The following is a 57671-nucleotide window of genomic DNA, read 5'->3' on the forward strand; positions in this document are numbered from 1 at the left end:
TCAGGTAGACGATTCTCTTTACTAGTCATATAAATTCTTTTTGGGTCAATAGAATAATGCGACAAGCCTTGTCATCATCACCTTTTCAAGAGGGAGTCGCCCCCAACTTCCGCTTCCATCCTACGTTGATAGTACGGTTACTCAGATCACTCATTGAAGGTAGTATTTGAATTATTGTTTTGTCTTTACTTATTTAGATTCAAGTACTGAAGTTCAAAAATCCATTACAAAACGTATTTCAATGCACTATAAAAAAGTGTCTCCTCCTTACATTGCAAGGGATTGGAGTGTAGGAGGGGCGACTCTGGGAGGATCAGCGGGACAGGTGAAACACCCTGCGAGCGAAGCGAAGGGGTGTGGTTCACCGCCCGCCCTCCAGAACGCGTCCCCTCCGAAGCGCAAATCCCCACCCCAGCACTCTGCCAGCTTCTCATTGTTATCACGCCAAACTAGTATCCACACGCCTTTATTTGCTATACTGAAAAAAAGGAGGATTACGACTATGACTATCACATACTACGGCTATCCGAAATGTACCACATGCCGCAAAGCGAAGAAATGGCTCGAGAACGAGGGGATTTCATTCGAAGAACACAACATCGCCGAACAACCACCGAGCGAAGACGACCTTCGTAGCATGATCGCAAACTCCGGGCTCGAAATGAAGAAGTTCTTCAACACAAGCGGCATGAAATATCGCGAGCTCAATTTGAAAGACAAACTACCTACCATGACAGACGACGAAAAGATCGCACTGCTCGCTTCAGACGGAATGCTCATCAAACGTCCACTCGTGTCGGACAACCAAAAAGTGACCGTTGGTTTCAATGAAACAACATTCGCAGAAACATGGAAGAAATGATCTAGAATCTTGTCTTTACGCGGGAACTATGGCAAACTAAAGATAGATAAACTATTATATTTTTGGAGGTAACGACATGAGCACACCAAAAGATTTACGTTATTCAGAAGAGCACGAATGGGTAAAAGAAGAAGACGGTAAATACCGTATCGGAATCACACATTTTGCACAGTCTGAACTAGGGGATATCGTATTCGTTGAACTCCCACAAGTTGGCGATCAATTGAAATCTGACGAGCCTTTCGGAAGCGTTGAATCAGTGAAAACTGTTTCTGAATTGTATGCTCCACTAACTGGTAAAGTTGTAGAAGTGAACGAAAACCTTGAAGACAGCCCTGAATTGGTTAACGAATCTCCATACGAAGGTGCATGGATGGTTGTAGTTGAAATCGATGACAAAGCTGAATTGGATGCGTTAATGACAGCTGAACAATACGAAGAAATGACAGCTGAATAATCATCACAAAGGAAAGCGCTGGAACGTCTCAGCGTTTTTTTTACACTCTAGGAGGAAGCGCATGGACCTGAAAGTTCTCATTGTAGAAGGCGGTTCGGATCGTAAGCGGTTAGTGCCGATCCTTGCAGAGCCTGTAGAGATTCTTTGTACGAATGGTACCATCAGTGCGTACCACATCGAAGAACTGCTTGAGCCGTACGAGCAACATGAAATCTTCATATTTTTGGATGCGGACGCGTCAGGTGAATCCATTCGAAAGCTGTTCAAACAACTGTATCCGGAAGCTAGACACCTATACACGGATCGTCTCTATCGTGAAGTGGAGACGACGCCTATCAAGCTATTGGCCAGCATTTTAGCTGCCGCCAATTTTAAAGTACATCCTAAATTTTTGGCAGGTGGAACACATGAATAATTGGTCAATCGAAGACTGGAAACATGCAAAGGCGGCGGAGCAAATAGCCGCTTTTTATTTATTTACACCTATGTGTGGTACCTGTGCAGTCGCTTCGAAAATGTTAACGGTAATAGAAGCGATGCGACCGGAATTGCCCATTGGAAAAGCGGATTTGAATTACGTCCAGGATATTGCAATCGAATATGAAGTAGAGAGCGTTCCTTGTTTGCTCATTCAACGAAAAGGCGAGCCGATAGAAAAAATTTACGCTTTTCAATCTGTACCTTATCTACTGGAGAAGCTCAGTTGACAATAGAATTCGAAGTATGGTATAAGTAGATAATCAATTGAATACGTAACTCTTATAAAGAGCGGTGGAGGGAAGTGCCCTATGAAGCCCGGCAACCGTCACATATGTGAAATGGTGCCAATTCACTCAAAGTGTAATGCTTTGATAGATGAGAGAAATGGTAACGTACATATGTATATACGTTGGACCTTTCTGCTCAACTGCAGGAAGGTCTTTTTAAATTAAAGGTGGTGCGGAAAATGATTCAACTAGCAAACGTTCATAAAAGGTTCCAATTGAACCGTTCAGAAATTGTCGCAGTAGATGATGTGACATTTGACATCGAAGAAGGAGAAATTTTCGGCGTCATCGGATACAGCGGAGCAGGTAAAAGTACATTGATCAGACTACTGAATGGTCTTGAAACTCCGACGTCCGGTAGTATTAAGATTAATGAACAGGAAATGACGACGTTAAAAGGTGCAGGCTTGCGCAATGCGCGACAGAAAATCAGCATGATCTTTCAACACTTTAATTTGTTGTGGTCGAGAACGGTAGAAGAGAATATCATGTTTCCTCTTGAAATCGCTGGCGTGAAGAAATCGGCACGCAAGCAAAAAGTCAAAGAACTAATTGATTTAGTTGGATTGACAGGACGCGAAAAGGCGTATCCATCACAACTTTCAGGCGGTCAGAAGCAACGTGTCGGTATTGCACGTGCCCTTGCAAATGATCCGGAAGTATTGCTTTGTGATGAAGCGACATCCGCACTCGATCCAGAAACAACGAATGCTATTCTGGATTTATTAACGGATATTAATGAACGTCTTGGACTGACAATTGTTTTGATTACGCATGAAATGCATGTCATTCGTAAGATCTGTAATCGGGTGGCGGTCATGGAAGCCGGAAAAGTGATGGAAATCGGTAACGTGTTGGACGTTTTCCAATCTCCACAGGCTGATATTACGAAGCGTTTCATTTCACAAGTGACAGATACTGGTGATACGGATGCAGCGATGGCTCATTTACAAGAAGAAGTACCTCAAGGGAAGCTAGTGAAGTTAGCCTTCATTGGAGAGCGTACGGAACAGCCAGTGCTTGCTGAGTTAATCCGTAAATTTCCAATTGACGTCAACATCGTACAAGGGAATATTTCGACTACGCGTGACGGCGCATATGGCACATTAGTACTTCAATTGGTAGGCGATACAGCGGTCATTGATGAAGCAATCGTCTTCTTAGATGCCAATGAAGTAAAGACGGAGGTGCTGCTACATGATTGAGCAATGGTTCCCGAATGTTGACTGGGACAAAATGTGGCTTGCGACAGGCGAGACGCTCTATATGTCCGCATACTCGACATTCTTTACGTTCGTTTTTGGTATCGCACTTGGACTTATATTGTTTTTGACTAGCCCAGGACAATTATGGGCTAATAAAATGATTAACGTTATTACTGGCGCGTTCGTGAATATATTCCGATCAATTCCATTCATCATTTTAATTATTTTACTTATCCCATTTACAAAGTTATTGTTTGACAGCATGCGTGGACCGAATGCGGCATTGCCTGCGTTAATCATCGGGGCGGCTCCATTTTACGGACGCATGGTATTGATCGCGTTGCAGGAAATCGATAAAGGGGTTATCGAAGCAGCTCGCTCAATGGGTGCCAAAACATCCACTATTATTTTCAAGGTCTTGTTGCCTGAATCGATGCCAGCATTGGTTTCTGGAATTACGGTGACATCTATTGCACTTGTCGGCTATACGGCGATGGCAGGGGTCATTGGTGCTGGAGGGCTCGGTACACTTGCGTATTTAGAAGGGTTCCAGCGTAGCAGGGAAGACGTTACGATCATGGCAACGATTTTAGTATTGGTTGTCGTATTCATCATCCAAATTATTGGTGATCTCATTGTAAAACGTTTGGACAAACGGTAATAGGATTTTCAGGGTAACCTGTTGACCATAAAACATTCCATTAATGGAGAGGGAGAAATGTGGAGATGAAGAAATTTTTATTCGGTTTATTCGCAGCAGTATTAGTGCTTGCACTGGCAGCATGCGGAACGAAAGACGATAGCAAGGACGGGGCAGCACCAGATGTGGACGAGGCTGAAAAAGGCGAGAAAACAACATTGACAGTAGGGGCGTCTAACACGCCACACGCAGTCATTTTGGAAGAAGCAAAGCCATTACTAGCTGAAAAGGGCTATGATTTAGTAATTGAAAGTTACACAGATTATGTACTTCCCAATAAAGATTTGGATGAAGGTGAATTGGATGCGAACTACTTCCAACACATTCCATACTTAGAAAGTCAGATTGCTGATTTCGGTTATGATTTCGTCAATGCTGGTGCAATCCACATCGAGCCAATCGGTGTGTACTCTAAGAAATATGATTCACTTGAAGAACTTCCTGAAGGTGCTACAATCTTGATCAGTAACTCGGTTGCAGATCACGGACGTGTACTGGCTATGCTTGAGGAAAAAGGCTTGATTAAGTTGGCTGACGACGTAGAAAAAGTGAAAGCAGAAGTAGGAGATATCGTAGAAAATCCGAAAGATCTAAAGTTTGATGCGAACTACGAAGCGGCATTAATGCCTCAGTTATATGCGAATGATGAAGGCGATGCATTGTTGATCAACTCGAACTTTGCAATCGACGCTGGTTTAAATCCAATGGAAGATTCTATTGCGCTAGAAGATAAAGAGTCTCCTTATGTTAACGTAATTGCTGTAAATAGCGGTGACGAAGACAGTGATGCAATCAAAGCTTTGGTCGAAGTATTGACTTCAGAACAAATCCAAAACTTCATTTTAGACGAATGGTCTGGATCAGTCGTTCCAGTACAATAAACAAAGAAATGCCGGTAGCTATTGCAGCTACCGGTTTTTTATTAGGCTAGTTAAGCTCAATCATTTGCGTGAGCGCTCTATAGTGCCCGCTAAGCGCTCTATTCAAGCGTTTGAATGCTCTATAGGGCATGTTATTCGCTCTATTCGCATCCGTATTCGCTCATAGACCTCCCATAACCGCTCATAGACAACCCACGACCTCTAAATAAATTTACATTAACCCCAAACAAAATCTTCTTTATTCTTTCGACATGTGGTAAAGTTAATTTTGTTTGAGTAATACATATGTGTATTTGAGGAGGACGTATTGTGAAGTTTAAATTAGGGCTTATTTGGCGAATTTTGATTGCCATTGCCCTGGCAATTGGACTAGGCTTGTTATTGCCGACGATCCATGAAGGATTTGCGCATTGGTTCGTTCGTTTAGCAGCCACATTTAATATGTTATTCGGTGGATTCTTGAACTTTGTAGTTCCACTGATCATCATCGCGTTTATCGCACCAAGTATTGCAAAGCTCGGGGCAGGTTCAGGCAAACTACTAGGCATGTCTGCTGCGTTTGCTTATGGCTCTACAATTATCGCTGGTTTACTTGCTTATTTTGCAGCAACGAATATTTTACCGAACTTTATTAATCCAACGACGAAGACGGACATTGCAGAAGGCGCGCGTGAAGCGGGAGAAGCGTTCTTCAAAATGGAAATGGATCCAATGATGGGTATTATGACAGCGTTACTGATGGCATTCTTACTTGGAATTGGGATGGCAGCGATTAAAGGTAAGACGATGCTGTCATTTTTCGAAGAGTTTAACTTAATTATTGATAAGGTTATTTCTGTCGTGATTATTCCACTATTACCATTCCACATATTCGGGATTTTCTTGAATATGACGTATACAGGGGAAGTAGCGAATGTACTTTCTGTCTTTGTATTTGTTTTCATTATGATCATTATTCTTCACTTGATCATGCTGACATTGCAATACACAGTGGCAGGTACATTGAACAAGCGTAATCCATTTGTGTTAATGAAAACGATGCTGCCTGCGTATTTGACAGCTATCGGAACGCAGTCATCTGCGGCCACGATTCCGGTTACACTTCGTCAGGCGAAAAAGACGGGTGCTTCAGAACGCGTAACGAACTTCGCGGTTCCGTTATTCGCAACGATTCACCTGTCAGGTAGTACAATTACCATCGTCTCTTGTTCAATCGGGGTTATGCTGATGAACGGGTTCGACGTTAGCTTTGGTGCGTACTTGCAATTCATCTTTATGCTAGGTGTTACAATGATCGCAGCTCCGGGAGTACCGGGTGGTGCAGTCGTTGCCGCAACTGGACTTCTGACGACTATGCTTGGATTCACCGACGGCATGGTAGCATTAATGATCGCATTATACCTAGCACAAGATAGCTTCGGAACAGCAACAAACGTAACAGGCGACGGCGCACTTGCAATGATCGTCGACCGCTTCACTAAAAAAGTATAGAGATATAAAGGAGCTGTCCCTTCGCCATCATTTCAAATGACGAAGAGTGACAGCTCCTTTTTGACTTGCAAAAGTATAGGAAATAGGGGAAAGGTGGCATAGTGTTGGAGTAGGGATTTCGAGTACAAAAATCTACTTCCAATGCTACGCTTATCTTCACAATGTAAGCAGGTAAAACTTATTCATTGTGCATTAAAGCTAGAATTGTATTCTATTTTGAACTTGAACTTGAACTTGAACTTGAACTTGAACTTAAATTAATTTTAAACATAACAATAATTCAAATACTTAGTTCAATGAATAATCTAAGTACCTGTACTATCAAAGTAGGATGGAAGCGGAAGTTGGGGGCGAAGTGCAAAGATGTGCTCCTAACGCTTCGCTTTTACTCGCAAAAGCCGTTCTTCGTTACGGCTCTTCCCGCGGGCCCATGGGAAAGCGTCCCCCAACTGGAGCTTCCATCCCGAACCATTTACTAAGTAACTAACTATGCCCAAGCAATCGCTTTTAAACTCAACCTGCATAAAAAGTTCTAACTTCATCATTTTTCAATCAACTTTATTTTCTCATCTAATTCTTATGTACCAATCTACAGTTGATTCTCATTCACTAGTAGTCAATTGAAAAATAAATAACAAGAAAAACGCAGCCAGCCACAAGCTGCCAATGATATTGTTCAATATTTGTAATGATTCTTAAAGATTTGCAACCAACTCGAATATGAGTTAAGATTAGAATGATACTAAATAGAGAATGGATAAACCATTCAACGTGATCATACTGGAGGTATTGGAATGGCAATTTTGGAAATTAAAGATCTTCATGTCCAAATTGAGGACAAAGAAATCTTAAAGGGTGTTACCTTAACAATAAATACAAATGAGATCCATGCAATCATGGGTCCCAATGGTACGGGGAAATCTACGCTTGCATCAGCAATCATGGGTCACCCGAAATATGAAGTCACTTCTGGATCAATTACAATTGATGGAGAAGACGTATTAGCAATGGAAGTAGATGAGCGCGCAAGAGCAGGTCTATTCCTAGCAATGCAATATCCAAGTGAAATCACTGGCGTAACGAACGCAGACTTCCTCCGTTCTGGAGTGAACGCACGTCGTGAAGAAGGCGATGAAATTTCATTGATGAAATTTATTCGTGAAATGGATAGCAAGATGGAAGTTCTTGAAATGGAAGAAGATATGGCAACTCGTTATTTAAACGAAGGTTTCTCTGGTGGAGAGAAAAAGCGTAATGAAATTCTCCAGCTAATGATGTTGAAACCAAAGTTTGCAGTACTTGACGAAATTGACTCAGGTCTAGATATCGACGCATTGAAAATTGTTTCTAACGGAATCAACCAAATGCGCGGTGAAGGTTTTGGTTGCTTGATCATCACTCACTACCAGCGTTTGTTAGACTACATCACGCCGGACAAAGTGCATATCATCATGCAAGGTAAAATCGTTAAAACTGGTGGTTCTGAATTGGCCAAGAAACTTGAAGTTGAAGGATATGACTGGATCAAAGAAGAGCTAGGTATCGAAGACGAAACTGTTGGACAAGAAGCATAAGAAAGGGGACGACTCAAAATGACGGTTGAAACAACATTGGCATTGACCGAACAAGACGTCCGCTCTTATTCCGCAAAAGTGGAGGAAGCTGCTTGGATGGCAGATTTTCGTTCGAATGCTCTAGCTAAAGCTGAAGTACTCGAAATGCCAAGACCAGATAAAACTAAGATTACAAAGTGGAATTTCACGGAATTCCCTTCACATACAGTTGAAAGCTCAATCTTCGCGGGCTTGGAAGAAATGCCAACAGAAGCGAAAGCATTGATTGATGACGAACAACAACAAAACATTTACGTGCAGCACAATAACACACCTGCATACCTTTCATTGTCAGAAGATCTGAAGTCACAAGGCGTTATTATGACGGATATCTTCACGGCATCACGCGAACACAGTGAGTTGTTGCAGAAACACTTGATGACTAATGGTGTGAAAGTGGATGAGCATAAATTAACAGCTCTTCACGCAGCATTGATCAACGGTGGAGTATTTGTCTACGTACCTAAAAACGTAGTTATCGAAGATCCACTGCAAGTACTCTTCATTCACGATAATGAAGAAGCTTCATTATTTAACCACGTAGTAATTGTCGCAGAGGAAAACAGCCAAGTAACATATGTAGAAAGCTATCTTTCTACTATCGAGCATGCGGCAACTCAAGCGAACATTGTATCTGAAGTATTTGCTATGGCGAATGCGAAAATTGTCTACGGTGCAGTCGACGTATTAGCAGAAGGTATGACAACTTATGTCAACCGTCGCGGTGTTACTGGACCTCACGCACGCATTGAGTGGGCGCTTGGACTGATGAACGACAGCAATACGATTTCTGAAAACATCACGCATTTAGTAGGTGACGGTTCATCTAGTGATATGAAATCCGTAGTCGTCGGACGCGGTAACCAGAAACAAAACTTCACATCTGAAATCGTACACTGGGGACTTGATACAGACGCTTTCATTTTGAAGCACGGTGTAATGAAAGAAAACTCTACTGCCATCTTTAATGGAATCGGTCGTATCGCAAAAGGCGCTACTCGTTCTAACGCAGTGCAAGAGTCACGTATTCTGATGTTGGGTGAAAGAGGGCGCGGAGACGCAAACCCGATTTTACTCATCGATGAAGACGATGTAACAGCAGGTCACGCAGCTTCAGTAGGACGTGTAGATCCTCTACAAATGTTCTATCTAATGAGCCGTGGTATTACACAAGAAGAAGCAGAACGCCTCATCATTCATGGTTTCTTAGCTCCAGTCGTTAGCAAATTGCCAATCGCAGGAGTTAGAAAACAATTGACGGAGGTTATTGAAAGGAAAGTGCGCTAATGCTCAGCAAAGACATCCGCAATCATTTCCCTATATTAGACCAAGAAGTCAATGGACATCCTCTTGTCTACTTGGATAGTGCTGCTACATCACAAAAGCCTGTTCAAGTAATTGAGGCACTGAATCGCTACTATCGCTTTGATAACTCGAATGTTCACCGTGGGGTGCATACACTTGGGAATCGCGCGACAGACGGCTATGAAGGTGCTCGCGAGAAAGTCCGTAAATTCATTAATGCCAAATCCACGCAAGAAGTGATCTTCATGCGCGGTACAACAACAGCTATCAACACTGTTGCGCAAAGTTATGGCCGTGCCAATGTCTCGGAAGGTGACGAGATCGTCATTACACATATGGAGCACCATTCCAATATTATTCCGTGGCAACAGCTCGCAAAAGAAACTGGCGCCGTGTTAAAATATATTGATTTAGAAGAAGACGGTACATTATCACTTGATAAAGTACGGGAAACCATTACAGACAAAACGAAAATTGTTTCGATCATGTATGTTTCCAACGTCCTCGGTACGATGAATCCGATTGAAGAAATCACAAAAATTGCCCATCAACATGGCGCAGTGATGTGTGTGGATGCTGCACAAGCAGCTCCACATTTAAAAATAGATGTACAGAATCTAGATTGCGACTTCCTTGCATTTTCCGGACACAAAATGTGTGGACCTACCGGTATCGGTGTCCTCTACGGTAAGAAGGATTTGCTCAATAATATGGAACCTATCGAATTCGGCGGCGAAATGATTGATTTTGTCGGATTATACGAATCCACATGGAAAGAGTTGCCTTGGAAATTTGAAGGCGGCACACCTATTATTGCAGGAGCTATCGGACTCGGTGCAGCCATCGACTTCCTGGAAGAAATCGGTTTGGATGCTATCGAAAAGCATGAACACGAACTAGCTGGTTATGCTATGGATAAAATGTCTGAAATCGACGGTTTGACCATTTACGGTCCAAGAGATCCAGAAAAGCGCGCAGGATTGGTCACATTCAATTTGGATGACGTCCATCCTCACGATGTTGCTACTGTACTCGATATGAATGGTATAGCTGTTCGTGCAGGTCACCATTGTGCACAACCGTTGATGAAATGGTTACAAGTTTCTTCGACAGCACGTGCTAGCTTCTATCTTTACAACACCACTGATGACGTAGATCGCCTCGTGGAAGGACTTCGCACAACAAAGGAGTATTTTAACGATGTCTACTAATAAATTAGATCAACTTTATCGTTCTGTAATTATGGAGCACTATAAACACCCGAAAAACAAAGGCGTCTTGGAGAATGGTAATGTTACAATCGACATGAACAATCCAACTTGTGGTGACGTCATCCGTTTAACAATGAACGTAGAAGACGACATCGTCAAGGATGTTAAGTTTGAAGGCGAAGGATGTTCCATTTCAATGGCATCTGCTTCCATGATGACACAGATGATTAAAGGTGAAACAACAGAGCGCGCATTGCAATTAGCTCATACTTTTTCAAATATGATGCTAGGCAAAGATATTGATGAGTCGATTGATCTTGACGACTTAGAAGCACTATCGGGTGTCGCGCAATTCCCTGCCCGCATAAAATGTGCAACATTGAGCTGGAAGGCGATGGAAAAGGGAGTCTCTGGCGAGTCGCAGTGACCTTGGCCATAGTACGAGCAATTATGGGACGGAGGAATAGTAATGGCAAAACAGATGCCGGAAATCGGCGATTACAAATATGGTTTCAGTGATAAGGACGTTTCGGTGTTCCGTTCAGAACGTGGACTGACACGCGAAATCGTAGAAGAAATTTCTGGAATGAAAAGTGAACCACAATGGATGTTGGATTACCGTCTGAAGTCTCTTGAGATCTTCTACAGTAAGCCAATGCCACAATGGGGCGGAGACTTGAATTCATTGAAATTTGATGAAATCACGTACTACGTAAAACCATCTGAAGGTGCAGAAACTTCTTGGGATGAAGTACCTGAAGAAATCAAGCGTACGTTTGATAAACTAGGTATTCCTGAAGCAGAACAAAAATACTTGGCAGGTGTATCTGCACAGTATGAATCTGAGGTAGTTTATCACAATATGAAAGAAGAACTAACAGATCTTGGAATTGTCTTTAAAGACACGGATTCTGCACTTCGTGAAAACGAAGAGTTATTCAAGCAGTATTGGGGTACAGTTATTCCAAACTCGGATAATAAATTCTCAGCGTTGAACTCTGCTGTATGGTCTGGTGGATCATTTATCTATGTACCGCCTGGCGTAAAAGTAGAAACACCGCTACAAGCGTATTTCCGTATTAACTCGGAAAACATGGGACAGTTCGAGCGTACAATGATCATCGTAGACGAAGGCGCAAGCGTTCACTACGTAGAAGGTTGTACAGCACCTGTTTACACAACAAACTCTCTACACAGTGCGGTTGTTGAAATCATCATCAAAAAAGATGCATATTGCCGTTACACGACAATCCAAAACTGGGCGAACAACGTCTACAACTTGGTAACGAAGCGTGCGGTATGTGAGCAAAATGCGACAATGGAATGGATCGATGGCAACATTGGTTCTAAATTGACGATGAAGTACCCAGCAGTCATCCTAAAAGGTGAAGGCTCACGTGGTTTGACTTTATCCATCGCATTAGCAGGTAAAGGACAGCACCAGGATGCCGGCGCGAAAATGATGCACTTGGCACCTAATACGTCTTCTACTATTGTTTCAAAATCTATCTCTCAACACGGCGGAAAAGTAACGTATCGCGGAGTTGTCCACTTCGGACGTAATGCGGACGGAGCACGTGCCAACATTGAGTGTGATACGTTGATCATGGATAAACTATCTACTTCAGATACAATTCCATACAATGAAATCTTGAATAACAATATTTCATTGGAACACGAAGCAAAAGTATCAAAAGTTTCCGAGGAGCAGCTCTTCTATTTGATGAGCCGTGGTATTCCTGAATTGGAAGCAACAGAAATGATCGTAATGGGCTTCATCGAGCCATTTACAAAAGAACTACCGATGGAATATGCGGTAGAGATGAACCGTCTGATCAAGTTCGAGATGGAAGGTTCAATCGGATAATACAATTAAACCCTGTTCGCATCTACTGGTGCGAACAGGGTTTTTTTATGTGAAGATAGTAGCTTGACCTATTTTTTCTCAACAACGGCAATTGTGCATCTGGACACACTGATTAATTTACCTGCTTCATCTGTAATTTGGATGTCCCAAACCATTGAGGTGCGGCCCCTATGGTAAGGGGTGGCGGTAGCAGTAACTATGCCATCTTTTTTACCCCGTATATGATTCGCATTGATTTCTAGCCCAACTGGATAATGTGTCTCTGGATTCAAGTTTAAAGCGGCGGCAATGCTAGCAGCTGTCTCAGCGAGCGCCACGGACGCACCTCCATGCAATAATCCCATCGGTTGAACGGTTTTCGGTCCAACCGGCATTTCACAGACGACTTTGTCTGGATCTAGTTCTTTAAAGGTAATTCCCAATGCACCAATCAGCGTATCTTTTAAGTCCAAACCGTCCAATAAATTAAGTTCTTTCATCCTCTTCTTACCCTCCATTTCCATGATATACTTCTATTACATGTATATACATATAAGTGTAACGCATACTGCTATGAACCCAACTGTAAAAAGAATATGCGTACATGTACCCTAATATAGTGTTGGATAAATTGTCAAGGCTCATTAGAAAGTTAGCTATCTACATTTGAAAGAAGGGGTGAGTGTCGTGAAAAAGGATTTGGATCAAGAACAAGCAAAATATATTATTGATGTATGCGCCAGTGCTAATCTCCGTACGGTATCCGGTTCACTTACACAACTGTACAACCAACTGTTAAAACCTACTGGATTAAAAATCACCCAATATTATATGCTAGGCAATATTTATGCAACACCAGACATATCCATTAGTAAATTAGGTGAAATTATGTTGTTGGATCAAACGACCGTCACGCGTAACTTAAATATTTTAAACGATTCAGGATATGTACAGATCAAGAGAGTGAAACAGGATTCGCGAATAAAAGTCGTTACGTTAACAGATGTAGGGTATGAGAAATTAAATAACGCTACGCCTATTTGGATGCAAGTACAGGAACAAATTGAAGGCTCTATTGGCAAAACAGAGTATATGGATTTACTGGAGAAGTTGGCCTCATTACAGAAAGTAATAGAAGAGATCAAAAGTTTATCGACATGAAAATGAATCTTCATTCATAAATTGATTGACAACTCAAAAAAATCAAGTAAAATACATGTATATACATGTATTGACGATGTAGGAGTTTTGAAGAGTACGGTTTTTACGTTAGTAACAGATATACACAGAACACATTTTGAAAGCGCTTACGATAAAAGGAGAGTGTTTATGATGAATTTAGTAGAATTGAAAAACAGTATGAGTCTTCCGGTGATTGCTTCCCCGATGTTTATTATTAGTAATCCTAAGACTGTGATTGAGCAATGTAAAGCAGGAATAATTGGTTCTATGCCATCTCTAAACGCAAGACCAGTTGCACAATTTGAAGAGTGGTTGATTGAGATTACAGAAGAATTAGCGGACTATAATGCCAAAAATCCTACTAAACCAGCCGCACCATTTGCGATCAACCAAATCGTTCACCGATCCAACGAAAGATTGCAAGAAGATATGGAGCTGTGTGTAAAGTATAAAGTTCCGATCATTATTACATCTCTTGGTGCGAGAGAAGATGTCTATGAGGCAGCGCATAGTTACGGTGGTATCGTTTTGCATGATGTCATCAATAATATGTTCGCGAAAAAAGCTATTGAAAAAGGGGCAGATGGTTTAATTGCGGTAGCGGCAGGAGCGGGTGGTCATGCTGGTCCGAAAAGCCCGTTCGCACTCGTTCAAGAAATCCGTGAATGGTTTGATGGACCACTCGTGCTAGGAGGTTCTATCGCAACTGGCGGAAGCGTATTAGCAGCTGAAGCAATGGGTGCAGACTTTGCATACATCGGATCGCCATTCATCGCTACTGAAGAAGCAAGAGCAGTTGACGAATATAAACAAGCAATTGTAGACGCAACTTCGGATGATATCGTGTATAGCAATTACTTCACAGGTATCCACGGGAATTATTTAGCTACATCTATTCGTGCATCGGGCTTAGATCCTGAAAACTTGCCAGAAAGTGATCCAAGTAAAATGAACTTCGGTGGGGATGCGGGTCAAAAAGCTTGGAAAGATATTTGGGGTTGTGGACAAGGAATTGGTATTATCGATAAAGTACAACCTACAAAAGATTACGTCGCGCAATTGGCTCAGCAATACAATGAGGCAAAAGATCGGTTGGTAGGAGATCGAGTGAACACAGCGAGCAGATAATACAGTGGGAAAAATGAATCGATTTACGATAAAAAACAAGTATGTCCATCCAGACACGCTTGTTTTTTATTTGTCTACTTAGTGTTTGTGAATGGAATGTGTTTCAATACGGTTGATTTTTAAATCATTCATCGCGGTTTTTTGATAGGTGAATTCAACATCTGATTGGAGTTGTTCGAGTAAAGAGAGGGTTTTGGTTTGTGTTTCCATTAAGGATCCAGTTTGCTGGTAGATAATATCCTGTTTACTTTCCATAGAAGATAACCGTTTATTTGTCAGTTGCTGTTCCTTTTTCACTTCTACCATTTCTGTATTAAGGACATCGACATTAGTCTTGAGTATTTCAACGTCCGACGTGAGTGTGCCAACATCTGACTTAAGCGTACTAACATCCGACTTAAGCGTACTAACGTCTGATTTGAGTGTACTAACATCTGACTTAAGCGTACTAACGTCTGATTTGAGTGTACTAACATCTGACTTGAGCGTACTAACGTCTGACTTAAGCGTACTAACATCTGACTTGAGTGCACTAACATCTAACTTAATCTCAGAGACGTCAGTTTTAATGCTTTTCATTTCGCTCAAAATTTGGTGCAATAGAACGTCACTCATTTTCCTCCATCCTTTCGTATGTAATTGATCCTCTCTATATAATAGCATGTATTATATGAAAGACAAACACCATCCTATTGCTAAATCAATTCATTGATTATATACCTTACGGGGTATATAATACATATATAAACAAATGGAGAGGAGTTTTTTACATGTCTGAAAAAGCAACTGTATATGTGTCATCTACTTGCCCTTATTGTACGATGATGACGAATTATCTAGATGAAATCCATGTACCTTACGAGACGATCAATGTCTCTACAAATCCTGAAGAAGGTGAGCGTCTAATGGAAATAACGGGTCAGATGGGCGTTCCACAAACACAGCTGAATGGTAAATGGATAATTGGCTTTGATCCAGCAAGTATTCAAGCTGCACTCGACGCATGAATAAATTCAAACAGATTGTATTTAACCGAGGCTGCACAATTCAAACGGCTGAAGAGATGGAAAAGAAGTTATTTCCACGCTTTTGTATTGGCAACATAGCATTTGCGGTGATGGGTGTGATCCTCGTCATCATAGAATGGACTCACTAATAGGAGGCGCCAAGTATGGGATGGATTATTATAGCACTCATCGTCGGCTTAGTAGTTTGGCGAATGAAACCTGCAAAAGGTGTGCAAACAATTTCGACTGAACAATTAAAAGATAGACTGAATGAGCGAAACGTCCAGTTAATCGATGTACGTTCACCGGCAGAATATACAGGACGTCATATAAAGGAATTTAAGAATATCCCATTGAATCTACTTTCGAATAAAATGGGGACATTGAAGAAAGATCAAGAAGTCATAGTCATCTGTCAAAGCGGCATGCGCAGTTCAAATGCGGCAACACAGCTGAAAAAAGCAGGGTTCGTGAATGTAACGAATGTACGTGGTGGAATGAGCGCGTGGCAAGGCTAATGATAGAAGAAGCGTTTCGAGAATCTTATCTCGAGACGCTTTTTTAATTGGAAATGAAACCAATTACATCAAGTGAAATACAATAGAGTAAAGCCTAGTCTGCACGTGCGATTTTTCCGAAAATACATAAGATATGATACACTAAGTTAAAGGTAAAAGGAGGGGGACTTTCCATGATACATGTTGGCCTGACTGGATGGGGAGACCATCCAAGCCTATATAATGAAAATACAGTTGCGAATAAAAAACTTGTAGATTATAGTAAACATTTTCCGATTGTTGAGCTAGATTCGACGTTTTATGCGATACAATCAAAGAAAGTAATGGATAAGTGGAATGAGGAAACGCCTGCTAATTTCCAATTTGTTGTGAAAGCGTATCAAGGCATCACAGGTCATCAGCGTGGAAAACTACCGTATGATTCTGAAGAAGAGATGTTCACACAATTTAAATTGTCGATGACGTCATTTGTCGAAGCGGGTAAGCTTGCGATGGTGCTTGTACAGTTTCCACCTTGGTTCGATTGCAAGAAGGAAAACGTCGAACGTATTCGTTATGTTCACGAACAATTACAACCGTTGCCCATTGCCGTCGAATTTCGCAATCAAACTTGGTACTCACCTGCATATCGAGAGAAGACACTGGATTTCTTGAACGGTCTAAACGTCATTCATGTCGTCTGCGATGAGCCGCAAGTGGGAGATGGAAGTGTGCCACTTGTACCGATTGCGACGGATAAAAAAGTGCTGTTACGTCTCCACGGACGGAATGATAAAGGTTGGGTCAATACGATGGGGGATAGTAAAGCATGGCGTAAAGTGCGCTATCTTTATGATTATAACAATAAAGAATTAGAGAGTATGAGTGAAATCGTCAAACATCTCGAGAAGCAAGCAGAAGAAGTTTTTGTCATTTTTAATAATAACTCTGGTCAGCATGCAGCCAAGAACGCTAAACAGTTTGCAAGTTTAGTCAACATAGAATATGGTCAGCCGCTTACGAAGCAAATGGATTTGTTTGAGGAGGATCAGTAATGGAATTTGTAGTACTCGCTTTAATTGGATTGGCATCGGGTGTAATTGGTTCCATCGCAGGCCTTGGAGGCGGAACCATTTTAGTTCCAGTGACATTGTTTGTCGGTCTGAACCTCGGCATGATTCCCGATATTACGCCGCAGAGTGTAGTCGGTTTGTCGGTCATTATGATGATCGCGAACGGACTTGGTTCGACAGTTTCATATATGAAAGTCAAAACTATTGATTATAAAAGCGCATTTCTATTTTTTGTAGCGAGTATTCCGGGCATCATAATCGGTGCGTTGATTAATAAAAACTTGAGTTTGCAATCATTTAATTTATATTTTGGTATATTGCTCATTGTTTTATCTACACTGTTATTAACAAGAAAATATTTAAAACCGATTCGATGGTTTGTTGACAATGGCAAGAAAATGAAGTTTACTGATCCGCAGGGCAAAACACATATCTATGGCTATCCAATATGGTTTGCGATTCTACTAGCATTATTCATTGGATTTACTTCGGGATTATTCGGAATTGGTGGAGGTACGATGATAGTGCCAGCCATGATTTTACTATTCTTGTTCCCACCACACGTGGCTGTCGCGACATCGATGCTCATGGTATTTTTATCAGCCATCGTCAACTCGATTTCACATATTTCACTAGGTCACGTACCATGGCTCTATACGATTCCTGTTGTGCCAGGAGCTTATTTTGGCGGGATGCTCGGAGCGTACTTAAATAGCAGAATGAAATCAGAAACTTTGGTTTTAGTCATACGCATCATTTTACTCATCTTTGGACTGCGTTCCATTTATGAAGGGATTTGGGGTTGACACTTATGAAGGAAACCGTAGCGACAATTCACATTTATCATACGAATGATGTACATAGTCATTTTGAAAACTGGCCGCAAATTCGCCATTTCCTCTCGCAGCGTAAGCAGCAAGCGGCAGACAATGGCGAAGCATGTTTTTTATTTGATATCGGAGACCATATTGACAGATCTCACCCATTCACAGAAGGAACAGAAGGTAAAGGAAATGTGGAATTATTAAATAAATCAGGATACCACGCTGTAACGATCGGCAACAATGAAGGAATCACCATGTCCAAGGAAGCGTTGAATACATTATATGAAGATGCGAATTTCGATGTAGTGCTCTGCAACTTAAAATATCAAGATGGAGAGCTGCCTCACTGGGCAAAAACGTCTAAAGTGTTTGAGACTGCAGAAGGCGTGCGTGTCGGTGTTATAGGGGCTACAGCTCCGTATTACGCGTTTTATGAACAACTAGGCTGGAGTGTTACTGAACCGCATATAGCATTACAAGAAGTAGCGCGTAACTTGCGCCCTCAATGTGATGTGATTGTTTGCCTCTCCCATTTAGGTATTCATGAAGATCGTCTGCTAGCTGAACAATGCCCAGAAATTGATGTTATTTTGGGCGGCCATACACATCATTTATTGCAAAACGGTGAATGGTTTGATGACACATTGATCGCGGCTGCTGAAAAGTTCGGTCATTATGTCGGACATGTGCAAGTAGATGTGGACCGCATGACGAATCAAGTGATTCATATGAAAGCAGAAGTGTTCCCAACGCAAATGATGGAAATGTCCGAAGAAGACATAAAACAGGTGAATGATTTATTTGCTGAAGGGGAAGAAACTTTACAAGTCCCGGTATTTTATAATCCTTCACCGTTATCACAGCGTTTAACAGGAGATAGTCCATTATCTTCACTGTTTGGTCGGGCGTTACTCGACTATTTGGATGCTGACTGTGCATTATTTAATGCAGGGATTTTCCTTGGTAGTCTAGAGGAAGGATGGATTACAAAAGGTGACTTACATTCCTTATTACCGCATCCCATCAATCCATGTCTTGTTCATTTAGATGGGGCAGAACTGCTGACAATCTACGAGCAATCGCTTGATCCAAAGTGGACAGAGCTTCCAATCAAGGGGCTTGGTTTCCGTGGTACATTAATGGGCAGCATGATTCATGAGCATTTATATGTCAATCATGAAGGGCAATTATTCGCCGGAAATCGATTAGTGAAGCCTGGGGAAAACTACACACTGGCGACGCTTGATATGTTCACGTTCGGCTTTTTCTATCCTTTATTAAAAGAAGCAAAGAAAGAATATGTCATGCCGGAAATGCTTCGTGATGTACTCGGTTGGTACGGCAGAAAATATTTCAATGAACGCTAGTTATGTATGCCTCCTACTTCGCATAATGTGATGTAGGAGGCGTTTTTATGCGGTTTTATACGAATCAAAAACGGCCAAAGAGACACCATTATGGCAAAACCATACTACGATTTGTCATCCCAACCGTTTTAGTAGGGGTGGCGATATTTTTCTATACCGTCAACAAACAACTAACGCCGATCTATACACAGTACGCCGAAGTGCAAACCCAGAAAATAGCCAGTCACGTCATCAGCCAGGCAATCAATAATCGATCTACCAGTGTCTATGATGTCAATGAAATTATTGAAAACGTCCCCGACGATACAACCGACACGGTGACGACGAAGTTCAATGCAGAAATCATTAGCCAAGTTATGTCCGAAATACATCAGCTCGTAGAAGATCATCTAGAGCGAGCAGAGGGCGGAGATCTGGATATGCTACCGCCACTTGGCGATCTTGAATACAATCCCGATCGTATGCAAAAGGAACAGGGCATCGTGTTTTTTGTTCCACTTGGGCAAGCAACCAATATTCCCTTAATTGGTAACTTGGGTCCAAAAATTCCTATCCGTTTCCATGTTGTAGGGGATGTACATGCAAATGTTGAAACTGATATACGAGAATTCGGTATTAACAATGCTTATGTAGAAGTAAATTTATTGTTGAAAGTGAATGTACAGATCATCGTTCCATTAGCGACAAGCAAGAGTGTCGTAGAGCAGAAAATCCCTATCGCTATTGGCTTGATTAGAGGGAAGGTACCGCAAATTTATTCGAAAGGGGAGCAAATGCCAGCACAAATCGAGGTTCCACTTGAGAAGACCGAGTAAAAGGGTGTTGTGAACGATGTCGATTATTGCTACACTAAGTACAGAAGAATATCGAGACTTACGTAGAGGCTGCATTGTTTATAAGTACCTAGCGAGAGAGTGACGTCTATGACCGCGAGTGAAAGGAAGCAATGCCGAAGTTTGAGAAGAGTCTGCTTCTCAAGTTGGGGTCATTTCAAAGAGGAATGACACTGTCATACAGCGACAAATGTATGGAGAGCTACAATAGCCAATTGAACTATGATTTATTAACATATTGCTTGTTCAACTGGCCAGCCGACTCCTACACGTGCGTTAGTACTTGTGGAGTGGGCTATTTTTGTGGGGAAAATTCAGAAATACAAAATATTGTCAGCATTCCACTCTTCGAAAGATCTTCTGCATTTCGATATTATCTAGCAACTTGAAAGAGGAGGAATTACAATGATCGGAACGTGGGTCTCTATTTTGCCTCCTATTATCGCCATCGTGATGGTGTTAGCGACGAGGAGAGTATTATTATCATTAGGAGCGGGAATTGTTACAGCAGCTTTACTTTTAGCGAACTTTGCTCCGTTCGAGACACTAAAAGGTGTATGGAGAGCCATGACAGTTTCATTTTGGGATGGCGGACTCAATACGTATAATATATTTATTATGTTATTTCTATTATTACTAGGTGTCATTACGGCATTTGTTAGTCTATCCGGAGGAAGTGCAGCATTTGCGCGCTGGGCTGTCACGCGTATTCGTACAAAACGTGGCGCAAAGCTACTGACAATGGCGCTCGGTATTGCCATATTTGTAGACGATTACTTCAATGCATTGGCAGTTGGCCAGATTGCAAGACCTATTACGGATCAGCATAAGATCTCTCGTGCAAAACTAGCATATTTCATTGATTCTACGTCAGCACCTATCTGTGTCGTGTCACCTATATCCAGTTGGGGCGCGTTTTTGATTGGACAACTAGCACTTATTTTAGGTACGACAGCAGCGGTCAGCTATTCACCGTTGACTGCATTCGTCATGATGGCGCCGATGAATTTTTATGTCATCGCGACATTGTCCATGGTCTTCTTCTTCGCTTGGACGAATAATGACTTCTTTGAAATGAAGAAGCATGAAGATCGTGCCATGAATGAAGGCGAACTGTTTGACCAAAATAAAGAAATACCTGGTCAGCTAAAGGAAGAATTTCCAGAGCATACACACGGTAAAGTACGTGATTTAGTTGCGCCAATCGTGACATTGATTGTGGTAACGCTTGGCATGATGATTTATACGGGTTATAAAGAAGCAGGTATCTTTGATATTTGGGCTATCTTCGAAAACACGGATGTACCGTTCTCCTTGGTAATTGGTGGTACTACAGCTACATTACTAGCTATGTTGTTATATACACTACAAATGAAAGAGAACGAAACAGCAAGCGTTTCATGGATGGGACGCGCATTTGTAAGTGGTGTAAAAGCGATGATGCCTGCGATTTTAATCTTAATCTTCGCTTGGGGATTGACGGAACTTATTGCATCGCTTGATACAGGACTATTCCTTTCTACAATGGTAGAGCAATTGAATATTCCGGTCGCATTCCTTCCAGTACTGATTTTCGTATTAGCGGGATTAATGGCATTTTCAACAGGTACGTCATGGGGGTCGTTTGGTATCTTGATGCCGATCGCAGGGACGATCATGGTCAATGCAGCACCTGAACTATTATTACCAGCGTTAGCAGCAGTTCTTGCAGGTGCGGTATTCGGAGATCATTGTTCACCGATTTCCGATACAACCATCTTATCTTCCACTGGGGCAGGTTGTAATCACATGGATCACGTCTCTACACAATTGCCTTACGCACTCGTTGCTGCGAGTGTTTCAGCGATTGGTTATATTGTTCTAGGAATTACTGGTTCAGTTTGGATTGGACTCGTAGCAGTTATTATTATGTTGATAGTTTTATTCACATACTGGAACGCAAAAGGAAAACAACGCGCTGCGCGAATAGCATAATTTTACAGTTTGGACTAAGGGTGAAGAATACTTCATTCTTAGTCCAAATTTGTTTTGACATCTACTATTCTGCTGTTTATACTAAATATACGGAACTAGAGTTTTCAGAATATATCGAATGGTAACAAGTTTTGTGAAATAACAAAAAGAGAGGAGAGTGTTTAATGGAAACACGCTCACAATGGGGAACAAGGGCCGGTTTTATATTGGCTGCAATCGGGTCGGCTGTCGGACTCGGAAATATCTGGCGCTTTCCTTATGTCGCCTATGAAAATGGCGGTGGCGCATTCTTTATCCCGTACTTATTTGCACTTTTAACAGCGGGTATCCCGATTCTGATCATGGAATTTACAATTGGTCATAAATATCGTGGATCCGCACCTCTTTCATTCTTCCGTTTAAATGGTAAGAAGGCAGAGTTCTTAGGATGGTGGGGGATTTTCGTTTCGTTCGTTATCTCCACTTACTATGCCGTGATCATTGCATGGGCAATGAAATACACGATCTATTCATTTAACTTATCTTGGGGGAAAGAACCGGAAGCATTCTTCTTCGGTGACGTTCTGAAATTAGCGGATAACCCAGGAGATGTCGGGGGGATTGTAGGAGGCGTAGCATTGCCACTACTATTCGTCTGGATTATTTGTTACATTATCTTGATCGGTGGAGTCAAGAAAGGGATCGAGTTGGCGAACCGAATATTTATTCCTGTTCTATTCCTTCTATTCTTATTCGTCGTCATCCGTGCCATCACACTTGACGGAGCTATGGTAGGACTTGATGCATTCTTTAAACCGGATGTCGATAAATTATTGAATCCGCGCGTATGGGTTGCTGCATATGGACATATCTTCTTCAGTTTATCGATTGCCTTTGCGATTATGATTACGTATTCTAGTTATTTGCCGAAGAAATCGGATATTACGAATAACGCATTCATCACAGGTTTTGCGAACTCTTCTGTTGAGTTATTAGCAGGTATTGGGGTATTCGCAGTACTAGGATTCATGGCAACGAATCAAGGGGTAGATGTAGCAGACGTTGCGACAGCGGGTGTAGGTTTAGCCTTTGTCGTGTTCCCTGAAATCATCAATCAAATGCCAGGATTAAATGGCCTGTTCGGCGCATTCTTCTTCCTGTCACTGACACTTGCGGGTATTACTTCACTAATCTCCATTACTGAAACATATATCGCGGGTATGTCAGATAAATTCAATATTTCAAGACGTCGTTCAGTAACTATTGGTGTCGGACTCTCAGCAGTGATTTCTTTGCTATACGCTACAAATGGCGGTTTGTACTTCCTAGACGTAGCAGATTACTTCATTAACCAATTCGGTATCGCAGTCATCGGTTTAGTTGAAGTTTTCTTACTAGCTTGGGTATTCCGCAAACTTGGAGTGTTCGAACAGCATGCCAATGCAGTATCGGATATTCGACTTGGCTGGTGGTGGAAGGTTTCACTTTCATTCATCACTCCTATCGTATTAGGTACTATGTTATTCTTCCTAATCAAAGACAATATTGCTGAAAACTATGAAGGGTATCCAACGTCGTTCTTATGGACGATCGGATGGCCAGTAGCGATAGGCGCATTTGTGATGTCGATTGTATTCACATCATTAAAATGGAGAAACAACACAAGAATTACATCAGATTACGATGAAGACAAAGGGGGGCTATAAATGGATACAGGAATGAGCGGTTCTGCAATCCTTATGATGCTAGTCGGAGTGACGATCATCTGGGGCGGTCTATTTATCAGCATCTTTTATGCTACAATCCTCAGCAAGTTCAAAAAGAAGTTCAAAGTTGAACAGTAAACGATCTACACCTGCAGCCAGCTAGTTGGTTGCAGGTGTTTTTTAAATAGTGAAGCGTCACTAATTTCACTTTTATTGTCATGTATAATCTGTGTCATCTATAATTGAAGCTTATCTGAATTTATGTTACATTGACATGAGTAGAATCTATCAACAGAATGGAGTCGGTAGCGTTGTCATGCAAACCTGAGACAGGAAGAAAATCTGAGCATGTTAGAAAGCCGGATTGGCTGAAGATTAAGCTAAACACCAATGAGAACTATACAGGTTTAAAGAAGTTAATGCGCGAGAAAAACTTGAATACTGTGTGTGAAGAAGCACGTTGTCCAAACATTCACGAGTGCTGGGGAGAGCGACGTACAGCTACTTTCATGATCCTCGGTGCTGTATGTACACGCGCATGCCGTTTTTGTGCAGTTAAAACAGGTCTACCAAATGAACTGGACACTGCTGAACCAGAACGTGTAGCGGAATCAGTTGAATTGATGAACTTGAAACACGCTGTAGTCACGGCTGTTGCACGTGATGATCTCAAAGATGGCGGCTCTGCTATTTTTGCGGAAACGATCCGTGCAATTCGTAGAAAAAATCCATTTACATCTATTGAAGTATTGCCTTCAGATATGGGTGGAGATAAAGAAAACTTGCAACGTTTGATGGATGCAAAACCAGATATATTAAACCATAATATTGAAACTGTGCGTCGCTTGACTCCAAGAATTCGCGCGCGTGCAACATATGATCGTTCACTTGAACTACTTCAACGTGCGAAAGAAATGTATCCTGAGATTCCGACGAAGTCTTCATTGATGGTTGGACTTGGAGAGACTGTGGAAGAGATCATTGAGACAATGGATGATCTTCGTGCGCATGACGTAGATATCATGACAATTGGTCAGTACTTACAACCAACAAAAAAACACGCAAAAGTGGTAAAGTATTATTCGCCTGATGAGTTTGGTGAATTGCGTAAAATCGCAATGACTAAAGGATTCTCTCATTGTGAGGCGGGGCCGCTTGTACGTTCAAGCTACCACGCAGACGAGCAAGTAAATGCTTCGGCTAAAGAGAAACAGCGCCAAGGTGACGAGCTGCTGAAACTTGAAGGACAAGCGAGCAGTTAAATGGAAGTGAAGCAGAGTATGGTTATTTTAGAGAACACGCAGTATGAAATCGTAGAAGAGTTTCGCGAAGGTTTCGATGAAGAGGCCTTGAATGAACGTTTTAGCGAAGTGCTGTTAAAGTATGACTTTATTTTGGGCGACTGGGGATATGGACAATTACGATTAAAAGGCTTTTTTGAAGATCGTAATTCCAAATCCACTTATGAAACAAAAATTAGTACTGTCCAAGATTATATCTATGAATACTGCAACTTTGGCTGCGCTTATTTCATCTTGAAGAAGATTGGAAAAGTAAAGCCTGAACCGATAGAAGCAGAAGTAGTGGAAGAAGTAAAACCTGAAGCCATATCTGCTCCTAAAGAAGAACAATAAAAATGAAGGCTTCGAGCAAATTTGCTCGGAGCTTTTATTCGTTTGGCTGAAAATATGGTAAGATAGAAACATGAAGTATACGAGGAGGAAGAACAGTATGTATTTTGTAGATCAAAATGAAATCAATAAAACATTAGTGTATATGGAGCAGTTGATCAATACGTTTGAAAAGGAAACGGACTGGCAGCAAAGCAAAGTAAATAAACTAGCTTTAGAGCGGATTGCACATGGCTTAATTGAAGGAATTATTGATGTAGGTAATTCTATGATCGACGGATTCATCATGCGTGATCCAGGTAGTTACGACGATATCATTGATATTCTTGAAGATGAAAAAGTCATTCAATCTGAGCAAGCTGTGCCTCTGAAAGCTTTCATCTCTTTACGTCCAATGATTGTGCGTCAATTCGTAGAGGTCGACTCAAGTAAAGTAGAGACATCGATTCGCGATACATCCAAAGAACTAAAACAATTCCCAGGACAAGTCCGTGACTACTTAACGAATGAATTAGGCCCAGTCTCGGCGTTTCTACCAACTGAATGATGAAACAATATAAAGCCTATTGCTTCGATTTGGATGGCACGATGTATAGGGGGACTGAACCGATACAGGAAGCTGTAGATTTCGTTGCAACGTGCCAAGCGCAAGGCAAGGACACATACTTTATTACGAACAACGCGGCTCTTACACGCACTGCTCAACAGGAGAAACTAGCGAGTTTTGGGGTACAGACAGAAGTCGATTACATCATGAATTCAGCAACTGCACTGGCGCGTTACTGTGCCCTACATTACGCAGGCGCTAACGTGATGATGATTGGTGAAGCAGGATTGCGAGAAGCGCTAGAAATCGAGCACATCAACATTACCTCGACGAATCCCGATGTCGTCTTAATGGGACTTGACCGCCAGATTACATACGGCAAACTCGCGGATGCCTGTCTGGCGATACGTAGCGGTGCACATTTCTTAGGCACCAATCAAGACGTCAAATTCCCGACCGAAAAGGGACTCGTACCAGGTAACGGTTCGTTCTTAAAAATGATGGAAGCAGCAACTGAAACAAAGCCACTCATCGTAGGAAAGCCCGAGCCGCATATGCTGGAGTTCATCCAGCAGCAGGGGATGTACAAGAAAGAAGATATGATCCTCATAGGCGACAACTACGATACAGACATCATGGCGGGCATCCGCTACGGTATCGACACGGCGTACGTCGCGACAGGGGTCACACCAATGGAAGAAGTGCTAGAAAAAGCACAGCAACCCACGTATCTACTGAACTCACTTGCAGATTGGCCAATTAACTAAAAAAGTTATCCGGGAGTCTTGGTACATAGACTCCCTGGGTAACTTTTTTAATGCGCAAATGAGTAGCTGGTAAGTTGTTGGGGGTGGGGATTTAGTGCAAAGATGTGCTCCTAACGCTTCGCTTTTACTCGCAAAAGCCGTCCTTCGCTACGGCTCTCGCTCCAATCCCTTGCAATGCGAGTGGTTGATACTTTTTGTTGTGCATTGAAGTTATGGTTGTGATTAATGTTGAGCTTGCGAGGCTATGAGCGGTTATCCAGGTTCTATGATCACTTAGATGAATCTATGAGCACTCGTGGCGTCTGATAGAGCGGATAGTGTGTGCTATAGAGCACAAAAAGTGTTCTATGAGCGCTCAAATGGATTCTATGAGCGAAAGCTGGACGCTGGAGCTTCAATCCCTTGCAATGCGAGTGGGTGATACTTTTTTTGTGCATTAAACTTAGGATTGTAAATAATGTTGAGCTTGCGAGGCTATGAGCGGTTATCCAAGTTCTATGATCACTTAGATGAATCTATGAGCACTCGTGGCGTCTGATAGAGCGGATTGTGCGTGTAATAGAGCGCAAAATGAGTTCTATGAGCGCTCAAACGGATTCTATGAGCGAAAGCTGGACGCCGGAGCTTCAATCCCGAACCACTCTCAAACTCACTCACTATTCCTAAGCTCTTGCTTTTGACCTTATCGTACTCACCAATTTACTCCTTAATTCCATCATCTATCAGGGATTGAAAAAAGACGCCCAAGAAGCACTACACTTCCCAAACGTCTCATGCATTCTATTTGTATTAAAAAAGTGGATTCTCCTCAATGAACTGATAAATACGCTTCGTCAATTCATCCGCAGTATCCGCTTCGACAAGTTCACCATTAACTAGCGCATACAACGTATCACTACACTTCGTACAATAGCTCAAACAACCATATTCCAACACGTCAACGTTCGGATCACGCTCCAACGCCTCAAATACAGGGTAGGAACCATTGGCCAAATTACTGATACAAAACTCCACGATGGGATTCATCTTTCTCACCTCGCCTACTAGAAATGGTACTCTTTTTTTGCAAATGCGTCAATGAACTTGGCATATTGTGAAAGTCATCACAAACTGCTATAATAGCAAATGAGATGCACGAGAAAAATAGACATAGAAGGAGAACATAATGAGAAAATTACTTTTACTAGGTGCCGGCTATGGTAATATGAGAATTTTATTGCGTTTGCTAAATAAAGAATTATCAACTGATATCGAAATTACACTTGTCGATAGAACCCTGTTTCATAGTTTGAAAACTGAATTTTATGCACTGGCAGCAGGAACGGTTCCTGACTCGGATGTTCGCGTAGCGATTCCAGTTCATGAACAATTGAAAGTGGTAGAAGGCGAAATTCAAGAGATCAAGCCCGAAGAACAAGAAGTATTATTAGCAGATGGACGAGCACTACCTTACGATGAATTGGTTATAGGACTAGGTAGCGAAGACAATTATCACAACGTGCCTGGTGCTGCTGAACACACACTGAGTATCCAAACAATCGGTAAATCACGTAAGACGTATCAGACATTGCTAGGCTTAGGCGGTGGCGCAACGGTAGGAATTGTAGGCGCTGGACTAAGTGGGATCGAGTTAGCTAGTGAATTGCGTGAGAGTCGTCCTGACTTGAATATTAAATTATTCGACCGTAGCCCACGTATTTTACGAGACTTCCCTGAGCGATTGAGTAACTTCGTCAAAGGATGGTTTGATCAGAACGAAGTAGAAGTCGTTGCGAATTCAAACATCACGAAAGTGGGCGAACATGTCCTATATAACCATGAAGATACGATTGATGTAGACGCAGTCGTTTGGACGGCTGGTATTAAACCAGGTAAAGTTGTGGATGATTTAATCGTTCAAAAAGACCGTTCAGGCCGAATTGTACTCAATCAATATCACCAAATTCCGAGCTATCCCAATATTTACGTTGTAGGGGATATTGCTGCGCTTCCACACGCACCAAGCGCTCAGTTGGCTGAAGTACAAGGAGAACAAATTGTTCAAGTACTACGCTCTACTTGGAAGGGTGAACCACTGATGCTTGAAATGCCGGAGCTAAAACTAAAAGGCTTCATGGGTTCATTAGGAAAGAAACAAGGATTTGCATACTTGGCAGATCGTACTGTTACCGGCAGAATCGCACGTCTAATGAAATCTGGTTTGCTATGGATGTACAAATGGCATAATGGCTAATATGGGGTATGTAAAAGTCACTTCAAAAGAGGTGGCTTCTTCTTATGCATTATTTTCCGGAGCTAGTAAGTACATACAAAAGAAGCGACATGTTCACCAAGAACGTGTCGCTTCTTCAAATATATAGATTTCGTGTTCTCAATTAATCAAGCAAATTATCAATTTATCCTGCGTGGTAACCATGTGATTCCAATGCATTAAAAACAGGCTTCAGCTGGATATGACCTTCGCCAATCATTTCGTCATTAATCAGTACAAGTGGATAAAAGTACTCATCATCCCGGATTTTTTCTGCAATTTCTTGCTGGCGAGATTCTGCTAATTCTTGATCAATATCGATATACGTAATAGTAAAAGGCTGGTCAGGGTACTTTCTTGAAATTGCCGCCTCAAGCCATTCATACGTATCTTTAGAAGAAGGTGCATTTACACAACTCGCGCAGATGATTTCCGCTCCATAAACTTCAATTGTTGCAGGTGATTGTGACATATTAGTCAATCCTCCGATTCATTATTGGATTTTTTCTGCTTGGCAGTTTATAATAAGTATAAGGAAAGGAGAGTGTGATTACAATGACAACAGATACTAAATTATATGAGCCCGTAACAGAAGTGCTAAATAAATTACGTCCATTCCTCTTGCGAGACGGTGGGGACTGCGAATTAGTGGATATTGACGAAGGAATTGTGAAGCTGCGCCTTTTAGGAGCTTGCGGAACATGCCCGAGTTCAACAATTACATTAAAAGCTGGTATTGAGCGCGCATTACTTGAAGAAGTACCAGGAGTAGTAGAAGTAGAACAGGTCTTTTAATTTCACCAAGAGAAAAGCCGTGTAAATGAAGTTTTATCTTCTTTGCACGGCTTTCATTATTCAACTTGTTTTATGAACGGCTTCTTCATCCCGAATTTCTTGCCAACGATCTTTGGCCATCTGGATGACTTTAGGTTCAGTCGATCTTTTTTGTGTTTCAATGACACGAGAAAAGTTTCGAATGGCTTCTGCACGATCATGGATACGCCAAGATAGTTCGGCAATTAGATATTGTACGCGGGTCTCAGACATTTGTGTTCCTATATAATCACCTTCAGAGAATGCCTGTATATATAGGTCACGGGAAATCTTTAGGTACCGCATTTCTTTAGGGAGATTTTCATCTTCCCGATAGATCCAAGCTATACGTAACATCATGCCTGCCATAGTTAAATGCTTTTCCTTTTTGAAGTTGGCACTTAGGTAGGCTAATTTATAGGCTTCCACTGCTTGCTTTTTTGTACGTTCGCCTCCAAATGACCGGCTATGCCATTTAGCTGTTATATTTTTAGCGATCATTTCTTTTGTGCCAGGTGCAAAATACGGAGCGAAATCATCAGTGAAGGCAAAACCGCAATGTGGGCAAACGGCAACGTTATAAAAAATAGGGTTAATTTCCTTATCTATGTAAATAGGTCTAAAATCGCTATCGTGGTCGATTACTCTTACTTGGCGTGAACGGATTTTAGTAGTAGGAAAATGCTCTTTACAAAGTAAACAATGCATTTTCTTCTCGTAAAATGGGCTGATTTCCACTAATATCATTCCTTTCTGTCCTGAGTCTTATTATACATTAAAATAGACCTAGTAGGGGGACTATTTGTTTGCATTGTGATGAAAAAGATTGATATGATAAAAAGAAAACGTGGAAAGTGAGTGGTAGATATGACAAATACAGTAGAAATTACAGAAGCAGCAGCATTTCACGTGAAAAAGATGATGGAACACAATGAAGAAGAAGGTTCTTTCTTGCGCGTTTCCGTTAATGGCGGAGGTTGCAGCGGGTTAACATATGGTCTAGGCTTTGCACAAGAAAAAGAAGCAGATGATATTTCTTATACAGCACACGGAATTCCTGTAGTGGTGAAAGAAGAGGATGCAGCTATTCTCGTAGGTACGAAAGTGGATTATAAGGAATCTTTAATGGGTGGCGGTTTCACGATCGACAATCCAAACGCGATTGCGAACTGTGGTTGCGGTACTTCATTCAGAACAGCTAAAAAAGCTGGCGCACCTGCAGAATGCGATTAACAGTTGGAATGCAATACTCGCATCATCCTAAAAAAGTGAGAAAGTAAACCTCTTTGATTTGTCTGTTGCTACAACAGAACAAGTCAAAGAGGCTTTTTTATATAGTTAGAAACTGACAAAGTTGTCCCGCAGTTAAATGACTACCGTATCAAAATAATATAAAGGCTCGGCTTAATAAGTCGCCTGCATTATAGAAAATCATTTCTTGCATACATTCATCCATGAACTCATTAAGTTTTTACTGCTATATGTCGAATAAAGCGATACACTAATATAGTACAAGTGTAGAGTAGTAAAAGTTTTAATATAAAAGTATTGAATACATTCTCTTTAAATAATATAAAAGTAGGTGAATACGATGGGGAAATATCATTTGGATTCCAAAGGTAAGATGGCAGTAGCGAAGTATCATGAAAAAAATAAACCAGCCCAATTTGATAAAAAACAACAACTTGAAAAAATACGTTTGGATTATTTGGAGAAAAAGCAAAATCAAAAAGAAAAGTAATATTTTGGATAACGTTATTACGATTATAAAATTCATATACTTACAGATAATAGTTGTAGAACTTCTTTTAGCGAGGCTCAAGAAAGCCTGTGGTTTGGCGGTTGCAAGTGAAATGAGATAAACAAATCATGAAAAACCTAGTAGAATTATCCATGGAGAATTCTACTAATTAAATTTGATTATTTGCATAATATCAATTGTGTTGAAATACTCGCTCAAAAGGTCTACTATAAGTAATGAAAGTAAGATTAAATTAATATCAAACTAAATGCCGGCACTGCAAAACCAAGTTAGATTGATTTTACACGTACTCGGCGTTTAATAAACTAAAAGGTGGTTCGATTTACGTGAAAAGACCAACAATCTTAGTATTGGGTGCAGGTTACGGTGGCTTGATGACCGTTGTCAATTTACAGAAGTCATTAGGCACAGACGAGGCAGACATCGTTCTAATCAACAAAAATGATTATCACTATGAATCTACATGGTTGCATGAAGCGGCAGCTGGAACATTAACTCCAGAACAAGTTCGCTACGATATCTCAAGTGTAATCAATAGCAATAAAGTTAAATTCATCGAAGCTGAAGTAACTGGCATCGATGTAACTACGAAAAGTGTCAAGACAAATCTTGGATCACACACATATGATTACCTTGTGATCGGACTTGGTTTCGAAGGTGAAACTTTCGGTATTCCAGGTTTGGACAAGTACGCATTGTCTATCGCAAATGTGAATGCAGCACGTCAAATCCGCGATCACATGGAATATCAATTCGCTACATGGTCTACTGAAGAAGTAAAAGATGATAGCCGTTTAACTATTATCGTAGGTGGAGCAGGATTCACAGGAATCGAGTACCTTGGGGAACTAGGAAACCGTGTACCTGAACTATGTAAAGAATATGATGTGCCAGCTAAAAAGGTTCGCATTCTATGTGTAGAAGCGGCGCCAATGGTACTACCTGGTTTCGATCCGGAACTTGTAGAATATGCAGTACGTCAATTAGGCGCGAAAGGTGTAGAATTCTCAATCGGAACACCGGTTGTAGAAGCAACTCCTGAAGGCGTGAAGATTAAAAAAGGCGAAGATGAATTTGAATTCATCAAAGCTGGAACGGTTGTATGGGCTGCGGGTGTTCGTGGTAACCGTCTAATCGAAGAATCAGGTATCGAAAACATGCGTGCTCGCGTAAAAGTTGAAAAAGACATGCGTGCGCCAGGATTCGACGATGTATTTGTCGTAGGTGACTGTGCATTGATGATCAACGAAGCGATCAATCGCCCATTCCCTCCAACAGCACAAATCGCTATGCAACAAGGTGATATGATTGCGAACAACATCATCGCGTTGATGAAAGGAAACCCAACTAAAGAATTTGTACCTGATTTAAAAGGTAGCGTTTGTTCATTAGGGGATTCTGATGCAATTGGTGTCGTATTTGATAAAAAAGTGACAGGTACTAAAGCGTCATTTATGAAGAAAATGATCGATAACCGTGCGTTATTCATGATCGGTGGTCTTGGACTCACGATTAAAAAAGGTAAATTTAACGTTCTGAAATGATTATAAAATAGCACTCGTTTTTGCGAGTGCTTTTTGTATGCAACAAAATAGCCAACAAGTCAACTATGAAAGCAGTCGAAGTAGGGGAAATCGTCTGTCAGATTTTAAGAATTCATGACATCTTAGAAGAACGTTGTGTGTACACTGTCTCATTCTATTGAAAGACTTCCCATCATCCTGTAAAATGTTGAGGTGATGAACTGGAGGTTAGCAAGCATGCAAACTATATCCATAGCTCAAGTGATGCTATCGATCTTGATATTTATTGTTATGTTTTTCGGTATCGGCTTTTTATTGAACATGCTATTGCGTATGACTTGGCTGATGGCTATTATTTATCCGATTATCGTGATTTTTATTATTGATGATGTGGCGATGTATGAGTACTTTACGAAGCCAGGCTATGCGTTTAGTGAGCTAGGGGCGAATTTAATGTCGCTTCATGTGGTAGATATCGTGATTTTGGCGAGTGGTATGGTCGGAGCGATTATCGCAGGATTTGTGATGAAGGTTTTACGCAAGATGGGGTATCAGATGTTCTGATGCTTTGATTATGTGGATGAAAAGAAACGGAACTGGACAAGAAGTCGTGATTTACGACAGCTTGTGACAGTTCCGTTTTTTTGTGCTTCTTTTAGAGTTTACAATATAACCGTATACGTAAGAATGGAAATGAGGATGCCGGTTAGGGCTCCGAAGAATACTTCGTTTGGTTTATGGCCTAGTAGAGTTTTGAGTTCCTGGATTTTGGCGTCGTTGTCTTTTTTAGGCCAGTGTTTTAGATCGTCGACGAACATTTGGAAGTCAGAACGCATTTGGTTAATGATAACGGCTTGTTGTCCCGCTTGGTAGCGAATGCCAGTTGCGTCAAACATGACGATGACTGCGAAGATGGCAGATACAGCGAATAAGGGTGAGTCTAATCCTGCTTCAAATGCGATGGCAGTTGTTAGTGCGGTGACTGCGGCTGAGTGGGAGCTTGGCATGCCACCTGTGGAAGTCATAAGTCCGAAATCGAGTTTACGTGTTAATAAAAAATGAATGGGTATTTTTACGAATTGTGCAAATAAAATGGCGAATAGCGCTGCGAGGAGCGGTATGTTTTCAAAAATAGCCAAGAGATTCCACTCCTTTTATGTTAGTAGTTTTGCAAACAGTATATCATAATCTGTATTGAATCGTAGTAAAAACCCAACAATCCTTGTCGTTGGAAGTGCTAATCTGACTAGTCTATACTAGTATGGGGTAAGCGTAAAGAAAAGGGGAGGAATAAAAAATGATAAACGTAGAAACAGCATCCGCAATGAATCAGAAGGAAGTGGAGGTGCTAGTTGTAGGAGTACCTGACCATCCAGAGAACGTAGAAGGGTTTGATCAGTTCGTCGAATCATTCCATCCTTCATTGACAGACTGGATTAAATCGCATGATATTCAACAGAAATTTAAAACTATCACAAAAATGCCCGCCTTATCTAAGCAAACTTACGACCGTGTATATTTTGTAGGCGTTGGCAATCAGAAACAACTGACAGAACAGAAAGTACGCGAACTATTCGCTACTGTAGGTAAACAGCTACATAACGATCGTGTGCGTACCGTAGGGGTCTGGACAGCGCCCTTCTGCAATGAAGAGATCCATTGTGAGGATGTAGCGTTCCTAGCCTCTGAGGGTATCGGTATGGGCTCGTATGCGTATGAAGGATTCCAAACCTCTTCTAACGAAGTAGATGTACCACTTACTACAGTAACGTTCATTACGAATGCTGATGAACAAAGCATCATAGCGGCAGGGGAAGTAGGAATGATCTCTGCGCATGCAGTGAACGAGGCGCGTACTCTCGTCAATGTGCCACCAAATCTATTGACGGCGACTAAGATGGCGGAGTATGCACGGGAATTAGCCGAAAGCTATGACTTAGAAATCGACATTCTTGGTAAAGCGGAAATGGAAGAGCTTGGTATGGGTGCAATTCTTGCGGTCAATCAAGGTTCAGTAGAAGAACCGAAGCTAATTGTGCTGAAGTACCAAGCGACTGAACAGTGGGAAGATGTAATTGGATTAGTAGGTAAAGGAATCACGTATGACACCGGTGGCTACTCGCTGAAGCCTAAAGACGGCATGGTAGGCATGAAAGGTGACATGGGTGGTGCAGCGGCTGTTCTGGGCGCTATGGCCATCATAGGAGAGTCACGGCCAAGAAAGAACGTAATTGCCGTTATAGCTTCATCAGACAACATGATCTCCGGCGAAGCATTTAAACCGGACGACGTCATCACTTCACTAAGCGGCAAGACAATTGAAGTGCTCAATACAGATGCGGAAGGTCGTTTAGTACTGGCTGACGCCGTGACGTATGCGAAGCAAGCGGGAGCTGAGTATCTGATAGATGTAGCCACGTTAACAGGTGGTGTCATTGTAGCGCTCGGTAACGATAAAACGGGTGCGCTGACGAATAACGAGGAATTCTATAAGCAGTTCCAGGAAGCAGCGGATGAAACAGGAGAATTTATTTGGCAAATGCCGTTAACTGAAAATGATCGCAAGCGAATTCGTAAAAGTGATGTTGCTGATTTGAACAACTCACCTGGACGCGATGGCCATATGATATTCGGAGGTGGCTTCGTAGGAGAATTTGTAGGGGATACGCCTTGGATTCATTTAGATATCGCAGGCACATCTGACGCCGCAAGCCCACATGTGCTTGGCCCTAAAGGCGCGACTGGCGTTATGGTCCGTACATTAGCGACATTTGTAGAGCGCTTAGCTGCTGAAACAGAATCACAAGAATAATTCACTCTAGGCGCTTTACCCATTCCTTCTTTCTAGTTGGTCATAGGATAGAGGGAAAGGGGGAACTTGGATGACAAGACATAATAATTACAGAGGTGGATATGGTGGCGGTCGCGGTCATTATGGCGGTGGTTACGGAGGATTTGGTGGTTTCGGTGGTCCTTTCCTAGGTGGTTTAGTTGGTGGATTTTTAGGCAATGCTATTTCTCCAGGTTACGGCTACGGTTACGGTGGAGGGTACTACCCACCTTACTACAACAGCTATCCATACTATCCACAACCGTATTACCCTTATTATCCATACTTTTAAAAAAACACGCCGAGATGACTAATTGTCATCCGGCGTGTTTTTATTTGACTCCTTGCGGTGCTTTTTTGCAGCTTCTTTCAGATCATCGCCAACCGTTAATTTGGTAGGTTCTACTCCTGCCATATAAGCTGCACGTGTCATCAAATGACCGCCAATGGGAGAAGTGATGAATAAGAAGACGATACCGAGCAACAGTGCGACACTGAAGTGGCCTTCATTCCACCAAAAGTGAAGGAAAACGCCAAGCAATAAACTCATAACTCCGAGTGTTGCACTCTTTGAAGCGGCATGTGCGCGAGTGTAGACATCCGGCAACCGCAAAATTCCGATGACTGTGACGATCGTAAAAATGATCCCCACTGTGACAAGAAACACAATAATAATATCAGCGATCAGATCCACTATCGATGATCTCTCCTCTCTCAATAAATTTAGAGAAGGACACCGTACCGATAAACGACATAATCGCAATCAATAGAATCGCATCGATGAAGAAAGGTGTATCAAACAGGATGGATAGCAACGCGATAGCCGAGATTAGCATGACGCCAATTGCATCGAGCGCGACTAGACGATCCGGAACAGACGGGCCTTTCCATACACGATATAATAATCCGAGCATAGACAAGATGACCAGCACGAGACAGACTGAGTAAAATAGGTTCATCCTCGGCTCACCTCCATGATGGCTTTCTCGAATGTGTTCTTAATAGAGTCGATTGCTTCATCCACATCATCCACGTCGATCGCATGGATATATAACGTTCGCTGATCATCCGATACATGCACGACGACTGTACCGGGTGTCAATGTAATCAAACTGGATAATAGGGTGATTTCCCAATCTTTCTCTAGTTCAGTCGGCAAAGCAAAAAACATAGGTTGCATAGTAGAAAGATCCGGTTTTATGACTAGTAATAACACGGAAATATTCGACAAGATAAGCTCTTTTAGGAAAATCGTTGCAAGTTTCACTGCAGACCAGATTCGCCAAATGTACAAGCGCCCTCTGAAATAGCGGCGAGTCATAATGATCATCAACAGTCCGATGATATATCCGATGATGAACGTAGAAGGTGTCAATGAACTTGACATGAACATCCAAACGACTGCAATGAAGAAATTTAAAAGTATCTGAAAAGCCATTGACCTCTACTCCTTTAACACCGCATTTATATAGATGGATGGATCAGCTAGTACATCTGCTGCATCCGTCATATATGGCATAAGCCACTCTGCACCGACACCGTACGCTACCGTAACGACAACCAGCATGATAGCTGGAACCATCATCTGACGATAAACGCCTTTGTCTCGAGCAGGTAACTCGTTCTTTTGAGGACCCCAGAAAGCATAAATGAAAATCCGTATAACGGACAACAACACAACTAAGCTCGATGCGAGAATGATGATGCTGCCAATTATGTGATCCGCTTCGAACGCGCCTTTTGTGATGAGCACTTTTCCGATGAATCCACTTAATGGAGGTATACCTGCTAGACCGAATGCAGCGATTAGATACATCCAACCGAGCGTGGCATGGGTCTTAATTAAACCACCCATCTCCCGCAAATTAGAAGTCCCGGTCACATAAATGATGATGCCGATCAAGACAAATAGTGCACCTTTGATCAACATATCATGAATCAAATAAAATATTGCCCCTTCGAGTCCAGCAGTATTCATTTGTGCAACACCGAATAAAATCACACCTACTGCAATGATGATGTTGTAAATGATAATTTGCTTTACATCGAAGTAAGCGAGAGCACCGATACAGCCTGCAATGATTGTCAGTAACGACAAAATCATTAGAAACTGATGTGTAAACCCGATATCGTGCACGAAAAACAACGTATACGTACGCGTAATCGCATAGACACCTACTTTAGTAAGCAAGGCACCAAACAATGCGAGCACTGGAATTGGCGGCGCAGCATACGAATTAGGCAACCAGAAGTATAGAGGGAAGATTGCCCCTTTAATGCCAAAGACGATCAAGAATAAAATCGCAATGACCGAGATGATCCCCGGTTGATTAATTTCAGCAATCTTCACCGAAATATCCGCCATATTCAATGTGCCGATAATGGAGTACAAATACGCTACCGTAATAACGAAAATCGCAGATGAAATAACGTTGATCAATATGTATTTGATGGATTCGCGAAGCTGTCTCTTCTCGCCGCCAAGCACGATCAGTAAATACGATGCGATCAGTAGCACTTCGAAGAATACGAACATATTGAAAATATCACCTGTTGTAAAGGCGCCATTGATTCCTGTAATCATGAAAAGAATTGCAGGATAGTAGAAAAACCTTTCTCTTTCTACACCAATTGACGAAAAGCTATAGAGGACGACAAAAAATGTAATACTAATTGTCGTCGTGACGAGCAGGGCAGAGAACATGTCCGACACCATCGTAATTCCGAATGGTGCAGGCCAGCTTCCGAGCGTCACGGTTTGGATTCCTTCTGTCTTCACTGTCGCGATGAGCCACAAAGAAGCAACTAGACTGAGAGCCAATCCGATCAGTGTCAAAACTCTTTGGACGATCACTTGCTCTTTGAAAAACAATAAAATCATCGCGAAAAAGAAAGGAATAATGATCGGAAATAAAAGAAGATTAATCATGTTCATCATTCCCTCTCAATTCATTCATATTATCCGTTTGGTGTACAGCATACATACGATACGCCATGACGAGCATGACTGCCGTCACACCAAAGCTAATGACGATTGCAGTTAAAATCAATGCTTGAGGCAGGGGATCTGCAAAATCTGTCACACCATCAATGAGTACAGGTGGTGCTAAGCCTCCAAGTCCACCCATCGTTAAGATGAGCAAGTGAGCTCCATGACTGAGCAACCCAGTACCTAAAATCACTTTCAGTAAACTTCTCGATAATATCAAATAGACGGCTGCCGTAAATAATATCCCGATGAGAATTGAAAGAATAAACTCCATCAGTCATCGCCTCCAATCGATTGAATAATCGTGATGGCGGAACCGACGACAACTAAGTAGACTCCACTATCAAATAACATCGCTGTGTGAAGAGACGTATGTCCGAATAGTGGTAAATCAAAATCACTGAATGCATGCGTGAAGAACGGCACATTAAAGAAAATCGAGCCCGCCGCTGTACCTAATGCAAGCAATAGTCCGATCGCAGTCATAATCGTAAAGTTAAACGGTAGAATTTGTTGAATCGTCCGTAAATCGAATGCCAACAACAACAGCACAATCGCCCCTGTTGTCAACAAGCCACCAACGAATCCTCCACCTGGTGCATAGTGACCCGCGAAAAAGATGTGGATGGAGAACAGGAAGATGATGAAAAACACTACTTTGGCTGTAGTTTGTAAAATAACATCATTTGTTTTCATCGTTCGGCTCCTTTCTCGATACACGTAAGCGAATCATGCCAAGTACCGCAATCCCTGCAATAGCTAATACTGCGATTTCAAATAATGTATCAAATCCACGGTAATCTACAAGAATGACGTTGACGATATTTCCGCCAGCGGCTTCTGACTCGACCGTATCTTTATAATACTTAGAAATCGAAGGGATCATTTTTTGTGAGTGGCTGGATAGGGCGACCAATGTCACCATCACACCTACACTCAATGAAACAATCAAATTGACTACTTTAATGCGTTTCGTTTCACCGTGCGAACTGAGTGCCGGCAAATGCTTGAATGCCAGCAAGAACAACGCAACGGATACGGTCTCGATTACGAGTTGCGTCAATGCTAAGTCAGGCGCTTTGAAGATGACGAAGAATAATGCGACGGAATACCCGACACCGCCGAGCGCGATAATCGCAGCAAGACGAGACTTCGCAAACACAACAAATCCGACAGACAAGATTAACACGATCGCATTTAACGATCCATATAATGTAATCGCTGCGAAACTATTCATATCAAGAACAAATGCATCCTTAATGAACAATAGCGCGATGATCGAAACGGACATGAAGGCGAACATATACAATAAGTATGTCCGGATCTTACCTGTCATATAAAGACGAGAAACTCGATTCAATCCTTTTTCACTTCCACGCATCAACGCATCATAGCCTTCATTCAACGATAACTTATCAGGCTGGATACGATAGAGTGGTTGCCATTTTGGAATGGTCAGATAAAGTAATGTACCGAATGCGATCACGCCAATAGTCAACCATAGGCCAACTGCTCCAAAACCATGCCAAGCTTTGACATGAATATCGATAGCGGAAGGGTTTGCGTACAATGTCGGTTGAATGGCCATGACAGCCGGTTTAATAATCCACTTACCAACTACGTTCGGAATGAAGAACACAAGAATGACGATCGTTGCCAAAATCATAGGTGAAATCAGCATGCCAATCGGCGCTTCATGCGGTTGTTTCGGCAATTTGTCGAATTTCTTCTGACCCATAAATGTTTTTAACACAAAATACAAACTGTACGTAAACGTAAAGACACTGGCAATCCAAGCAACGATCGGGAACATAATGCCCCATGTATCGAAGTTGAATAATTCAAAGTGTCGAAGCGCTACCATGGATTCAAGGAACATTTCCTTACTTAAGAATCCGCTAAACGGTGGCAGTCCAGCCATGGATAATGAACCGATAGCTGCAACAGTAAAGCTGATTGGCATCACGCTCATTAATCCACCGAGCTTACGAATATCTCGGGTACCGGTTTCATGATCGATAATGCCTGCAATCATGAAGAGTCCGCCCTTGAATGCTGCGTGGTTAATCAAGTGGAAAATCGCCGCATACGTCGCAAAGCCGAACATGGCCGCCGTCGCATGATACGAGATGGCGCCTGCACCGAGCAATGACATAATTAATCCGAGCTGGCTGACTGTTGAAAATGCTAAAATCGCTTTCAAATCCGTTTGCTTCACTGCAAAGAACGAACCCCAGAACAGTGTTAGCAATCCGATTCCAGTAACAAGCCAAATCCATGTGGACGACGTACCGAAAATCGGCGTAAAACGTGCAACTAAATAAATACCCGCCTTAACCATCGTGGCGGAGTGTAAGTATGCACTGACTGGTGTTGGCGCTTCCATTGCATCCGGTAACCAGATATAGAATGGAAATTGTGCCGATTTCGTAAAGGCACCAAGCAATAATAAGATTAAAGCTAGTGTGAAATATGGTTGACTTACAAGTTCAGGAGCTTGCGCAATCAATTCACGAACAGAGAATGTTTCTCCCATGATACTGAGCAAAATGAATGCCCCGAGCATCATCAATCCACCAAACACTGTAATCATCATAGATTTCAATGCACCGAAACGTGATTTATCCTTCGTGTACCAGAAACCAATCAATAAGAAGGACGAAATCGATGTTAACTCCCAGAATAAATAGAGTGTCATCGTGTTGTCAGATTGTACAACTCCAAGCATGGCGGTCATGAAAATCAGTAAGTAGACATAAAAACTACCTAGATCTTCTTTTTCTCTATCCATATAAAATACAGAGTACAATACAACTAACGAACCGATACCGGTGATCAATAGCGTGAATAATAAACTTAGACCATCTATGTACGAAGTAAATGCAATACCTAGTGATGGAATCCAATTTAATTCAGAACTAGCATGACCACCATCCATCACTAACGGCAAGAAACTTAAGTAATAGCCGAACAATACTAGCGGGACGAGAAAGACAAACCAACCCGTATGTATTCCTTTGATTTTCTTATAAGCAAAAGGAACAAGTATTGCGAAGATTACAGGTAAAAAAATCAATAACACGAATTCCAAGAGAATCCTCCTTCCAACCATGTTCTTCACATATTCAAATTCCCATAGCAATATGCGTGGGCGTATTTGTTAGTATAGCGTAAAACATTTCAAATTGCATAGACGACAGTTGTCCAATTATTGCTTTATTCGACTTCCTTCTTATATTATTAGGAGGGTGAAAAAATATTTTTGAGGTGTAGTATGAAAAATCCATATTTATTCGGTTATTTGCCCTTTGTCACCGTACTGTTATTCAGTTTAACGTTCGGTGTCTACAGCGTGGGGGAGACATTGATCCTCTTTAAGGAAATCGGTCTCTATCAAGGTATGCGGGAGTTTTTATCGGACTTTCAGTTGCGAATATTTTTGTTGACTATGTATTCCCTATTATTCTTTATGTTATTCGCTGCATTAAAATTGATTGCGGTTACTATTCATGAAACGGCCTTATTATTTTTCTTGAAAGAAGAAGCGGATGCGTCATATAGTGCTTCGAAGTCTGGCGCAGTCATTTACTTTATCGGTGCGCTTGCTTCGGCAATTGGCATTCAATCCTGGAAGACATTGGCGTTAATCTTTCTCATCACTTCTTTTGTCTATTTCATTTATGTAATCTACAAATTAAGTCCATTTATGCCGTTGACGCATACAGTGGGTTTGATCTTCTTTCAAATCATCATCTGGAGTGTATTGGTGGCGGGACTTGTCTATATTATCTTCAGGCTGTATAACGGCTTGCTGGCCAGTATACCGTTAGCGAATCCGGTGAAATAAAAAGAGCCTTGCAGATCCGAAGTGACGGAACTGCAAGGCTCTTATGGTCGCATCGTAGAGGAAAAAGCACGCAGATGGATTTTTTGATCACGTAGACGTGGTATCGGTGTTGGTTTATCATAGCCGATCCACACAGCGGACGTATAGCGATCATTCATGCCGATCGTCCACAAGTCTTTAAACGAATCAGTCGTTCCCGTCTTCGCTCCCGTATAGCTAGTTGTATATGGAATCCCTTCGCCTGTCCCGTTGACGACTACTTCTTTCATCAAGGAACGTATACTGCGAACTGTCGAAGGAGACCAAACCGCTTTTGACGTATCCTTCCACTTATATAGCACTTCACCCCGACTGTCCTTTACCGCGCGAATAGCATGCGGTGTCAAATATATCCCGTCAATAAAACTCGTAGTCGCTCCGGCAAGTTCGAGTGGCGTGACGCCATGAGAAAATCCGCCGAGTGCAGCAGGGTAAGAACGATCTGCTGCCACTACATGCTGGAAATGAAATGGAGCTAGATGAGAAAATGCTGTATCTATCCCTACACGTTGCAACAAACGCACAGCCGTCGTGTTATAGCTGTTGCGGAACGCTTCCCGTACAGTTGTCGTGCCGAACTGATAGTGGCCAAAGTTCTTCGGACAATAGCCGTTAATACAAATATTACTACTGTTGACAGGTGTATCCGCATGATATGGGCCGCTCTCGAAAAACGGTGCATAGACGAGCAGTGGCTTGATTGCTGAACCAGGTTGTCGAACTGCTTGATAAGCTCGGTTGAAGTCTGTCTTTTTATATCCTGAACCCGCATACAGACTAATAATTTCGCGCATTTCATTGTCGATAACCGCAGCACCTGCTTGAACCCCGCCCGTTCCAATCAATGCATTCAAACGATTTTCATCATGTTGCTGCTTATTTTGATCAAGAGCCGTTTCAATCGTTACGCCTTTACTGATCACATCACGGGTGCGGCGATTGATTTCATTTTGCCAACGCTGTCGTTCTTCCGGTGTCTTGGCCTTGTTCTTCGACACATCGAGTCCTTCTGTCTGTGCAATAAGGTCTTTCAATTCTTCCAATACATAAGAACTGTACATAGGATGAAACTGTTCTTTTTTCTTAACGTGTAATTTAATAGGCGATGTACTGTATCCATCAAATTGTTCTTGTGTAATCACTTGCTGATCAAGCATTACTCGAAGAAGCCGTATTTGACGTTCTTTCGTTTTGTCGAAATGCTTGATGGGGTTATAAAGTGAAGGATTGTTTGGAATAGCTGCTAAAAATGCAATTTCTGCTTCATTTAATTTTTCGAGAGGGCGGCTGAAGTAATAGCTTGCCGCACCGCCAATTCCGTACACTTGATTGCCGAAATACATTTCATTCAAATACATTTCTAGAATTTCATCTTTTGTCGATTGCTTTTCTAACTCTGCAGCGAGGAATAACTCTTTAAATTTTCTCTCGTATGTTTTCTCTGTTGATAAATAACGCATGCGCACAACTTGCTGTGTAATGGTCGATGCGCCTTGCCGTTTGTCATCTGCTGCGGCATTGATCGTAAAAGCCCGAATGATGGCCGCGATGTCATACCCACGATGCTCATAAAATGTTCGGTCTTCACTTTTTAAAAATAATTGACGAGTAAAGAACGTCATGTCTCCTAAAGCGATCGGTCGCCGCCATTCAGTATATTCTTCAGCAAATAATTTGCCGTTACGATCTTTCATTTGAATAGGGGAGACCATGGCGGGTGCTTCTAATTGCACTGCGTCACGAATAGAAGCGTGCAAAGTTTCAGTCTGCACCGTCTCCGCCTGGATTTGGTTTTGTATAAATAATAATAGTGGAACGCAAGCAAGCGTGATCACTAGTCCAATCGTTTGTTTCAACTTACTAGCCTCCCTGTACTTTCGCATAGCTATAGAAAAATATAACATATCGGAACAAGTGCCGCCTGAATCATAGGACATAAAAAGCCCCGCAACCGATTAACGGTTTGCGAGGCTAAGATTATATGTGTTCATCTGCTTCAACTTGCCGGTCTTCCAAGAAGTGTTCGAAATCCTGTGTAGGTCGTCGTACAGCCATGGATAAGAACAGATACCCAACGATGAACAATACGCCTGTCACGACGAATACTGCCGGAATGCCGATATATCCACTAACAATCCCACCGAACATTGGCCCGATGATATTACCAAGGAAGCGGAAACTGGTGTTGTATCCCATAACTTCGCCTTGAACTTCCAGTGGAGCTTCTCGGCGGACAAGTGCTGTCGTCAGTGGAATCATACCACCTGTCGAAATACCAAACAAGAACCGCAACAAGACCAGTTGCCAAAGTTCCGTAACGAACGCTTGCGGGATAATGAAGACGAACGACATGATCAGCAGTAATCCAAGAATTTTTTCATACCCGACATCGTCGCCAACCTTCCCCCAGTACCTGGCAAATAGTAAATTACCGAGTCCTGTAGCACTGAACGTCAATCCAGCAAGGAACGCAACATTGGTTGCAGCGTGAGTCAGATCCGCTACGTAGAGTGACAGCAAAGGTTGAATGCTGAAATTCCCGACTTGGATCAACGTCGTAACGAGCATGACGTTGAACATCAGACGGTGTTTGAATAATCCGCCCAAAATAACTTTCCGCGAATACTTCGCCACTTTCCGCACTTTCACTCGCGCTTCTTCTTTAATTCCAAATAGCACAAGCATTGTGGCAAACAGTACGGAAACGGACGTGATGATGAAGGCATACTCAAAACCGAACGTATCCGCCATCATACCGCCAAGAACAGGACCGAATAACATTCCCGAGACACCGCCCATTTGCAACGTCCCGAGCATCTTACCTGCTTCCTCACGTGGCGTCTGAGATGAAATGAAAGCTAATGACGTCGGCAAAAAGCCTGTAACTAGACCCATCAGAAGTCTTAAGACAAAAAAGGTTTCTACGGAATTCACAAAGCCCATCAAAAAGACCGAAATCGTAATCCCGAAACCATTAATTAGCAATATGGGCTTAAAGCCAAAACGATCTGCAAATCGTCCCCAAATAGGAGACATAATGAGCGCGGTAATAAATGTAGCACCAAAAATTAATCCTGCCCACTTCTGGACATATGCATCAGAGTAATCTCCAAACGTTTCAATATATAACGACAGGAACGGCATAATCATCGTCATCGTCCCTGCTACAAGAAAGTTCGTGACCCAGATGATGATGAAATTCTTCTTATGTCGACTCAAAATTGTAACGCCTTCCTCCTGTGAATATTAGATGATTTATAGTATAAAACAATTCGGCAGCCGAAGGAAACATAGTGCTTACATCTACAGTTGGAGTGAAAGTGGTAAATTGGCATTTTAGATTCCGCTACAGTAGAAAGGGGGAGGGCTATGAGCGGTTGCAAGGCGACTATGATTGTTCACGGCCTGTCATAGAGCGGTCAACAGAAAAGTATGAGCGGAAATGGATCGTGATAGAGCGCTTGACGGGCACAATAGAGCGAATACGCGTGAACTATGAGCATCTCTCACGCGAACAAACACACTAGATTAGCGTTGCCCACTTAAATATAGTGTGCTCTATCTCCACAAAAAAACTCTGTCAACTAACTGTCACAGTTACAATTATCGAATTTTCTAGTCATGTATGATAAACTGTTTTCATACACAAAACAGCATCAAAATGAACACGTATGCAAATTAGAGGAGGAATATCATGTATCCACAATTATCGACTGAAGTAGCAGAAAACGAAGCACTCGTTACAATGAACACAACAATGGGGCCTATCAAAATAAAGCTCTTTAAAGAGCAAGTTCCAAAGACTGTTGAAAACTTCTTGACTCACGCAGAAAACGGTTATTACGACGGTATTATTTTCCACCGTGTAATTCCTGAATTCATGATCCAAGGTGGAGACCCAACTGGAACAGGTATGGGCGGAGAAAGCATCTATGGCAACACATTCCAAGATGAGTTCACTATGGACCTATTCAACTTACGTGGCGCACTATCTATGGCGAACGCTGGACCGAACACAAACGGTAGCCAGTTCTTCATCGTCCAAGCATCTTCACTTGCAGGCGCATCAGCTTCACAATTGAAAAAAGGTGGCTGGCCTGAAGAGATCGCGGATGCATATGAAGCAAACGGTGGAACACCACACTTGGATCAGAAGCACTCTGTATTTGGTCAAGTACTAGAAGGAATGGACGTAGTCGATAAAATTGCAAACGCAAAAGCTAACCGCGACAATAAGCCAAAAGAAGAAATTAAAATTGAATCAATCGAAATCCTTCAAAAATAAGAAGGTTTAATTCATAGGGGGAAACTAGCATGGACTTCGTTCTATTGATGCCGTTTCTTTATTTTCCTGAAGATAAATCAGAATACATTCCAGCAGCAATCTCTTTCGTCATCTTCATGACGCTAATGCTGTTCGTATTTCGTTGGATTCTTAAGAAGTCCAAACGGCAGGAAGAAGAAACGAAAGAGCTGGAACATCGTATTTTAAAAGAACGACAACAAATGAAAAATCAAGAACATCCCATCGATTGATCGGGATGTTCTTTTTTTGAGTTTTCTCAGATGCTATCAATCTCTCTGCAACTGTTTTCTTTTTTCTTTCACAACACTGTGCTATCATTAAAAGAAAAATGCGAATCAGGTGACAAATCGTGCAAACCATCGAAATGAATAAAAAAGCGGTTGTACTTCTTAAACAGTGGGATCCATTCCAAGAAGGAGAACACGCATATGATACAGAGATTGCAGATGTAGTGACGAAGCTTCATGATGTAGATCATCCAGCTGACTTGGCTAAATGTATTCGCGATGCCTATGAGCATACACATGATATGTGGATACCTTTAGAGAAGTGTATGGATATATCCTATAAATTAATTGCGATTAAATATAAAGCCAACTCAATCGTCCAATATTAAATAGTTAACGCCGTCTTTTGGATGGCGTTTTTTTGTTCAAAACTTTGAAATATGGTATACTATGAAACGGCCGTAAAGGCAGACTAGATACTACTTTAGATTGGGAGCTGTTTTGCATGTCTCACAAATTTGCAGTAGGAGATGAGCTGTCCGGAAAAGTTACCGGAATACAGCCGTACGGTGCGTTTGTAGCGCTGGATGCTTCAACGCAAGGGTTAGTGCACATCTCTGAAATCACGTATGGGTTCGTTAAAGACATTCATGAATTTTTGGAAGTTGGGCAAGAAGTTCACGTCAAAGTACTGGATGTGGATGAAAAAGCGAGTAAAATCAGTTTGTCTATTCGTGCATTACAAGAGCCACCGAATTCTTACTTGAACAATCAACGTTCCCGTCAATCATTGCAGGAACGTGTAGATCAGCAAGACGCGGATGGCTTTAATTCATTGAAAGATAAGCTACAAGGCTGGATCGAACAATCCGGACGTTAATAAAAAAGGACTGTCACAGGGAGTGAATATAACTTCCTGTAACAGTCCTTTTTTGTGTTTTTAAATTAGTAAGTAGCGTCATTAAAATTACTTCTGCAACATCAGTATCTTTATTCCTTCAACTTCTTCAATCGATATTGCAAATTCTGTCTGCTCATACCAAGTGAGTTGGCAGTTTTCGTAATATTGTCATCGTGCAGCTTCATCGCTTTCTGAAGATAATACCTCTCCGCTTCTCGTAAATACTGATCAAGCGGTACTAACTTTGAATCGCTTTGTACAATGAAGTCTTTTGGCTGCGAAGATTCATCCGAAATGGACTCCACCTTTAACTTAAACTGCAATGGCAGCATATCAAACGTCAATGTATCTTCACTTGTACGCATGGAAGATACCTCGTCGAGCAAAAACTCCAGCTCACGCAAATTCCCTGGCCATTCATATGCACATAGTAACTCGCTGACTTTTTCATCGATTTTTGCTAACCCCGTTCCGAGCGATTCTATTCTCGTCTTCAAATAGGATTCGGCAAATGGAATAATATCTTCAGGTCGCTTACGTAGGGGAGGGATCCGGATAGCGAATGACGCGAAAAAGTAATAAAGCTCCTTTAACAGTGTCCCGGATGCAATGAGTTCAACTGGGTCATCTCCAATACTCGCGATAAACTGATGAGTGGATGATTTTTGCAAAACGAAAAGTAATGACTGTTGCAATGAAATTGATAAGGAGTCGATTCGCTCACAAAATAACGTCATCGTCAATTGCTGTTGTAAAGTTTCGTCAAGTTGCCGAATGATATCTGTATCAGCATGTAGGCAATGGAATGTGTGAAATACTCTTTGACTTTCCGAAGTTCCGTAGTGAATAGCTTCAGCAAGATGATCTTTCCCAACGCCAGTCTCACCAATTAATAATACAGGTAATCCTGCATCTGCCGCTTTTTCAGCAGTCGAAATGACTGACTTCATCGCAAGAGAGTGGGCTGTGATTTGATTGAATGTAATCGGTCCACGGTTTTTACGCAATGGTTGCAGAACGAACTTCTCCAATGCGGTAATATCTTGGGCAAATTCAATCGCACCGATCAATTTCTGTTCTTCGTAAATAGGGTAAGTGTCATTCATCGTGGTGATTTCTAATTCGTTCGTATTCCAATACCTCTGCTTCACCCGCAATTGTGGTTCTCCACTCTGCAACACTTTCATCAAGGTACTTTCACTTTTGTCGAAGTTGAATAGCTCCAATATAGAATGGTCTTTTATATCCTCGAGATTTAAACCTTCGATTTCCTTCATTTTACGATTGTAGACAAGTGTGCGTCCTGAATGGTCTACGGCATGTATTCCGATATTTGCATGATCCACTGCAAATTGATTGCATATATCTAATACATCTTTATAACTATTCATCAAAAACACCTTCCTAACGTAATACTTAACAGAATTTTATTAGTAAAATACTAAAAAGAAAAATAAATGTATCAAAACACTTGCAAAGTGCAACGTTTTCTTGCATCATTATAAATGTAAACGTTAACAAACGCAAATATATTTTGCACTCTCAAATATAAAGGAGGACTTGATCCTAAATGATTCCATACAAACACGAACCATTCACAGATTTTACAGTAGAAGAAAACCGCAAAGCATACGAAGAAGGTTTTAAAACCGTAGAAAGTTATATTGGCCAAGACTATCCGTTAATTATCGGTGGCGAGCGCATCATGACAGACAAGAAGTTAGCATCTACTAATCCTTCAGATAAAAAAGAGATCATCGGGAATGTCTCGCAAGCTAGTCGCGATTTAGCAGAACAAGCGATGAATACGGCAAAAGAAACATTTAAAACGTGGAGAAAAGTGAAGCCTGAATTCCGTGCTGATGTACTATTTAAAGCTGCGGCAATCGTCAGACGTCGTAAGTTCGAGTTTTCTGCACTCCTTACAAAAGAAGCGGGCAAGCCTTGGAACGAAGCGGACGCAGATGTTGCAGAAGGTATCGATTTCCTAGAATACTACGGTCGTCAAATGCTTACATTAAAAGAAGGTATGCACGTAGAGAGCAGACCAGGAGAATTTAACCGATTCGATTATATACCACTTGGTGTAGGCGTAGTTATTTCACCGTGGAACTTCGCATTTGCCATCATGGCAGGTACGACAGTGGGAGCACTGGTGACAGGGAACACAGTATTGTTGAAGCCTGCATCTACTACAACAGTAATTGCATATAAATTCATCGAAGTACTGGAAGAAGCCGGTATGCCTTCAGGCGTTGTCAACTATATCCCAGGGTCAGGTTCAGAAATTGGCGACTATCTAGTCGATCACAAAGATACTCGTTTCGTTTCGTTTACGGGTTCACGCGAAGTCGGTACACGCATTTTCGAACGTGCGGCTAAAGTACATGACGGCCAAATTTGGTTGAAGCGCGTAATTGCGGAAATGGGCGGTAAAGATACGATTGTTGTCGATAATGAAGCAGACCTTGAATTAGCAGCACAATCTATCGTGAAATCTTCATTCGGATTCAGTGGACAGAAATGTTCTGCATGTTCTCGTGCGATCATTCATGAAGATGTCTACGACGAAGTAGTGAAGCGCGTAGAAGAAATTACGAAAACGTATAACTGGGGCGATCCGGTAGATAGCAAAAATACTGCAGGTCCAGTAATTGACCAGGCTGCATACGATAAAATTATGGACTATATTGAAATCGGTAAGAAAGAAGGACGTCTCATTGCAGGCGGAACTGGCGATGACTCCAAAGGTTATTTTGTAGCTCCGACAGTATTCGCAGACGTTGATCCGACTGCGCGTATTTCGCAAGAAGAAATTTTTGGACCGGTCGTGGCGCTTTCTAAAGCTTCATCCTTTACAGAAGCGATTGAGTTTGCGAACGATACAGATTATGGTTTGACAGGTGCTGTCATTACGAATAACCGTCATCACATTGAACAGGCTCGTGAAGATTTCCATGTTGGTAACTTGTATTTCAATAGAGGATGTACAGGTGCTATCGTAGGATATCAGCCGTTTGGCGGATTTAATATGTCGGGTACGGATTCGAAAGCTGGAGGACCGGATTACTTGCAGTTGCATATGCAAGGGAAGACTACTTCAGAGACACTATAAACCGATTAAGAGAATTCGAGGAGTGAACAGAGATGACGAAAACAACAACTGTTATTGAAAAAACACAAAAATACGGTGCGAATAACTATAATCCGCTACCTATCGTAATTTCGGAGGCGGAAGGTGTCTGGGTGAAAGACCCTGAAGGCAATAAGTATATGGATATGTTAGCTGCATATTCCGCACTCAATCAAGGACATCGCCACCCGAAAATTATTCAAGCGCTGAAAGACCAAGCTGACCGTGTAACGTTAACTTCACGTGCATTCCACAATGATCAATTGGGTCCGTGGTATGAAAAGATGGCAAAGCTTTCAGGTAAAAATATGGTATTGCCTATGAATACAGGTGCAGAAGCAGTGGAAACAGCTTTAAAAGCAGCTAGACGCTGGGCGTATGACGTAAAAGGAGTAGCTGGCAATCATGCAGAAATCATTGCATGTGTCGGGAACTTCCACGGTCGCACGCTTGGAGCAGTTTCACTGTCGTCTGATCCTGAATATAAAAAAGGATTCGGTCCGTTACTACCTGGTATCAAGTTGGTAGAATACGGTGATATCGATGCATTAAAAGCTGCGATTACTTCCAACACGGCGGCATTCCTAATCGAGCCGATCCAAGGCGAAGCTGGAATCATCATTCCTCCAGAAGGATTCATGAAGGAAGCTGCGAAACTATGTAAGGAAGAAAACGTTCTATTAATTGCGGATGAAATTCAAGCAGGACTATGCCGTACGGGTGAAATGTTTGCTTGTAACTATGATGATGTTACACCAGATATGTATATTCTTGGTAAGGCACTAGGTGGCGGAGTATTCCCGATCTCTTGTGTGCTTGCAAATGATGACATCCTAGGTGTATTCAATCCGGGTTCTCACGGTTCTACATTTGGTGGGAATCCGATGGCTTGCGCAGTATCCATAGCAGCACTTGAAGTGTTGGAAGAAGAAGAGCTGGCGAAGCGATCTAAAGAATTAGGAAATTATTTCATGGATGAATTGAAGAAAATTTCTCATCCTGCAATTAAGGAAGTACGTGGCCGTGGATTATTCATTGGAATGGAACTAACAGAAGAAGCACGTCCGTATTGTGAGAAGCTCAAAGAACTAGGTTTACTATGTAAAGAAACGCATGATACCGTCATTCGTTTTGCTCCTCCACTGACTATTACTCAAGAAGAGCTGGACTGGGCATTAGAGAAGATTCGCACAGTATTTAACAAGTAAGTAACGTTCAACCACCCATCCAATTTCTGCATAAAAATAAATTCAAAGAAGGTTTGGAATTGATGGGTGGATGTTTCAACACGTCCGTGTTATAATGTGTCCGTGAAAGACAATACCAAACAAAGAGGCGAGCCATACAATGACAGAAAACCTGAATCTATTTACGTCTACACAAGTTGTTATAAAAGAAGCACTTGAAAAGCTAGGCTATGATGAAGGAATGTATGAACTATTGAAAGAACCACTTCGTATGGTGGAAGTGCGCATTCCAGTCCGTATGGATGATGGAAAAGTAAAAGTATATACCGGTTACCGTGGACAACACAATGACGCAGTCGGACCTACAAAAGGTGGAATTCGATTCCATCCTAACGTTAGTGCTGATGAAGTGAAGGCGCTATCTATGTGGATGACGCTAAAAGCTGGAATTGTGGATTTACCATATGGTGGAGCTAAAGGCGGTATTATCTGTGATCCGCGAGAAATGTCGATGGGTGAACTAGAAAGACTAAGCCGAGGCTATGTGCGTGCACTTAGTCAAATCATGGGGCCTGCAAAGGATATCCCTGCACCGGACGTCTTTACGAATTCACAAATCATGGCATGGATGATGGATGAATACAGTAAAATTGATGAATTCAACTCTCCTGGTTTCATTACAGGGAAGCCAGTCGTACTCGGTGGTTCACATGGCCGCGAGCGCGCAACAGCTGAAGGTGTAACGATCATTATCAATGAAGCGGCAAAACGTCGTAACATCGATATGAAAGGTGCACGTGTTATCATTCAAGGGTTTGGTAACGCAGGCAGCTTCTTATCCAAGTTTTTACATGACTCCGGTGCGAAAGTTATCGGAATATCTGATGCATATGGAGCGTTGCATGATCCGGACGGTTTAGATATCGACTATCTATTAGATCGTCGTGACAGCTTCGGAACAGTTACTACATTATTCGACAATACGCTAACCAATGCGGAATTACTCGAAATGGATTGTGATATCTTAGTTCCAGCTGCTATCGAAAACCAGATTACAGAAGAAAATGCTTATAATATTAAAGCGGATATCGTAGTGGAAGCAGCGAATGGTCCAACTACAGCGGAAGCTACAAAAATCCTGACAGATCGCGGTATTCTACTAGTACCAGACGTATTAGCTAGTGCTGGTGGCGTAACAGTATCGTATTTCGAATGGGTTCAGAACAATATGGGCTATTATTGGTCTGAAGAAGAAGTCCGTGAAAAAATGACAGAAAAAATGGTTGCGGCATTTGAAAATGTCTATAATGTATCGTCTACACGTAATATTGATATGCGTTTAGCGGCATATATGATTGGTGTACGCAGAACAGCGGAAGCAAGCCGTTTCCGTGGCTGGGTATAATAACAACTAAAGGCATCTCCTCATATAAGAGGAGATGCCTTTTAAATTTGTTCAACGGATGAAGTGGAATGAGTTTCTTCAGCGGGTTTATGTCCGTCTTCCCTTCGCCAATACGTAAAGAGGACTTGTAACGCCATAAGACCAGATAATCCGATGATGATATACAGGAAGCGTGCTAGAGGCTGATAGGCACCTTCAGTAAGTTGTGCGATGACGTCAAAACGAAAGATTCCAACGACTCCCCAGTTTAATGCGCCGATCAGCGCGATGGCCAATGTAACTTTTTGCAGTGTTTCCATTTTATCTCCTCCTGTAAAAAGTATATCCTGTTTTTAGAACACTATACTTGCATCATAAATACATCTTTTTCATAATAGAGAGTAAGAAAGAGGAGGCGTATGATTTGGATAACTTTATTTTTAACAATCCGACTAAATTAATATTCGGTAAAGATCAACTACAACGATTGCCAAAAGAGCTTGAACAATACGGTAAAAAGGTGTTACTCGTGTACGGTGGCGGCAGTATTAAGCGCAATGGCCTGTATGACGAAATTACAAAGATGTTAAACGACAATGATTTCGAAGTAGTGGACATGCCAGGTGTTGAACCCAATCCTCGTTTGTCGACAGCTAAGAGAGGCGCAGACCTTTGTAAAGAACATAATATCGATGTGATTCTCGCAGCTGGTGGCGGTTCTGTAATTGACTGTACGAAGTTAATTGCTTCCGCAGCGAAATATGACGGTGATCCTTGGGACTTTGTAACAGGTAAAGCAACGCCTAAAGAAGCACTTCCATTCGGTACGGTGCTGACGATAACTGCAACTAGTTCAGAAATGAATGCGGGTTCTGTTATTACTAATGAAGAGACACAAGAGAAATACGGCTGGGGTGGGCCATTAAGCTATCCACAGTTTTCTATATTAGATCCGAAATATACATTGTCAGTGCCACTTGATCAAACAGTCAATGGAATTGTTGATACGATGTCCCACATTTTCGAACAATACTTCCACACGGCAGACAACGCATTGTTGCAAGATGAAATTTGCGAAGCGGCATTACGCTCTGTTATGAAGACTGGCGAACAACTAGTAAAAGATCCAGAAAATATAGACCTTCGTGAATCCATGATGTTTGCAGGAGTTTGGGGATTGAACGGTTTCTTATCGATGGGAACAAGAGGGGACTGGGGTACGCATAATATTGAACACGCCGTATCTGCTGTCTACGATATTCCGCACGCAGGCGGTTTGGCGATTCTATTCCCGCACTGGATGAAGCAAACATTCCCCAAAAACCCAAAGCGCTTTGTACAGCTAGCTGTTAATGTGTTCGGTGTAGATCCAGCTGATAAAACAGATGAAGAAGTTGCAATGGAAGGAATCGACCGCTTAAGTGCCTATTGGAAGAAGATTGGCGCACCTGTCACACTAGCGGATTATGATATCGATGACTCTAAATTAGAGTTAATGGCTGAAAAAGCTGCTGTAAATGGTCCGGTCGGTGGATTTGCTAAGCTTTCTAAGGATGAAGTTCTTACTTTATTGAAAGCTAGTTTATAATTCCTGAGATTATGTTTCTATTGAATATGTAAAAAGACTGAAAACAACTACCTGTAGTAGGGTTGTTTTCAGTCTGCAACGTCAAGTCACTTCGGCTTGGCGTTTTTTTATGGATAAATAACGAGCTCTACCGATTCTACATAAGAAAGTGTAGTCAGTTCTATATAGAGTGAAGAGGTAGATTTTTTTGGATGTGCCATAAGTTTAAATTGCAATTCATGGTGGTAATGGTGTTCGGGTGTTTGGAATTGTCTAATACGCATATGGTCAATTTCCATGTTTTCAGCATGTAAGTATTTTATGAGGTCATCAATCTTAGACTTTTGCGTAATGATGATCGTGCAATTTGCTTCTTTTGTACGTAACCGTTTCGGACCGAATCTACCTAGCATAGGCGCGATTAGCTCAATAACGATCATTACACTGATCACAGTGAAGAATGCTTCGAAGTAAAAACCAGCCCCTACTGCAATACCAATTCCCGCGGCGCCCCAGATCATAGCAGCAGTAGTAAGTCCTGTTATATTATCGTTATCCCTGCGCAATATCGCACCGGCGCCAAGGAATCCGATACCACTGACGATTTGTGCAGATAGTCGTAAAGGATCCATTGTAATATTAATATCATCGCGGGACGGCACTAAATAGGCTGCTTCCATTGAAATGATTGTCAATAGGCAACTGAATGTAGCGATGACCGCGCTTGTCTTCAGTCCGATAGGTTTCTTCTTGATTTCTCGCTCCACGCCAATAATGATACTAAGTACGAGGGCGACACTGATTTTAATTAGCGCTTCTCCATTAAATGAATCCGCAAGTAATGTAAACATAAATTATCCTCCTTCACTTACAAAATAGGAAGATTACCTATATACTTTCTTTTATACGGCAATCAACTCGTACATGCCTCTCTTTCTATTGTAATGGGAAGGGAGATAGAAAGAGAAGTGATATTTTGAATAAACCATCAATTCATCCCTACATACCGATCGCGATAGGTGTGCTCACTGTCGGCTTATCTGCAATCTTCGTAAAGTTGGCCACTGCAGATGCAGGAGTCATCGCCTTTTATCGTATGTTCTTTTCAGCAGTCATTATGCTTCCGTTATTCTTAATTTCGTATCGTAACGAACTAACAGCATTAACAAAAAGGGAATGGTTGTTTACTGCGAGCTCAGGAATATTTTTGGCGATCCATTTTATACTGTGGTTTGAATCTCTGAACTACACATCAGTCGCCAGCTCTACCGTACTGGTTACGCTGCAGCCGGTATTTGCATTGGCAGGCACAGCATTGTTCTTTAAAGAGATCATTACAGGGAAGATGCTCACTGCTGTTCTTGTTGCATTAACCGGAAGTTTTATTATTAGTTGGGGAGACTTTCAAGTAAGTGGGGCCGCATTATTTGGAGATATCTTGGCGTTGCTAGCTTGTGCATTCGTTACAGCTTATTTATTAATTGGTCAAAATGTACGTAAAAGAATATCACTCGTGACGTACACCTTTCTTGTTTACTCCGTGAGTTCGGTTGCATTATTTATCTATGTACTCGTCATACAAGAACCGTTCTTTGGATATCCCTCATCTGATTGGGGCTGGTTCTTAGCTTTAGCAATCTTGCCAAATCTACTGGGGCACACATTATTTAACTGGGCAGTTAAGTGGGTGAGCACAAATGTAGTATCAATCGCCATTCTATTTGAACCTGTGCTTGCTTCAATCGCCGCTTACTTCGTGTTACACGAAAAAATAACTACACTTCAATTAATAGGCGCAATCGTTGTCCTGACGGGGATTCTACTGTTTATTATCGATGTGAAATCAATAAAGAAAAAACTATTTACGAAAAACACTTGATTTCTCTATACGATCTATTGTATATTAGTTCTTGTCGCTTCGGACGTAAACGAAATCAACGAAAAAAACTTCTTTAAAAAAGTTGTTGACTTCGAGAAACGCTGAGTGTAATATAAAGAAGTTGCTTTCACACAGGCAACAAACACGAACCTTGAAAACTGAACAGCAAAACGTTAACGA

Annotated in this window: 65 protein-coding genes and 2 riboswitches; of the genes, 47 read left to right on the plus strand and 18 right to left on the minus strand. The window is 41.8% G+C overall.

Features of this window, described 5'->3' with window-relative positions:
- Positions 1-502 precede the first annotated feature (502 nt).
- The 13 genes from CSV69_RS12275 (at position 503) to sufB (ending at position 12359) form a co-directional block, all read left to right on the plus strand.
- Complete coding sequence (locus CSV69_RS12275; protein WP_085426822.1) at positions 503-862, plus strand: arsenate reductase family protein; 360 nt, start codon at positions 503-505, stop codon at positions 860-862.
- 76 nt (positions 863-938) lie between these two features.
- A complete protein-coding gene (gene gcvH / locus CSV69_RS12280; RefSeq protein WP_085426821.1) occupies positions 939-1319 on the plus strand; it encodes a glycine cleavage system protein GcvH in 381 nt (126 codons plus the stop codon).
- Positions 1320-1380: 61 nt separating this feature from the next.
- Positions 1381-1734, plus strand: a complete 354-nt coding sequence (locus CSV69_RS12285; protein ID WP_199170420.1) for a toprim domain-containing protein — start codon at positions 1381-1383, stop codon at positions 1732-1734.
- Positions 1727-2026 carry a thioredoxin family protein gene (locus CSV69_RS12290; RefSeq protein WP_085426820.1) on the plus strand — a complete coding sequence of 100 codons (300 nt, stop codon included), beginning with the start codon at positions 1727-1729 and terminating at the stop codon, positions 2024-2026. Before CSV69_RS12285 ends, CSV69_RS12290 begins: the two co-directional genes overlap by 8 nt.
- Positions 2027-2075: 49 nt before the next feature.
- A riboswitch (SAM riboswitch) is annotated at positions 2076-2181 on the plus strand.
- An 84-nt stretch (positions 2182-2265) separates the two neighbouring features.
- A complete protein-coding gene (locus tag CSV69_RS12295) occupies positions 2266-3291 on the plus strand; it encodes a methionine ABC transporter ATP-binding protein (protein ID WP_099693571.1) in 1026 nt (341 codons plus the stop codon).
- On the plus strand, positions 3284-3952 hold the full coding sequence (locus CSV69_RS12300; RefSeq protein ID WP_085426818.1) for a methionine ABC transporter permease: 669 nt from the start codon (positions 3284-3286) through the stop codon (positions 3950-3952). The genes CSV69_RS12295 and CSV69_RS12300 overlap by 8 nt, the downstream gene beginning before the upstream one ends.
- 65 nt (positions 3953-4017) lie before the next feature.
- A complete protein-coding gene (locus CSV69_RS12305; RefSeq protein WP_085426817.1) occupies positions 4018-4872 on the plus strand; it encodes a MetQ/NlpA family ABC transporter substrate-binding protein in 855 nt (284 codons plus the stop codon).
- Positions 4873-5181: 309 nt separating this feature from the next.
- Positions 5182-6363, plus strand: a complete 1182-nt coding sequence (locus tag CSV69_RS12310; protein WP_099693572.1) for a dicarboxylate/amino acid:cation symporter — start codon at positions 5182-5184, stop codon at positions 6361-6363.
- A gap of 794 nt (positions 6364-7157) precedes the next feature.
- Entirely contained in the window at positions 7158-7937 is a 780-nt protein-coding gene (sufC, locus tag CSV69_RS12320) for a Fe-S cluster assembly ATPase SufC (protein ID WP_085426815.1), read from the plus strand.
- Between the two features lie 18 nt (positions 7938-7955).
- Positions 7956-9263: a Fe-S cluster assembly protein SufD gene (sufD, locus tag CSV69_RS12325; RefSeq protein ID WP_085426814.1), complete on the plus strand. Its 1308-nt coding sequence runs from the start codon at positions 7956-7958 to the stop codon at positions 9261-9263.
- Positions 9263-10492, plus strand: a complete 1230-nt coding sequence (locus CSV69_RS12330; protein ID WP_085426813.1) for a cysteine desulfurase — start codon at positions 9263-9265, stop codon at positions 10490-10492. The genes sufD and CSV69_RS12330 overlap by 1 nt, the downstream gene beginning before the upstream one ends.
- Positions 10482-10919, plus strand: coding sequence for a Fe-S cluster assembly sulfur transfer protein SufU (gene sufU, locus CSV69_RS12335; protein WP_085426812.1), 438 nt, complete (start codon positions 10482-10484; stop codon positions 10917-10919). Before CSV69_RS12330 ends, sufU begins: the two co-directional genes overlap by 11 nt.
- A 42-nt stretch (positions 10920-10961) precedes the next feature.
- On the plus strand, positions 10962-12359 hold the full coding sequence (sufB, locus tag CSV69_RS12340) for a Fe-S cluster assembly protein SufB (protein ID WP_085426811.1): 1398 nt from the start codon (positions 10962-10964) through the stop codon (positions 12357-12359).
- Between the two features lie 68 nt (positions 12360-12427).
- Here sufB and CSV69_RS12345 read toward each other — a convergent pair whose 3' ends face one another.
- Complete coding sequence (locus CSV69_RS12345) at positions 12428-12856, minus strand: PaaI family thioesterase (RefSeq protein ID WP_369823959.1); 429 nt, start codon at positions 12854-12856, stop codon at positions 12428-12430.
- 169 nt (positions 12857-13025) lie between these two features.
- Between CSV69_RS12345 and CSV69_RS12350 the strand changes: the two genes are divergently transcribed.
- The gene (locus CSV69_RS12350) at positions 13026-13499 is read left to right on the plus strand and encodes a MarR family winged helix-turn-helix transcriptional regulator (protein ID WP_099693574.1); all 474 of its coding nucleotides are present in this window, start codon (positions 13026-13028) and stop codon (positions 13497-13499) included.
- 168 nt (positions 13500-13667) lie between these two features.
- Complete coding sequence (locus CSV69_RS12355; protein ID WP_085426810.1) at positions 13668-14648, plus strand: NAD(P)H-dependent flavin oxidoreductase; 981 nt, start codon at positions 13668-13670, stop codon at positions 14646-14648.
- A gap of 78 nt (positions 14649-14726) precedes the next feature.
- Here CSV69_RS12355 and CSV69_RS12360 read toward each other — a convergent pair whose 3' ends face one another.
- Positions 14727-15263, minus strand: coding sequence for a coiled-coil domain-containing protein (locus tag CSV69_RS12360; protein ID WP_099693575.1), 537 nt, complete (start codon positions 15261-15263; stop codon positions 14727-14729).
- 155 nt (positions 15264-15418) lie between these two features.
- Between CSV69_RS12360 and CSV69_RS12365 the strand changes: the two genes are divergently transcribed.
- From CSV69_RS12365 to CSV69_RS12420, 14 genes are all read left to right on the plus strand, one after another.
- Positions 15419-15655, plus strand: coding sequence for a glutaredoxin family protein (locus CSV69_RS12365; RefSeq protein ID WP_085426808.1), 237 nt, complete (start codon positions 15419-15421; stop codon positions 15653-15655).
- Positions 15652-15804, plus strand: a complete 153-nt coding sequence (locus CSV69_RS16885; protein WP_157129922.1) for a hypothetical protein — start codon at positions 15652-15654, stop codon at positions 15802-15804. Before CSV69_RS12365 ends, CSV69_RS16885 begins: the two co-directional genes overlap by 4 nt.
- A 15-nt stretch (positions 15805-15819) precedes the next feature.
- Complete coding sequence (locus CSV69_RS12370) at positions 15820-16173, plus strand: rhodanese-like domain-containing protein (RefSeq protein WP_085426807.1); 354 nt, start codon at positions 15820-15822, stop codon at positions 16171-16173.
- 173 nt (positions 16174-16346) lie between these two features.
- Positions 16347-17207, plus strand: a complete 861-nt coding sequence (locus tag CSV69_RS12375; protein WP_099625733.1) for a DUF72 domain-containing protein — start codon at positions 16347-16349, stop codon at positions 17205-17207.
- Positions 17207-18031: a sulfite exporter TauE/SafE family protein gene (locus CSV69_RS12380; RefSeq protein ID WP_085426805.1), complete on the plus strand. Its 825-nt coding sequence runs from the start codon at positions 17207-17209 to the stop codon at positions 18029-18031. Before CSV69_RS12375 ends, CSV69_RS12380 begins: the two co-directional genes overlap by 1 nt.
- Before the next feature lie 5 nt (positions 18032-18036).
- Positions 18037-19416, plus strand: a complete 1380-nt coding sequence (locus CSV69_RS12385) for a bifunctional metallophosphatase/5'-nucleotidase (RefSeq protein ID WP_233192391.1) — start codon at positions 18037-18039, stop codon at positions 19414-19416.
- Between the two features lie 47 nt (positions 19417-19463).
- Entirely contained in the window at positions 19464-20231 is a 768-nt protein-coding gene (gene yunB, locus CSV69_RS12390; RefSeq protein ID WP_099693576.1) for a sporulation protein YunB, read from the plus strand.
- Positions 20232-20286: 55 nt separating this feature from the next.
- Positions 20287-20462: riboswitch (Lysine riboswitch) on the plus strand.
- Positions 20463-20654: 192 nt separating this feature from the next.
- Positions 20655-22223: a Na+/H+ antiporter NhaC family protein gene (locus CSV69_RS12395; RefSeq protein WP_099693577.1), complete on the plus strand. Its 1569-nt coding sequence runs from the start codon at positions 20655-20657 to the stop codon at positions 22221-22223.
- Between the two features lie 164 nt (positions 22224-22387).
- Positions 22388-23908, plus strand: a complete 1521-nt coding sequence (locus CSV69_RS12400) for a sodium-dependent transporter (protein WP_099693578.1) — start codon at positions 22388-22390, stop codon at positions 23906-23908.
- The gene (locus tag CSV69_RS16695) at positions 23909-24046 is read left to right on the plus strand and encodes a MetS family NSS transporter small subunit (protein WP_232319588.1); all 138 of its coding nucleotides are present in this window, start codon (positions 23909-23911) and stop codon (positions 24044-24046) included.
- 158 nt (positions 24047-24204) lie between these two features.
- Positions 24205-25170: a lipoyl synthase gene (gene lipA, locus CSV69_RS12405; RefSeq protein WP_085426800.1), complete on the plus strand. Its 966-nt coding sequence runs from the start codon at positions 24205-24207 to the stop codon at positions 25168-25170.
- A gap of 18 nt (positions 25171-25188) precedes the next feature.
- A complete protein-coding gene (locus CSV69_RS12410) occupies positions 25189-25542 on the plus strand; it encodes a YutD family protein (RefSeq protein WP_099693592.1) in 354 nt (117 codons plus the stop codon).
- Between the two features lie 97 nt (positions 25543-25639).
- Positions 25640-26086: a DUF86 domain-containing protein gene (locus tag CSV69_RS12415; protein WP_099693579.1), complete on the plus strand. Its 447-nt coding sequence runs from the start codon at positions 25640-25642 to the stop codon at positions 26084-26086.
- Positions 26086-26853, plus strand: coding sequence for a TIGR01457 family HAD-type hydrolase (locus CSV69_RS12420; RefSeq protein ID WP_099693593.1), 768 nt, complete (start codon positions 26086-26088; stop codon positions 26851-26853). The genes CSV69_RS12415 and CSV69_RS12420 overlap by 1 nt, the downstream gene beginning before the upstream one ends.
- A gap of 789 nt (positions 26854-27642) precedes the next feature.
- On the opposite strand, the gene CSV69_RS12425 is transcribed toward CSV69_RS12420, so the two are convergent.
- Entirely contained in the window at positions 27643-27879 is a 237-nt protein-coding gene (locus CSV69_RS12425; protein ID WP_085426798.1) for a YuzB family protein, read from the minus strand.
- A 139-nt stretch (positions 27880-28018) separates the two neighbouring features.
- On the opposite strand from CSV69_RS12425, the gene CSV69_RS12430 reads away from it, so the two are divergent.
- The gene (locus CSV69_RS12430) at positions 28019-29086 is read left to right on the plus strand and encodes an NAD(P)/FAD-dependent oxidoreductase (RefSeq protein WP_085426797.1); all 1068 of its coding nucleotides are present in this window, start codon (positions 28019-28021) and stop codon (positions 29084-29086) included.
- A 163-nt stretch (positions 29087-29249) separates the two neighbouring features.
- Here the strand turns inward: CSV69_RS12430 and CSV69_RS12435 are convergent, their stop codons facing one another.
- Complete coding sequence (locus CSV69_RS12435) at positions 29250-29576, minus strand: YuzD family protein (protein WP_085426796.1); 327 nt, start codon at positions 29574-29576, stop codon at positions 29250-29252.
- Between the two features lie 83 nt (positions 29577-29659).
- On the opposite strand from CSV69_RS12435, the gene CSV69_RS12440 reads away from it, so the two are divergent.
- Positions 29660-29899 carry a NifU family protein gene (locus CSV69_RS12440; protein WP_085426795.1) on the plus strand — a complete coding sequence of 80 codons (240 nt, stop codon included), beginning with the start codon at positions 29660-29662 and terminating at the stop codon, positions 29897-29899.
- A 60-nt stretch (positions 29900-29959) separates the two neighbouring features.
- Here CSV69_RS12440 and CSV69_RS12445 read toward each other — a convergent pair whose 3' ends face one another.
- On the minus strand, positions 29960-30664 hold the full coding sequence (locus CSV69_RS12445) for a DUF2225 domain-containing protein (protein WP_099693580.1): 705 nt from the start codon (positions 30662-30664) through the stop codon (positions 29960-29962).
- A 120-nt stretch (positions 30665-30784) separates the two neighbouring features.
- Between CSV69_RS12445 and CSV69_RS12450 the strand changes: the two genes are divergently transcribed.
- The 4 genes from CSV69_RS12450 (at position 30785) to CSV69_RS12465 (ending at position 33766) form a co-directional block, all read left to right on the plus strand.
- The gene (locus CSV69_RS12450; protein ID WP_085426793.1) at positions 30785-31150 is read left to right on the plus strand and encodes a HesB/IscA family protein; all 366 of its coding nucleotides are present in this window, start codon (positions 30785-30787) and stop codon (positions 31148-31150) included.
- Between the two features lie 358 nt (positions 31151-31508).
- Entirely contained in the window at positions 31509-31658 is a 150-nt protein-coding gene (locus CSV69_RS17065) for a hypothetical protein (RefSeq protein ID WP_099625737.1), read from the plus strand.
- A gap of 347 nt (positions 31659-32005) precedes the next feature.
- Positions 32006-33223, plus strand: coding sequence for an NAD(P)/FAD-dependent oxidoreductase (locus CSV69_RS12460; protein ID WP_085426792.1), 1218 nt, complete (start codon positions 32006-32008; stop codon positions 33221-33223).
- Between the two features lie 216 nt (positions 33224-33439).
- Positions 33440-33766, plus strand: coding sequence for a YuiB family protein (locus tag CSV69_RS12465; protein WP_085426791.1), 327 nt, complete (start codon positions 33440-33442; stop codon positions 33764-33766).
- A 98-nt stretch (positions 33767-33864) separates the two neighbouring features.
- Here CSV69_RS12465 and CSV69_RS12470 read toward each other — a convergent pair whose 3' ends face one another.
- On the minus strand, positions 33865-34341 hold the full coding sequence (locus CSV69_RS12470; RefSeq protein ID WP_085426790.1) for a divergent PAP2 family protein: 477 nt from the start codon (positions 34339-34341) through the stop codon (positions 33865-33867).
- A gap of 158 nt (positions 34342-34499) precedes the next feature.
- Here CSV69_RS12470 and CSV69_RS12475 point away from each other — a divergent pair, with 158 nt between their 5' ends.
- Together CSV69_RS12475 and CSV69_RS12480 are read left to right on the plus strand one after the other, a co-directional pair.
- Positions 34500-36014: a leucyl aminopeptidase gene (locus CSV69_RS12475; RefSeq protein WP_099693581.1), complete on the plus strand. Its 1515-nt coding sequence runs from the start codon at positions 34500-34502 to the stop codon at positions 36012-36014.
- A gap of 70 nt (positions 36015-36084) precedes the next feature.
- On the plus strand, positions 36085-36324 hold the full coding sequence (locus CSV69_RS12480) for a hypothetical protein (RefSeq protein ID WP_099693582.1): 240 nt from the start codon (positions 36085-36087) through the stop codon (positions 36322-36324).
- An 18-nt stretch (positions 36325-36342) separates the two neighbouring features.
- Here CSV69_RS12480 and mnhG read toward each other — a convergent pair whose 3' ends face one another.
- Genes mnhG through CSV69_RS12515 form a run of 7 tightly spaced genes read right to left on the minus strand, consistent with a single transcriptional unit; the run spans position 36343 to position 42112 of the window.
- A complete protein-coding gene (mnhG, locus tag CSV69_RS12485; RefSeq protein WP_099693583.1) occupies positions 36343-36726 on the minus strand; it encodes a monovalent cation/H(+) antiporter subunit G in 384 nt (127 codons plus the stop codon).
- Positions 36710-36991, minus strand: a complete 282-nt coding sequence (locus tag CSV69_RS12490) for a Na(+)/H(+) antiporter subunit F1 (protein ID WP_085426787.1) — start codon at positions 36989-36991, stop codon at positions 36710-36712. The genes mnhG and CSV69_RS12490 overlap by 17 nt, the downstream gene beginning before the upstream one ends.
- Positions 36988-37470, minus strand: a complete 483-nt coding sequence (locus CSV69_RS12495) for a Na+/H+ antiporter subunit E (RefSeq protein WP_099693584.1) — start codon at positions 37468-37470, stop codon at positions 36988-36990. Before CSV69_RS12495 ends, CSV69_RS12490 begins: the two co-directional genes overlap by 4 nt.
- A 6-nt stretch (positions 37471-37476) precedes the next feature.
- Positions 37477-38961, minus strand: coding sequence for a Na+/H+ antiporter subunit D (locus tag CSV69_RS12500; protein WP_085426785.1), 1485 nt, complete (start codon positions 38959-38961; stop codon positions 37477-37479).
- Positions 38954-39295, minus strand: a complete 342-nt coding sequence (locus tag CSV69_RS12505) for a Na(+)/H(+) antiporter subunit C (protein ID WP_099625743.1) — start codon at positions 39293-39295, stop codon at positions 38954-38956. The genes CSV69_RS12500 and CSV69_RS12505 overlap by 8 nt, the downstream gene beginning before the upstream one ends.
- Positions 39295-39717, minus strand: a complete 423-nt coding sequence (locus tag CSV69_RS12510) for a Na(+)/H(+) antiporter subunit B (RefSeq protein ID WP_029054412.1) — start codon at positions 39715-39717, stop codon at positions 39295-39297. Before CSV69_RS12510 ends, CSV69_RS12505 begins: the two co-directional genes overlap by 1 nt.
- Positions 39704-42112, minus strand: coding sequence for a Na+/H+ antiporter subunit A (locus tag CSV69_RS12515; protein ID WP_099693585.1), 2409 nt, complete (start codon positions 42110-42112; stop codon positions 39704-39706). Before CSV69_RS12515 ends, CSV69_RS12510 begins: the two co-directional genes overlap by 14 nt.
- A 183-nt stretch (positions 42113-42295) precedes the next feature.
- Between CSV69_RS12515 and CSV69_RS12520 the strand changes: the two genes are divergently transcribed.
- Positions 42296-42868 carry a DUF5366 family protein gene (locus tag CSV69_RS12520; protein ID WP_085426782.1) on the plus strand — a complete coding sequence of 191 codons (573 nt, stop codon included), beginning with the start codon at positions 42296-42298 and terminating at the stop codon, positions 42866-42868.
- A gap of 41 nt (positions 42869-42909) precedes the next feature.
- Here the strand turns inward: CSV69_RS12520 and CSV69_RS12525 are convergent, their stop codons facing one another.
- Both CSV69_RS12525 and CSV69_RS12530 read right to left on the minus strand, forming a co-directional pair.
- Positions 42910-44763: a transglycosylase domain-containing protein gene (locus tag CSV69_RS12525; RefSeq protein WP_233192392.1), complete on the minus strand. Its 1854-nt coding sequence runs from the start codon at positions 44761-44763 to the stop codon at positions 42910-42912.
- 121 nt (positions 44764-44884) lie between these two features.
- The gene (locus CSV69_RS12530; protein WP_085426780.1) at positions 44885-46126 is read right to left on the minus strand and encodes an MFS transporter; all 1242 of its coding nucleotides are present in this window, start codon (positions 46124-46126) and stop codon (positions 44885-44887) included.
- Between the two features lie 475 nt (positions 46127-46601).
- On the opposite strand from CSV69_RS12530, the gene CSV69_RS12535 reads away from it, so the two are divergent.
- The 4 genes from CSV69_RS12535 (at position 46602) to yugI (ending at position 48320) form a co-directional block, all read left to right on the plus strand.
- On the plus strand, positions 46602-47192 hold the full coding sequence (locus CSV69_RS12535) for a peptidylprolyl isomerase (protein ID WP_085426779.1): 591 nt from the start codon (positions 46602-46604) through the stop codon (positions 47190-47192).
- A 29-nt stretch (positions 47193-47221) separates the two neighbouring features.
- Complete coding sequence (locus CSV69_RS12540) at positions 47222-47443, plus strand: hypothetical protein (protein WP_099693586.1); 222 nt, start codon at positions 47222-47224, stop codon at positions 47441-47443.
- 119 nt (positions 47444-47562) lie between these two features.
- Positions 47563-47829, plus strand: a complete 267-nt coding sequence (locus CSV69_RS12545; RefSeq protein ID WP_198166219.1) for a DUF1871 family protein — start codon at positions 47563-47565, stop codon at positions 47827-47829.
- 116 nt (positions 47830-47945) lie between these two features.
- Positions 47946-48320 carry a S1 domain-containing post-transcriptional regulator GSP13 gene (gene yugI, locus CSV69_RS12550; RefSeq protein ID WP_085426777.1) on the plus strand — a complete coding sequence of 125 codons (375 nt, stop codon included), beginning with the start codon at positions 47946-47948 and terminating at the stop codon, positions 48318-48320.
- Between the two features lie 110 nt (positions 48321-48430).
- Here yugI and CSV69_RS12555 read toward each other — a convergent pair whose 3' ends face one another.
- Positions 48431-49732, minus strand: a complete 1302-nt coding sequence (locus tag CSV69_RS12555; RefSeq protein ID WP_099693587.1) for a sigma 54-interacting transcriptional regulator — start codon at positions 49730-49732, stop codon at positions 48431-48433.
- 179 nt (positions 49733-49911) lie between these two features.
- Between CSV69_RS12555 and pruA the strand changes: the two genes are divergently transcribed.
- The 3 genes from pruA (at position 49912) to CSV69_RS12570 (ending at position 54066) form a co-directional block, all read left to right on the plus strand.
- Positions 49912-51456: an L-glutamate gamma-semialdehyde dehydrogenase gene (gene pruA / locus CSV69_RS12560; RefSeq protein ID WP_099693588.1), complete on the plus strand. Its 1545-nt coding sequence runs from the start codon at positions 49912-49914 to the stop codon at positions 51454-51456.
- 32 nt (positions 51457-51488) lie between these two features.
- A complete protein-coding gene (locus CSV69_RS12565) occupies positions 51489-52682 on the plus strand; it encodes an ornithine--oxo-acid transaminase (RefSeq protein WP_085426774.1) in 1194 nt (397 codons plus the stop codon).
- Between the two features lie 139 nt (positions 52683-52821).
- Positions 52822-54066, plus strand: a complete 1245-nt coding sequence (locus CSV69_RS12570; protein WP_099693589.1) for a Glu/Leu/Phe/Val family dehydrogenase — start codon at positions 52822-52824, stop codon at positions 54064-54066.
- Between the two features lie 41 nt (positions 54067-54107).
- Here the strand turns inward: CSV69_RS12570 and CSV69_RS12575 are convergent, their stop codons facing one another.
- A complete protein-coding gene (locus CSV69_RS12575) occupies positions 54108-54365 on the minus strand; it encodes a DUF378 domain-containing protein (RefSeq protein WP_099625748.1) in 258 nt (85 codons plus the stop codon).
- A 104-nt stretch (positions 54366-54469) separates the two neighbouring features.
- On the opposite strand from CSV69_RS12575, the gene CSV69_RS12580 reads away from it, so the two are divergent.
- On the plus strand, positions 54470-55633 hold the full coding sequence (locus tag CSV69_RS12580) for an iron-containing alcohol dehydrogenase (RefSeq protein ID WP_085426771.1): 1164 nt from the start codon (positions 54470-54472) through the stop codon (positions 55631-55633).
- 107 nt (positions 55634-55740) lie between these two features.
- Here the strand turns inward: CSV69_RS12580 and CSV69_RS12585 are convergent, their stop codons facing one another.
- The gene (locus tag CSV69_RS12585; RefSeq protein WP_085426770.1) at positions 55741-56463 is read right to left on the minus strand and encodes an MgtC/SapB family protein; all 723 of its coding nucleotides are present in this window, start codon (positions 56461-56463) and stop codon (positions 55741-55743) included.
- Between the two features lie 125 nt (positions 56464-56588).
- On the opposite strand from CSV69_RS12585, the gene CSV69_RS12590 reads away from it, so the two are divergent.
- A complete protein-coding gene (locus CSV69_RS12590; RefSeq protein WP_099693590.1) occupies positions 56589-57491 on the plus strand; it encodes a DMT family transporter in 903 nt (300 codons plus the stop codon).
- Positions 57492-57671 lie beyond the last annotated feature (180 nt).

It is taken from the genome of Sporosarcina sp. P26b (assembly GCF_002743245.1).
Classification (GTDB): Bacteria; Bacillota; Bacilli; order Bacillales_A; family Planococcaceae; genus Sporosarcina; species Sporosarcina ureae_C.

Coding starts and splice junctions, on each gene's coding strand:
- CSV69_RS12505 (WP_099625743.1), bottom strand. CDS start 39,295: ATGGAGTTTATTCTTTCAATTCTCATCGGGATATTATTTACGGCAGCC.
- CSV69_RS12575 (WP_099625748.1), bottom strand. CDS start 54,365: ATGGAAACACTGCAAAAAGTTACATTGGCCATCGCGCTGATCGGCGCA.
- CSV69_RS12400 (WP_099693578.1), top strand. CDS start 22,388: ATGGAAACACGCTCACAATGGGGAACAAGGGCCGGTTTTATATTGGCT.
- CSV69_RS12410 (WP_099693592.1), top strand. CDS start 25,189: ATGGTTATTTTAGAGAACACGCAGTATGAAATCGTAGAAGAGTTTCGC.
- CSV69_RS16885 (WP_157129922.1), top strand. CDS start 15,652: ATGAATAAATTCAAACAGATTGTATTTAACCGAGGCTGCACAATTCAA.
- CSV69_RS12330 (WP_085426813.1), top strand. CDS start 9,263: ATGCTCAGCAAAGACATCCGCAATCATTTCCCTATATTAGACCAAGAA.
- CSV69_RS12520 (WP_085426782.1), top strand. CDS start 42,296: ATGAAAAATCCATATTTATTCGGTTATTTGCCCTTTGTCACCGTACTG.
- CSV69_RS12275 (WP_085426822.1), top strand. CDS start 503: ATGACTATCACATACTACGGCTATCCGAAATGTACCACATGCCGCAAA.
- sufC (WP_085426815.1), top strand. CDS start 7,158: ATGGCAATTTTGGAAATTAAAGATCTTCATGTCCAAATTGAGGACAAA.
- CSV69_RS12500 (WP_085426785.1), bottom strand. CDS start 38,961: ATGATTAATCTTCTTTTATTTCCGATCATTATTCCTTTCTTTTTCGCG.
- CSV69_RS12445 (WP_099693580.1), bottom strand. CDS start 30,664: ATGATATTAGTGGAAATCAGCCCATTTTACGAGAAGAAAATGCATTGT.
- CSV69_RS12555 (WP_099693587.1), bottom strand. CDS start 49,732: ATGAATAGTTATAAAGATGTATTAGATATATGCAATCAATTTGCAGTG.
- CSV69_RS12435 (WP_085426796.1), bottom strand. CDS start 29,576: ATGTCACAATCACCTGCAACAATTGAAGTTTATGGAGCGGAAATCATC.
- CSV69_RS12425 (WP_085426798.1), bottom strand. CDS start 27,879: ATGAATCCCATCGTGGAGTTTTGTATCAGTAATTTGGCCAATGGTTCC.
- pruA (WP_099693588.1), top strand. CDS start 49,912: ATGATTCCATACAAACACGAACCATTCACAGATTTTACAGTAGAAGAA.
- lipA (WP_085426800.1), top strand. CDS start 24,205: ATGGAGTCGGTAGCGTTGTCATGCAAACCTGAGACAGGAAGAAAATCT.
- CSV69_RS12420 (WP_099693593.1), top strand. CDS start 26,086: ATGAAACAATATAAAGCCTATTGCTTCGATTTGGATGGCACGATGTAT.
- yugI (WP_085426777.1), top strand. CDS start 47,946: ATGTCTCACAAATTTGCAGTAGGAGATGAGCTGTCCGGAAAAGTTACC.
- CSV69_RS12355 (WP_085426810.1), top strand. CDS start 13,668: ATGATGAATTTAGTAGAATTGAAAAACAGTATGAGTCTTCCGGTGATT.
- CSV69_RS12495 (WP_099693584.1), bottom strand. CDS start 37,470: ATGGCTTTTCAGATACTTTTAAATTTCTTCATTGCAGTCGTTTGGATG.
- gcvH (WP_085426821.1), top strand. CDS start 939: ATGAGCACACCAAAAGATTTACGTTATTCAGAAGAGCACGAATGGGTA.
- sufD (WP_085426814.1), top strand. CDS start 7,956: ATGACGGTTGAAACAACATTGGCATTGACCGAACAAGACGTCCGCTCT.
- CSV69_RS12565 (WP_085426774.1), top strand. CDS start 51,489: ATGACGAAAACAACAACTGTTATTGAAAAAACACAAAAATACGGTGCG.
- CSV69_RS12570 (WP_099693589.1), top strand. CDS start 52,822: ATGACAGAAAACCTGAATCTATTTACGTCTACACAAGTTGTTATAAAA.
- CSV69_RS12535 (WP_085426779.1), top strand. CDS start 46,602: ATGTATCCACAATTATCGACTGAAGTAGCAGAAAACGAAGCACTCGTT.
- CSV69_RS12585 (WP_085426770.1), bottom strand. CDS start 56,463: ATGTTTACATTACTTGCGGATTCATTTAATGGAGAAGCGCTAATTAAA.
- CSV69_RS12450 (WP_085426793.1), top strand. CDS start 30,785: ATGACAAATACAGTAGAAATTACAGAAGCAGCAGCATTTCACGTGAAA.
- CSV69_RS12490 (WP_085426787.1), bottom strand. CDS start 36,991: ATGAACCTATTTTACTCAGTCTGTCTCGTGCTGGTCATCTTGTCTATG.
- CSV69_RS17065 (WP_099625737.1), top strand. CDS start 31,509: ATGGGGAAATATCATTTGGATTCCAAAGGTAAGATGGCAGTAGCGAAG.
- CSV69_RS12540 (WP_099693586.1), top strand. CDS start 47,222: ATGGACTTCGTTCTATTGATGCCGTTTCTTTATTTTCCTGAAGATAAA.
- CSV69_RS12345 (WP_369823959.1), bottom strand. CDS start 12,856: ATGGAGGGTAAGAAGAGGATGAAAGAACTTAATTTATTGGACGGTTTG.
- CSV69_RS16695 (WP_232319588.1), top strand. CDS start 23,909: ATGGATACAGGAATGAGCGGTTCTGCAATCCTTATGATGCTAGTCGGA.
- CSV69_RS12285 (WP_199170420.1), top strand. CDS start 1,381: ATGGACCTGAAAGTTCTCATTGTAGAAGGCGGTTCGGATCGTAAGCGG.
- CSV69_RS12370 (WP_085426807.1), top strand. CDS start 15,820: ATGGGATGGATTATTATAGCACTCATCGTCGGCTTAGTAGTTTGGCGA.
- CSV69_RS12465 (WP_085426791.1), top strand. CDS start 33,440: ATGCAAACTATATCCATAGCTCAAGTGATGCTATCGATCTTGATATTT.
- CSV69_RS12295 (WP_099693571.1), top strand. CDS start 2,266: ATGATTCAACTAGCAAACGTTCATAAAAGGTTCCAATTGAACCGTTCA.
- yunB (WP_099693576.1), top strand. CDS start 19,464: ATGCGGTTTTATACGAATCAAAAACGGCCAAAGAGACACCATTATGGC.
- sufU (WP_085426812.1), top strand. CDS start 10,482: ATGTCTACTAATAAATTAGATCAACTTTATCGTTCTGTAATTATGGAG.
- CSV69_RS12300 (WP_085426818.1), top strand. CDS start 3,284: ATGATTGAGCAATGGTTCCCGAATGTTGACTGGGACAAAATGTGGCTT.
- CSV69_RS12385 (WP_233192391.1), top strand. CDS start 18,037: ATGAAGGAAACCGTAGCGACAATTCACATTTATCATACGAATGATGTA.
- CSV69_RS12365 (WP_085426808.1), top strand. CDS start 15,419: ATGTCTGAAAAAGCAACTGTATATGTGTCATCTACTTGCCCTTATTGT.
- CSV69_RS12475 (WP_099693581.1), top strand. CDS start 34,500: ATGATAAACGTAGAAACAGCATCCGCAATGAATCAGAAGGAAGTGGAG.
- CSV69_RS12440 (WP_085426795.1), top strand. CDS start 29,660: ATGACAACAGATACTAAATTATATGAGCCCGTAACAGAAGTGCTAAAT.
- CSV69_RS12305 (WP_085426817.1), top strand. CDS start 4,018: ATGAAGAAATTTTTATTCGGTTTATTCGCAGCAGTATTAGTGCTTGCA.
- CSV69_RS12415 (WP_099693579.1), top strand. CDS start 25,640: ATGTATTTTGTAGATCAAAATGAAATCAATAAAACATTAGTGTATATG.
- CSV69_RS12480 (WP_099693582.1), top strand. CDS start 36,085: ATGACAAGACATAATAATTACAGAGGTGGATATGGTGGCGGTCGCGGT.
- CSV69_RS12380 (WP_085426805.1), top strand. CDS start 17,207: ATGGAATTTGTAGTACTCGCTTTAATTGGATTGGCATCGGGTGTAATT.
- CSV69_RS12375 (WP_099625733.1), top strand. CDS start 16,347: ATGATACATGTTGGCCTGACTGGATGGGGAGACCATCCAAGCCTATAT.
- CSV69_RS12290 (WP_085426820.1), top strand. CDS start 1,727: ATGAATAATTGGTCAATCGAAGACTGGAAACATGCAAAGGCGGCGGAG.
- CSV69_RS12395 (WP_099693577.1), top strand. CDS start 20,655: ATGATCGGAACGTGGGTCTCTATTTTGCCTCCTATTATCGCCATCGTG.
- sufB (WP_085426811.1), top strand. CDS start 10,962: ATGGCAAAACAGATGCCGGAAATCGGCGATTACAAATATGGTTTCAGT.
- CSV69_RS12360 (WP_099693575.1), bottom strand. CDS start 15,263: ATGAGTGACGTTCTATTGCACCAAATTTTGAGCGAAATGAAAAGCATT.
- CSV69_RS12510 (WP_029054412.1), bottom strand. CDS start 39,717: ATGAAAACAAATGATGTTATTTTACAAACTACAGCCAAAGTAGTGTTT.
- CSV69_RS12430 (WP_085426797.1), top strand. CDS start 28,019: ATGAGAAAATTACTTTTACTAGGTGCCGGCTATGGTAATATGAGAATT.